The sequence below is a fragment of the Flavobacterium sp. KMS genome (genome assembly GCF_000813005.1).
GTDB lineage: Bacteria > Bacteroidota > Bacteroidia > Flavobacteriales > Flavobacteriaceae > Flavobacterium.
The window spans coordinates 1-57,671 of record NZ_JSYP01000019.1 but is presented as its reverse complement, the minus strand read 5'-3'; the positions used below and the strand labels follow the sequence as shown (position 1 = coordinate 57,671).

General features: G+C 32.5%; 50 protein-coding genes and 1 pseudogene (1 of these 51 running past the window's edge). 35 read left to right on the top strand and 16 right to left on the bottom strand.

Translation table 11 applies throughout. The features are described from left to right. Positions 1 to 982, bottom strand: partial view of a SusC/RagA family TonB-linked outer membrane protein gene (locus OA93_RS17825; RefSeq protein ID WP_346425750.1) — the 5' portion only. Its footprint begins 1,910 nt before the window's first position; 982 of the gene's 2,892 nt are visible here — the first part of the coding sequence; the start codon lies at positions 980 to 982; the stop codon falls past the left edge of the window. Positions 983 to 1,641: 659 nt separating this feature from the next. On the opposite strand from OA93_RS17825, the gene OA93_RS17820 reads away from it, so the two are divergent. Then, the gene (locus tag OA93_RS17820; RefSeq protein WP_240474756.1) at positions 1,642 to 1,923 is read left to right on the top strand and encodes a helix-turn-helix transcriptional regulator; all 282 of its coding nucleotides are present in this window, start codon (positions 1,642 to 1,644) and stop codon (positions 1,921 to 1,923) included. Positions 1,924 to 2,062: 139 nt separating this feature from the next. Then, complete coding sequence (locus tag OA93_RS17815; protein ID WP_052259509.1) at positions 2,063 to 2,350, top strand: DUF3781 domain-containing protein; 288 nt, start codon at positions 2,063 to 2,065, stop codon at positions 2,348 to 2,350. A 120-nt stretch (positions 2,351 to 2,470) separates the two neighbouring features. Here OA93_RS17815 and OA93_RS25415 read toward each other — a convergent pair whose 3' ends face one another. Continuing rightward, on the bottom strand, positions 2,471 to 2,629 hold the full coding sequence (locus OA93_RS25415) for a hypothetical protein (RefSeq protein WP_039114980.1): 159 nt from the start codon (positions 2,627 to 2,629) through the stop codon (positions 2,471 to 2,473). Between the two features lie 533 nt (positions 2,630 to 3,162). Between OA93_RS25415 and OA93_RS17805 the strand changes: the two genes are divergently transcribed. From OA93_RS17805 to OA93_RS17795, 3 genes are read left to right on the top strand one after another with little or no spacing between them, the layout of a single operon-like run. Further along, positions 3,163 to 3,582: a hypothetical protein gene (locus OA93_RS17805; RefSeq protein ID WP_039114978.1), complete on the top strand. Its 420-nt coding sequence runs from the start codon at positions 3,163 to 3,165 to the stop codon at positions 3,580 to 3,582. A 9-nt stretch (positions 3,583 to 3,591) separates the two neighbouring features. Beyond that, entirely contained in the window at positions 3,592 to 4,974 is a 1,383-nt protein-coding gene (locus OA93_RS17800) for a hypothetical protein (protein ID WP_039114976.1), read from the top strand. Next, entirely contained in the window at positions 4,961 to 5,431 is a 471-nt protein-coding gene (locus tag OA93_RS17795) for a hypothetical protein (RefSeq protein WP_165572118.1), read from the top strand. The genes OA93_RS17800 and OA93_RS17795 overlap by 14 nt, the downstream gene beginning before the upstream one ends. A 1,608-nt stretch (positions 5,432 to 7,039) precedes the next feature. Here OA93_RS17795 and OA93_RS17780 read toward each other — a convergent pair. Next, positions 7,040 to 7,216: a histone H1 gene (locus OA93_RS17780; protein ID WP_039114970.1), complete on the bottom strand. Its 177-nt coding sequence runs from the start codon at positions 7,214 to 7,216 to the stop codon at positions 7,040 to 7,042. Between the two features lie 71 nt (positions 7,217 to 7,287). Further along, positions 7,288 to 8,967 (bottom strand): AraC family transcriptional regulator, encoded by a 1,680-nt coding sequence (locus OA93_RS17775; RefSeq protein WP_039115162.1) that lies wholly within the window; start codon positions 8,965 to 8,967, stop codon positions 7,288 to 7,290. A 344-nt stretch (positions 8,968 to 9,311) separates the two neighbouring features. Here OA93_RS17775 and OA93_RS17770 point away from each other — a divergent pair, with 344 nt between their 5' ends. From OA93_RS17770 to OA93_RS17760, 3 genes are all read left to right on the top strand, one after another. Then, positions 9,312 to 10,025, top strand: coding sequence for a hypothetical protein (locus OA93_RS17770; RefSeq protein WP_039114968.1), 714 nt, complete (start codon positions 9,312 to 9,314; stop codon positions 10,023 to 10,025). A 119-nt stretch (positions 10,026 to 10,144) separates the two neighbouring features. Beyond that, the gene (locus OA93_RS17765; RefSeq protein ID WP_082001832.1) at positions 10,145 to 11,014 is read left to right on the top strand and encodes an AraC family transcriptional regulator; all 870 of its coding nucleotides are present in this window, start codon (positions 10,145 to 10,147) and stop codon (positions 11,012 to 11,014) included. A gap of 104 nt (positions 11,015 to 11,118) precedes the next feature. Beyond that, positions 11,119 to 11,799, top strand: coding sequence for a hypothetical protein (locus tag OA93_RS17760; RefSeq protein WP_039114965.1), 681 nt, complete (start codon positions 11,119 to 11,121; stop codon positions 11,797 to 11,799). A gap of 91 nt (positions 11,800 to 11,890) precedes the next feature. Here the strand turns inward: OA93_RS17760 and OA93_RS17755 are convergent, their stop codons facing one another. Continuing rightward, positions 11,891 to 13,063 (bottom strand): hypothetical protein, encoded by a 1,173-nt coding sequence (locus tag OA93_RS17755; RefSeq protein WP_039114963.1) that lies wholly within the window; start codon positions 13,061 to 13,063, stop codon positions 11,891 to 11,893. A gap of 423 nt (positions 13,064 to 13,486) precedes the next feature. Between OA93_RS17755 and OA93_RS17750 the strand changes: the two genes are divergently transcribed. The 16 genes from OA93_RS17750 (at position 13,487) to OA93_RS17675 (ending at position 26,301) form a co-directional block, all read left to right on the top strand. Further along, the gene (locus tag OA93_RS17750) at positions 13,487 to 13,966 is read left to right on the top strand and encodes a hypothetical protein (protein ID WP_039114961.1); all 480 of its coding nucleotides are present in this window, start codon (positions 13,487 to 13,489) and stop codon (positions 13,964 to 13,966) included. 137 nt (positions 13,967 to 14,103) lie between these two features. Beyond that, positions 14,104 to 14,448, top strand: coding sequence for a DUF4134 domain-containing protein (locus OA93_RS17745; protein WP_039114959.1), 345 nt, complete (start codon positions 14,104 to 14,106; stop codon positions 14,446 to 14,448). A 12-nt stretch (positions 14,449 to 14,460) separates the two neighbouring features. Beyond that, positions 14,461 to 14,778, top strand: a complete 318-nt coding sequence (locus tag OA93_RS17740) for a DUF4133 domain-containing protein (RefSeq protein ID WP_039114957.1) — start codon at positions 14,461 to 14,463, stop codon at positions 14,776 to 14,778. 43 nt (positions 14,779 to 14,821) lie between these two features. Continuing rightward, positions 14,822 to 17,290, top strand: a complete 2,469-nt coding sequence (locus OA93_RS17735; protein ID WP_039114955.1) for a TraG family conjugative transposon ATPase — start codon at positions 14,822 to 14,824, stop codon at positions 17,288 to 17,290. 12 nt (positions 17,291 to 17,302) lie between these two features. Further along, entirely contained in the window at positions 17,303 to 17,992 is a 690-nt protein-coding gene (locus OA93_RS17730; RefSeq protein ID WP_039114953.1) for a conjugal transfer protein TraI, read from the top strand. Between the two features lie 14 nt (positions 17,993 to 18,006). Beyond that, entirely contained in the window at positions 18,007 to 18,636 is a 630-nt protein-coding gene (locus OA93_RS17725; RefSeq protein ID WP_039114952.1) for a hypothetical protein, read from the top strand. Further along, a complete protein-coding gene (locus OA93_RS17720) occupies positions 18,633 to 19,262 on the top strand; it encodes a hypothetical protein (RefSeq protein WP_039114950.1) in 630 nt (209 codons plus the stop codon). The genes OA93_RS17725 and OA93_RS17720 overlap by 4 nt, the downstream gene beginning before the upstream one ends. Before the next feature lie 16 nt (positions 19,263 to 19,278). Next, positions 19,279 to 20,475, top strand: coding sequence for a conjugative transposon protein TraJ (gene traJ, locus OA93_RS17715; protein WP_039114948.1), 1,197 nt, complete (start codon positions 19,279 to 19,281; stop codon positions 20,473 to 20,475). Between the two features lie 30 nt (positions 20,476 to 20,505). Further along, complete coding sequence (gene traK / locus OA93_RS17710) at positions 20,506 to 21,114, top strand: conjugative transposon protein TraK (protein WP_240474755.1); 609 nt, start codon at positions 20,506 to 20,508, stop codon at positions 21,112 to 21,114. Positions 21,115 to 21,127: 13 nt separating this feature from the next. Next, on the top strand, positions 21,128 to 21,583 hold the full coding sequence (locus OA93_RS17705) for a hypothetical protein (protein ID WP_039114944.1): 456 nt from the start codon (positions 21,128 to 21,130) through the stop codon (positions 21,581 to 21,583). Positions 21,584 to 21,593: 10 nt separating this feature from the next. Next, positions 21,594 to 22,871 carry a conjugative transposon protein TraM gene (traM, locus tag OA93_RS17700; protein ID WP_039114942.1) on the top strand — a complete coding sequence of 426 codons (1,278 nt, stop codon included), beginning with the start codon at positions 21,594 to 21,596 and terminating at the stop codon, positions 22,869 to 22,871. A 17-nt stretch (positions 22,872 to 22,888) separates the two neighbouring features. After that, positions 22,889 to 23,734 carry a conjugative transposon protein TraN gene (traN, locus tag OA93_RS17695; protein ID WP_039115161.1) on the top strand — a complete coding sequence of 282 codons (846 nt, stop codon included), beginning with the start codon at positions 22,889 to 22,891 and terminating at the stop codon, positions 23,732 to 23,734. 26 nt (positions 23,735 to 23,760) lie between these two features. After that, entirely contained in the window at positions 23,761 to 24,561 is an 801-nt protein-coding gene (locus OA93_RS17690) for a hypothetical protein (RefSeq protein WP_039114940.1), read from the top strand. A gap of 2 nt (positions 24,562 to 24,563) precedes the next feature. Next, positions 24,564 to 25,619 (top strand): hypothetical protein, encoded by a 1,056-nt coding sequence (locus OA93_RS17685; RefSeq protein ID WP_039114938.1) that lies wholly within the window; start codon positions 24,564 to 24,566, stop codon positions 25,617 to 25,619. Between the two features lie 14 nt (positions 25,620 to 25,633). Further along, positions 25,634 to 25,939, top strand: a complete 306-nt coding sequence (locus OA93_RS17680) for a hypothetical protein (protein ID WP_039114937.1) — start codon at positions 25,634 to 25,636, stop codon at positions 25,937 to 25,939. 20 nt (positions 25,940 to 25,959) lie between these two features. Beyond that, positions 25,960 to 26,301: a helix-turn-helix domain-containing protein gene (locus OA93_RS17675; RefSeq protein WP_039114935.1), complete on the top strand. Its 342-nt coding sequence runs from the start codon at positions 25,960 to 25,962 to the stop codon at positions 26,299 to 26,301. Positions 26,302 to 26,369: 68 nt separating this feature from the next. Here the strand turns inward: OA93_RS17675 and OA93_RS17670 are convergent, their stop codons facing one another. The 3 genes from OA93_RS17670 to mnmE all read right to left on the bottom strand — a co-directional run bounded on the left by OA93_RS17670 (position 26,370) and on the right by mnmE (position 29,703). Next, positions 26,370 to 27,512, bottom strand: a complete 1,143-nt coding sequence (locus OA93_RS17670; protein ID WP_039115157.1) for a site-specific integrase — start codon at positions 27,510 to 27,512, stop codon at positions 26,370 to 26,372. Then, positions 27,499 to 28,059, bottom strand: a complete 561-nt coding sequence (locus OA93_RS17665) for a helix-turn-helix domain-containing protein (protein WP_240474754.1) — start codon at positions 28,057 to 28,059, stop codon at positions 27,499 to 27,501. The genes OA93_RS17670 and OA93_RS17665 overlap by 14 nt, the downstream gene beginning before the upstream one ends. Before the next feature lie 243 nt (positions 28,060 to 28,302). Then, positions 28,303 to 29,703, bottom strand: coding sequence for a tRNA uridine-5-carboxymethylaminomethyl(34) synthesis GTPase MnmE (mnmE, locus tag OA93_RS17660; RefSeq protein WP_039114933.1), 1,401 nt, complete (start codon positions 29,701 to 29,703; stop codon positions 28,303 to 28,305). A 307-nt stretch (positions 29,704 to 30,010) separates the two neighbouring features. Here mnmE and OA93_RS17655 point away from each other — a divergent pair, with 307 nt between their 5' ends. Both OA93_RS17655 and OA93_RS17650 read left to right on the top strand, forming a co-directional pair. Further along, positions 30,011 to 30,844: a universal stress protein gene (locus OA93_RS17655; protein ID WP_039114931.1), complete on the top strand. Its 834-nt coding sequence runs from the start codon at positions 30,011 to 30,013 to the stop codon at positions 30,842 to 30,844. A 210-nt stretch (positions 30,845 to 31,054) separates the two neighbouring features. After that, the gene (locus OA93_RS17650; RefSeq protein WP_039114929.1) at positions 31,055 to 32,827 is read left to right on the top strand and encodes a DNA mismatch repair protein; all 1,773 of its coding nucleotides are present in this window, start codon (positions 31,055 to 31,057) and stop codon (positions 32,825 to 32,827) included. A 465-nt stretch (positions 32,828 to 33,292) separates the two neighbouring features. Here OA93_RS17650 and dnaN read toward each other — a convergent pair whose 3' ends face one another. The 5 genes from dnaN to OA93_RS17625 form a co-directional block, all read right to left on the bottom strand. Then, positions 33,293 to 34,411: a DNA polymerase III subunit beta gene (gene dnaN, locus OA93_RS17645; RefSeq protein WP_039114927.1), complete on the bottom strand. Its 1,119-nt coding sequence runs from the start codon at positions 34,409 to 34,411 to the stop codon at positions 33,293 to 33,295. 108 nt (positions 34,412 to 34,519) lie between these two features. Next, entirely contained in the window at positions 34,520 to 36,205 is a 1,686-nt protein-coding gene (gene gldG, locus OA93_RS17640) for a gliding motility-associated ABC transporter substrate-binding protein GldG (RefSeq protein WP_039114926.1), read from the bottom strand. Further along, positions 36,205 to 36,930 (bottom strand): gliding motility-associated ABC transporter permease subunit GldF, encoded by a 726-nt coding sequence (gene gldF, locus OA93_RS17635; protein WP_039114924.1) that lies wholly within the window; start codon positions 36,928 to 36,930, stop codon positions 36,205 to 36,207. Before gldF ends, gldG begins: the two co-directional genes overlap by 1 nt. A gap of 340 nt (positions 36,931 to 37,270) precedes the next feature. After that, the gene (locus tag OA93_RS17630) at positions 37,271 to 37,567 is read right to left on the bottom strand and encodes an antibiotic biosynthesis monooxygenase family protein (protein WP_039114923.1); all 297 of its coding nucleotides are present in this window, start codon (positions 37,565 to 37,567) and stop codon (positions 37,271 to 37,273) included. A 144-nt stretch (positions 37,568 to 37,711) separates the two neighbouring features. Further along, positions 37,712 to 38,542, bottom strand: a complete 831-nt coding sequence (locus OA93_RS17625; protein ID WP_039114921.1) for an SAM-dependent chlorinase/fluorinase — start codon at positions 38,540 to 38,542, stop codon at positions 37,712 to 37,714. A gap of 315 nt (positions 38,543 to 38,857) precedes the next feature. Between OA93_RS17625 and OA93_RS17620 the strand changes: the two genes are divergently transcribed. The 4 genes from OA93_RS17620 to OA93_RS17605 all read left to right on the top strand — a co-directional run bounded on the left by OA93_RS17620 (position 38,858) and on the right by OA93_RS17605 (position 44,728). Further along, complete coding sequence (locus tag OA93_RS17620; RefSeq protein WP_035627373.1) at positions 38,858 to 39,808, top strand: PhoH family protein; 951 nt, start codon at positions 38,858 to 38,860, stop codon at positions 39,806 to 39,808. Between the two features lie 247 nt (positions 39,809 to 40,055). Further along, entirely contained in the window at positions 40,056 to 40,889 is an 834-nt protein-coding gene (locus tag OA93_RS17615; RefSeq protein WP_039114919.1) for a Cof-type HAD-IIB family hydrolase, read from the top strand. A 385-nt stretch (positions 40,890 to 41,274) separates the two neighbouring features. Continuing rightward, positions 41,275 to 43,626 (top strand): prolyl oligopeptidase family serine peptidase, encoded by a 2,352-nt coding sequence (locus OA93_RS17610; protein ID WP_039114918.1) that lies wholly within the window; start codon positions 41,275 to 41,277, stop codon positions 43,624 to 43,626. Between the two features lie 151 nt (positions 43,627 to 43,777). After that, entirely contained in the window at positions 43,778 to 44,728 is a 951-nt protein-coding gene (locus OA93_RS17605) for a phosphoribosylaminoimidazolesuccinocarboxamide synthase (protein ID WP_039114916.1), read from the top strand. Positions 44,729 to 44,804: 76 nt separating this feature from the next. On the opposite strand, the gene OA93_RS17600 is transcribed toward OA93_RS17605, so the two are convergent. Both OA93_RS17600 and OA93_RS24510 read right to left on the bottom strand, forming a co-directional pair. Further along, on the bottom strand, positions 44,805 to 45,350 hold the full coding sequence (locus OA93_RS17600) for an SRPBCC family protein (RefSeq protein ID WP_039115155.1): 546 nt from the start codon (positions 45,348 to 45,350) through the stop codon (positions 44,805 to 44,807). A 25-nt stretch (positions 45,351 to 45,375) separates the two neighbouring features. Further along, positions 45,376 to 45,690: pseudogene (locus tag OA93_RS24510) on the bottom strand (DUF1801 domain-containing protein). 249 nt (positions 45,691 to 45,939) lie between these two features. Here OA93_RS24510 and OA93_RS17590 point away from each other — a divergent pair. The 3 genes from OA93_RS17590 (at position 45,940) to OA93_RS17580 (ending at position 47,674) form a co-directional block, all read left to right on the top strand. Further along, the gene (locus OA93_RS17590; RefSeq protein WP_039114914.1) at positions 45,940 to 46,338 is read left to right on the top strand and encodes an ankyrin repeat domain-containing protein; all 399 of its coding nucleotides are present in this window, start codon (positions 45,940 to 45,942) and stop codon (positions 46,336 to 46,338) included. A gap of 216 nt (positions 46,339 to 46,554) precedes the next feature. Further along, positions 46,555 to 46,932, top strand: coding sequence for an ankyrin repeat domain-containing protein (locus tag OA93_RS17585; RefSeq protein ID WP_039114912.1), 378 nt, complete (start codon positions 46,555 to 46,557; stop codon positions 46,930 to 46,932). Positions 46,933 to 47,290: 358 nt separating this feature from the next. Further along, positions 47,291 to 47,674, top strand: coding sequence for an ankyrin repeat domain-containing protein (locus OA93_RS17580; RefSeq protein WP_035627414.1), 384 nt, complete (start codon positions 47,291 to 47,293; stop codon positions 47,672 to 47,674). Positions 47,675 to 47,768: 94 nt separating this feature from the next. Here OA93_RS17580 and OA93_RS17575 read toward each other — a convergent pair whose 3' ends face one another. Next, complete coding sequence (locus tag OA93_RS17575; protein WP_039114911.1) at positions 47,769 to 48,857, bottom strand: M42 family metallopeptidase; 1,089 nt, start codon at positions 48,855 to 48,857, stop codon at positions 47,769 to 47,771. Positions 48,858 to 48,940: 83 nt separating this feature from the next. Here OA93_RS17575 and OA93_RS17570 point away from each other — a divergent pair, with 83 nt between their 5' ends. Together OA93_RS17570 and OA93_RS17565 are read left to right on the top strand one after the other, a co-directional pair. Then, positions 48,941 to 49,624 (top strand): DUF4294 domain-containing protein, encoded by a 684-nt coding sequence (locus OA93_RS17570; protein WP_039114909.1) that lies wholly within the window; start codon positions 48,941 to 48,943, stop codon positions 49,622 to 49,624. Between the two features lie 323 nt (positions 49,625 to 49,947). Further along, positions 49,948 to 56,853: a S8 family serine peptidase gene (locus OA93_RS17565; RefSeq protein WP_039114907.1), complete on the top strand. Its 6,906-nt coding sequence runs from the start codon at positions 49,948 to 49,950 to the stop codon at positions 56,851 to 56,853. Positions 56,854 to 57,671 lie beyond the last annotated feature (818 nt).

Genomic DNA, 57,671 nt, shown 5'->3' with positions numbered 1-57,671 from the left:
CAGTTGATTCTGTGTGATAGTTTCCACTAAGAAGAAATTGAGTATACTTAGAACCACCTGAGATGGTTCCTTGCAAATCTGTAATTAGAGCAGTGCCACCTATGAGTTCTTTTTGCCAATCGGTATACCGATTTTGATCCCATGTTCCATTGATGTCGTAATCACTCGCTGGGTAGGTAGTAATTCCATCATTAACAAAAGCTTGTCTGCGCATGCTGAGATATTGCCCAGTATCCATGAGTTTCATGAACTTGGTAACCGTTCCAGCGCCTGAAGAGGCCGTGAGGGTAAACTTTGTTTTTCCTTCTTTTCCCTTTTTTGTAGTAATGAGTACCACACCGTTGGCACCACGTGAACCATAAATAGCGGTTGCATCGGCATCTTTGAGTATTTCTATACTCTCTATCGCATCTGGATTGATGCTATTAAGTGGGCTAGTAGTAGTGGGAAAAACGGTTGAGGTCTGTGCGTAGCCGATGGGGTCTGAGGCATAAGGAACACCATCAATTATATATAGTGGAGCGTTTGCATCACGGCGTATGCTGTTTTGTCCTCGTATTTGGATTTCGAATCCTCCACCGGGAACTCCTGTGGTTTGGGTTACGTTCACTCCAGCCATCCGTCCTTGCAGTGTTGCCAAGACATTAGTGACAGGCTGGGTTTCGATGTCTTTGGCTGTGATTCTGGAAATACTGCCCGTACGCTCACTTTCCTTTACGGTATAATATCCTGCATTGACTCGGACTTCTTGCAACGCCATAGTATCGTACTCTAATTCTATGTTTATGGCTTGCCGTCCTTTTATTGGGATTAGGGCGGTTTTGAAACCTATAAAAGAAACGATTAAAGTATCAGATACAGCCGCAGCGATACTATACTGCCCGTTGTAATCGGAAATAGTTCCTGAATTCGTTTTGCCTTTTAAGGCAATAGTAACACCGGGTAAAGGATTTGTACCATCGGTAATGGTACCATGTACCAAATTTTGTTGAGTGTTGGACTGCAGTTGCCGCAGTACACTTTTTGCTAAAACAGGGGTAAAAGACAAGAAACACCCGAAAAAAAACAGGCAATAAAGAGCCTTACTACCCTTGTAAAATGAATAATTATTCATAATATTGGGTTAGTTAAGTAAAACGTTTGTTTTGTTTGCTACGGTCCTCTATACTAGTTTGGTGACGAAGTAGAGGGCCATTTTTTATGCGTTAAGTTAGGTGGAGTATGGTATCGACTACCAGTTTTGTTGAATCATAGGCAAGAGATTTTAATTAGTTGGAAACTATTAATGCAATTGCAAGCCTAAAAAACAATGAAGATTTGGTGCTATGAATGAAAACTGAAGGATTTGCTAAAGAAATAAAAAATGGCGCAGGTACTCAGCTTATCGTATCAAAGGCACTGGCGGCGCCCTACCACAAATAAGTGAGCCCACGCCAAAATAGACGTGAGCATCTTACTTATCCTCTCGTGGTATTTAAAACGCCAGTTTTTTGATACGAGATTCAAAGCGAATGCTTCAAATATTTTTAATGAAGAATCGCAAAATTAATAAAGGATACTGACTATTACTATAATAATTGTATCAAATCTTATTCAAAGATAGTAAATAATATTTGTAATCCAAGTGGCTTACAGAATATTATGAAAAAAGATCAAAATTGCAGTATGGCAGAATTAACAAAAGAAGATATTGTATTGCAAAAGAAAATTGCAGAGAGAATAAAGTTTTTAAGATTAAAAACAAGTCCTTCTCAAACAGACTTTGCTAAAAAACATGATATAGACCGCCAAACTATTAATCGTTGGGAAAGTACAAACGATAAAAGGGGAGTAACTATATATTCTATTCAAAAATTTTGTAAAATGTTAGATATAACGTTGAAAGATTTTTTTGATGATGAAAGATTTAAAGATGATGCTTAGGCATCATCTTTAATACTATACTAAACTGTGAGGAATAGTAGTTTTCTAAATATTCTACTCCGTCATAAATAACTAAACAAACTTATACAGATATTACAGACAAGGGTATCAAAGTTTCAACTGAAAATCAAATAACAAAATGATTATAAACAAAATTGAAATTCTGAATAAGATTTGTTACACAGAACTAGTTTATGACAGAATAAATAAAAAACTAAGTAGTAACTTAACAAAATCTGAAATTGAAACAAAGCTTTTTGATATCATAAAAAAAACGGAAGAAAAATTCTTTCATAAAATCGGTAAAAATTATTATGTTTCAAATACTGAAAATGACATCAGAATTACGGTAAACTCATATACATACAGAATTATCACTGTTGACCGAATTACTAAAATCAAAAAAAAACTATCGGATTTAAAATAATTGAAACAAACACTATCACAATTATTATAGTGATTGTTAAACTCTTTTAAATTAAAAAAAGTGAAACTGGTAAACAACCCCACTTAAATAATCTAAGTAGGGTTTATTTATTTTACCAAATTACTTTTTAGCCGCTTCTACAGAAACTTTTCTAAACTCTTTTAAAAGTTTCTCAATTTCTAAAGTTGCTTTACGTGATCTTGGTTCAGCAGCTTTTACACCTTTCTTGATTAGTGGCTTAGATTCTGTTTTAATCTTTCTTACTCCATAACAAACCATAATCTTTCTGATACGATTATGTTACTTAATTCAAGTAATAAATTATTCTTATGCAATCCATAAATCTTTTCCAAGAAAGTAATTTAGATTCCAGATTGTTCATTTCTTACACTCATAAGTGCCCAATTTATGATTACTTTTTTCCAAAATTAAGTTATGAACGCTTCACTTAGCTTATTTATTATCACTTATCTTACTATAAAAAGATTATTTAGATAAAATACCATGTAGTAAATTTTTTATAAAATCATTAAAAGTGGGTATTGCTTAGAGCAATGGGAAGGGTTAGTTTTGGAAGATATTTTTTAAAATGATAATTCTCTTTTAATTAAATATAAAAACACATATCACTACAGTTTATTTTGCAGAGCATGTACACATAACTCTAGGAACTATTGTAGAATATATCGAAAGAGATTTTAAATCACATACCCATAAATAAGAATAAGTCTTGAGTCTAAAAAAAGAATGAATATTGGGGACATTATAGACAAATATGCTAAAATAATAGTGGTAAAAATCTAAATCAAATTATGAGTAGAATAAGAATTGTTGGAGGCACAATAACAACAACTACTGGTGGAGACCATAATATCTACTCTGACGGCAATATTGTATATAATTCAGCTAAAGCTATTACAGAAACAAGTGATGTAGGAATTAGTTATGGAGAGCCTAAAAACGCACCTAAAATAAGTAAATTTAAAAAAATATTTGATATTAAATGGATGTGTGCTGAGATGAAAAACCAAATAAGTGCTGCGAATATTGGAAATAAAGTAAGTCTTTTGGTAAGAACTCGTCACTATGAAAAAGGAGAAACTGTTAGTTTGAAAATTAAAGAGATTGACGACAAGGAAATAAAAGGAGGAGTAAAAGAACTTATATTTACAGGAATTGTAAATGAAGATGGCTTTGCTGAGCTAAAAGAACGGTTAGAAATTGAAAACTAAAATAGCTCGATGGGAAGAACATTTTATATTGCAGAAATAGATGGTGATACACGCTTTCAGCACGTACGTTTAAATATAATAGAATCTGGGATATATATAAATCCAGGCATTGCCTTTATGGGATTTATGAATCAAAACTTTTATTTTGTCAATGATGTCAAGAAAAAAGTAGGACTTAATAATGTAGAGATTGGATATGTAAAATATTTGTACAAAATAAGAAACGCGTACAAAAACAATACTGAAATATCATACACTTATTTTACAGGACCAAATGGGTTTCACATAAGAGAAAGAGTTTTTATTGCAGGAAAAATATTTCCAGTTTTAAATGCTGTTTATAAAGGAGAAAATGCAAATCCAAAAAGAATAGAGATAAGAAGCTGTAATTTTACGGAACTTAGACTACTTTTTGGAGAGCCTGATTACTCGAGGTACAGTATAAACTACATTAGTATAGATAACGATAAAATTAAAATATTTTTGCCAAAAGAGGAAATGGGAATAAATTATGCCACATATTTATTCGATTTTTTAACAAATGGCTCTGAAATGCAAAGAGTGGCTACCCATGGTGAATTTCCGGATAAAGAAACGTGCGAATTAGCCAGAAATTGCACCCTCTATACAGATGCGCTTCCACCTGGTTGCTGGCTAACGAGTGATAGAGAAGATAACAATGAAGTATGGAAAAAAAGTTGTGAGTATATCCTAGAATTTAAGCAAACAGGGATTTTGGCACCTTTTTCTCAAATTGCAGATTTCTACAAACATGTAGATGATAAATTACCTCAATTTGGGCATCATATAAGATGGACTAAAGGAGCTATTCCTTTAGTTAGTGCGTTACAGGCTCTAGAAGGAGGCGCATCATATATTGAAAATAGTGTAGAGGCAATATTAAGTGAATTGAATGTGGGCATTTGCGATTATGCCATTACTCAATTTTATGAATTGTTTTACGGGAAATATAAAGATGCTCCCCTAACAAACGATGCAGATGCTTATGATTTTGATTTACAATTCGTAAAACACGAACAAGGTGTGGTAGCTCCTCCTATTTATGCTAAAACGACTCGAGAAACTATAAATGTATTCCAGGCTATGGCTGACAAAGACCCTCAAGGGGATACAATGCATATTAAGGATAGCTGGCACGGATTAGGCTCATTAGTTATTTCTATTTTTAAAAATGTAGCCCCAGAGTTTGACAACCCTTGGAATGGAGATGTAACTGATTCTGGCTTCAGAACCGATTTACCTTTGCTGATGCTATGGCTGGATCGACATAAACCTACCTCAAAATCATTTAGAGATAAAGTAGATGCAAATGGGTATTTAAAAGAAAAATATAAAAAAATAATTAGAGATAATGAATATGAAAAGAAATAATTTTTTTGTAAAAATATGGCTAGTTCATTTATTTGTCTATTATTTAACTGCTAGTGTTATAGTAAAAGGGAATTTATTAGACAACCCTTTGAGTTCTAAAAAAATGTTAGAAATAATTCAATTAGTATTAATTTCTCCATTTTTTGGGATTATGGGTTTTTTAGAAGATATACCATTCTTTATATTACTTCCTATTTCTATAATGTTAGCTTTAATTTTTACTAAGTTCAAGAAAAGATGGTTTTTATCTTATTCATTATCTTTATTTATTTCATACTTTATTGATTATCTCTATCTTTTTTATAATCATAAACAAACTAAAGTTTTATTTGATGATGGATACAATATTTTATTTGTTGTTATTCCTTGTTTAATTGTTTCAATAAGTGTTAATTGGTTTTTATTTAAGGATAAATATAAAAATATAATTATAGATAATGATTATACAAAAAAATGAGCCACTTATTAACACAACAGCTAAATTGTAGATTTCTCACATATCCATTTATTATTTTACATATTTAAACACATATAATCTTGTTAGTAATATTATATGGAATGGAGTTTTTCTGAAAAAGAAGCTTTGATAATGTCTTTACGATCAACAATTATAGGTCTTATTAGTTTTTTTGATGGTTTACCTTTTTTTCTTGTTTTTCCAATTATTTTAATGTTGCTACTTTATGATTATGGTTTTAAACGAAAAATACACAAATCCTATTTGGTTTCATTGTTAATTTCACATCTATCATTATATCTTTTATTATGGAGTAGAAATGAGCATAAACACTATTTTTCTACTAGATTATTATCAGAATTAGAAGCTCCAGAAATTAATGTTCTTTTTTTTTTGCAATACCAAGTTTAGTAATGGCTTTGTATGTTAATTGTTTTTTATTTGGGCGGTATGAAAATCTAAAAAAAATAATTGATTACCATTTTTTTAAGGCAACTAGGATGTGGTAAATGATTATTTAAAAAAGTAGTATAAAAAAATAATTAGAGACAATTAATATGAAAAAAAATAAATCAGGTACTTTTCGAATATGGTTTATCCATATATTACTATATTATTATGTATATGCAATTATTCATTTTTCCATACAAAATTATTATTCATGTGGAAACAACTTCACAATATGGTCAATATTAGTATTATTAGCATACCCAATCGCAGGAGTATTAGGTTTCTTTTACATGTTTCCATTGTTTTTTCTATTGCCTATTACCATAATGCTTGTACTATATAAATACATTTATTTTAATCAATTTTATAAATCATACTTAATCGCTATATTATTTTCACATTTTTCGCATTACATTTTTTTGGATATGCATAGTCCGAACTTATATTTTACGGCAATAATAAATTCAAGAATCAAAGTTCATAAGGTCAATAATTTATTTTTCATTGTTCCAAGTTTAATTGTGGCTTTGTCTGTTACTTGGTTTTTATTTGAAAAGTATGAAAATCAAAAAAAGGAATAATTGCCAATCATTAAAAAGTAAATGCATCTATAAAAGAGTAGTGTAGAAAGACGATAAGAAATATTGATTATGAAAAAAAATGAACCATCAATTAACAAAACAGCGAAATTATGGATTTCACATATATTGGTTTACTATTTTATTTTTGTGTGTCTTTCAAATCTTGCGATGAAAAGAAGTTTCTTTTATAAAGAGTCTTTGGATACTCTAGCTTTCTCTCCTTTGCTAGGTTTAATGGGATATTTAGATCATTTTCCCAGCTTCTTCATTTTTCCAATTATTTTGATGTTAGTATTCTATTATCGTTTTTTTAAACAAAAAATATATAAATCGTATATAGTTTCATTGTTGATTTCATACTTTTTATTATATCTATATTTGTTTAATATAGGAGGACTCAAATCAGATTTTGTGGATGTAAATATTTTTTTATTTATTATTCCAAGTTTAGCAATAACAATGTCAATTAATTGGTTTCTATTAGGGCGATATGAAAATCGGAACAAAAATAATTCTGTTCCGATATAACTAATTTTAGATTAATAATCGACTTTCCCTAGGAAAACTCATTAGATACTTATTTCTTAGATTCTTCCACAGAAACTTTTCTAAACTCTTTTAATAGTTTTTCAATTTCTAAAGTTGATTTACGAGCTCTTGGTCCAGCAGCTTTCACACCTTTTTCGATTAATGATTCAGATTCAGCTTTAAAAGTTTCGAATTCTGCATTGATTTTTGATACTAGATCTTTCATGATATGTTTTTAATTTAAGAGCCCAAAAATATTCTTTTTCTTCTTAATACATAAATCATGTGCAATTAATTTTACAATTGTTGCTTTTCTAATTCTTTTATAAAAAAAGTAGGAGAGATTTCAACTCTTTGCTGAAAGGCATTTGTAAAGCGTTGTGTTGAGCTAAAACCGGCTTCTTCAGCCAATGCTGCATTACTAAACTTTCGTACAATTCTGTTTGTTTTTAGGAGTTCTACTAGATAGTCAATTTTCAGGTCATTGATATATTCTACAAACTTTTTACCTCTATAATGGTAAATGATTTGAGACAGATACTTGGTGTTAGAGTCAAAAGCTGCTGCAAGTTTTACCAATGTCAAATCTTGTTCCAAGAATTTCTTCTCTTGTTCAAATTTCTCTAATTGTTTTAGTATTCCAGCTACAGTATCAGGGTTTATATTTAATGTGCCTGCAGATATCTTTTTTAGTCTTACATCATCTTTACTGTTTTTGCTTTTAAACATTAGTTCAGCAAATTTTTTTCTAAAATTTTTTTTATTTCGGATGTTTCTATATGTTAAATAAGAAGAGGAAAGAATAAGAAGACCAATAACACAAATAAAAATTATTTCAGTAGATTTTCTTCGATTAAAAGAGCTTTCGAGTTTCTTCTTTTCTGCAAGCAGTTTTTTCGTATCATATTCCTTATGTATTTTTCCTGTTAGGTATTTATAGGTACCGTTGGAAATACTATCTACTTTAAGCAACTTATTGATATAGTATAACTCTTCTTTTGGACTTTTCTTTCCAGCATAATAGTCTATGAGTACTTCATACATTTCTCGAAGATCGGGGCGAATGTAACCCTCGTCATCAAAGCTCTTATCTACTTTACGGAAATAATGCAGCGCCTGATCTGTTTTGCGCAATTCCCAATAGCTTTTTCCTATATAATAATTCCCTACACTTTCATTAGAAAAATCTTTGTTCTTTCGAATACCAATGAGTCCGCTTTGAATAGTTTGTATTGCTAGGGCATAATTTTTTTTGCCATATTGATTAATACCTTCTGAGTGGATAAAATAAGGTTCTGCTTCTCTATCATTACGTTTCTTTCCTTCCTTTAGTCCAATACTATTTATCTCACTGCATAATCCATAATTCCCCAATCTATTATTTACTAGTCCCAAGGAATGGAGCGAATTAAGATATCCTTGGTCATCATTATTCTTAAAATAATCTACACATTTCTGTAGTAACACTATAGCTTCATCATATGAACCTAGATAATATTTAATAAGAGCCATGTTGTATTTTACTTTGTAAAACAAGTAAGTATCGCTAGTCTTTGCTATAAAATTATTCGCCATGATGTAATTGTCTAAGGCGGCACTATGTTCTTTTTCTCTATAATAGACTATTCCTTTGGAGAGATATGCTGAGCCAATAAGTACATTATCTTTTGATTTCTTGGCTGCATAAATCATACTATCGGCATAAGCTAATTTATATTTTTCATCAGATTTTAGCAAAAAATAGTTTTTATATCCCAAGACAATCTCCTTCCAATTCTTTTCTGTTTTGGCTTTAGCCAAATAAGAATGAATATATACTGCGGCTTTTGAGGGGTTTCTTTTAAAAATATCAATCTGCTCGTCCAGATAAACATATTCTTTGTTTAGCAGGGAATCGGGAATAGGAGTGTTTTTTTTCTGGGCAACAACTACTTGAGTTGCCCAAAATAGTAATAGGATTATATATGTAATAGCCATAATAGATAGTGGGATAAGCAAAGTTAATTTGTGAAAAAAATCTCCTTGATTGCCCATTAAGATATCATGAGATTAATTGTGATGTTTAGACTTTAAAAATAATGTAAATAATTGATTAATAGTGTATTGTTTGTGAGAAATAATGTATGGATTTCGTGGAAATCCATAGTGTAAGTAATGGAATTCGCTAAGTAATCTCTTGTAAGAGTTAATTTCTGCTTATAGATTTGCTTCGAATTCAAAAGCAAAAAGTTTGGTATCGTACCAAATAAAGTTCTGCTTACCCGGGTGCAATGAATTAGACAATCTAAAATTGTTTGGTAATATCTAACACACCACGAATTATGAAAAATACAGTATTATTAATTTTAATCTTTCCGTTTATTGCTATTTCCTGTACTAACGATGGGAATGTAGATGATTTGTCAACTAATAAAAAAGTCAATTTTAAAAAGCCAAAAATGATTTTGCAAGGGCCTGAGAATGATGCAAATCCGTATGATAGTATTGGGAGGCTCCATAATGAGGTTCTGGAAATATATTTAGCAGCAAACTCTGGTAGCATAACAATTGAGGATATCATGGTGCAAATACAATCAATAGGACTTTCAAATACCTTTAATATCGTTCAGGATTGTAGTGCGCCAACTTCAATTAACATCATTAATACAATTCTTAGTGATCCACTAAATAATGGGGATACTATTATAGAGAATTCAGTGCTATCCCCTCAAGCTAAAACAAAGATCAAAATATTCTTGAATTCCTTGGCAATGATACAAAGTAATCCATACGACGATATCTATGAATCTATAACTACCTATGAAAGTGAGATTATATCGAATCATTTATTAAACAATGTAGACAAAAGAGTTATGCTAACTACAGCATCCATTGCAAGATATTCGATATACTATGAAAAGAAAAAAGACAGAGATTGGGATAGCTCATATGGCAATCATATAGGTGGTATAATAGGTGCACTTGATCCTTCGTTGTCTCCTGTGATTATGGCACTTGTTATTGGTCTTGCACAAAATAACCTAGTTATTAATTAATAATCCAGAACACAAAGCACAAAACTATTATCTCATTATAATACATCCTTTATTATGAGATAATTGTTTATCGTAGAACGGACATATGATTATTGTATTGGTTATAGAATATAATTTCAATGAGGATTTTATTATATCATTTAGACTTATCACATATGATTAAAGATTTTATCAATAATAGTTTTGAATTCGATAAGAAAGGACTGTTTGTTTCTTTTGTCAAGGGGTATGATGCTTGGGAGATAAACAGATCTTTCAAAACATCAAATTTCACCTTGCTTTTAATTCGGTCAGGAAATTTAAAACTTCAACTAAATAATAAACTTCAACTACTGAGTGCACATGATTTAGTTTACATACCTAAGAATACGTTTTGTAATATAATAGACAGAAACGAACTATTACAAGTATGCATCATGATTACGGAACGAGCTTCTTTCTCCTCTTCTTTTAATAGTAAAAATTATCTTGGAATTACACTTAACACTACCGATTTTAAACTAGTCCTACAGCTTTTTAAACTAGTAGATCTTAAAAACAGAAACATAACCTATTCCATTTATAATAATGAGTTAATGAAACACTCTTTTAATCAGTTTTTGTGTGAGATTAAAATCATTTATAGTAAGTACCGTGATAATGGAGCGCTTGGTATGACTCGGAAAGAACTACTTGTAGCGCAATTTATAAATTATATTGTATTACATAGCAAAGAAAGACACAGTGTGCAGTTTTTTGCAGATGCCCTTTGTATTACCCCAGGATATTTAAATAAAATAGTAAAACAAATTACGGACAAAACGGCTAAAGATCTCATCTGTGAAGGATTGCTTATTGAAGCGAAAATATTATTGAAAAATTCACAAATAACGATTTTCAATATCGCGGATGAATTAGAATTCAACAATTATTCTTCTTTTAGTACATTTTTTAAAAGACACACTTCCCTGTCACCCTCCGAATATCGGTCACAATTAAATCCCCATTGAATATAAATATGATTTGACTGGGTTAAGAATGTTCTATAAGTATTGATTTAGAGTACTGTCGATTACAAGTCGAGAGAAATATTTACTAAGTAAAAGTAAAAAAAATGACTCAAGCCTATCTTTTAGAATGGATGGATTTAACGGTTACATCAACCCTTAATCCTAATAAAACGGATCTTACTATGATTACTCAAATTCAATCACGAGCGATTATTAAGAAAGCGACCCAGCAAACATTTTTGATTCAGTCACAATTTACTGTGCAGGTTTTTTCGCTTACTAACGAGAAACAAATTAAGATTCTAGTTGGAAATTATTATTCATCATTATTATTTCTTTTGGATAAAATCACAGAAATAAATAATAGTAATGAATTGCATAGAGACAATCTGAAAGAAGTTACAGCAAGCTTAATTTCTTGTTTAGATGAATTAATAACTTTTATAGAATCAAGATTTGCAAACTATTTAGATAGCAACTTTGAAATTATTAAAAGGAAGTACGATGGCCCCACTAAAATGAATACCCCTTCTAATAAAGTTTTATGTAAACTTTCAACAGATCAGACGGCGTTAATACTCAGGGCATCTGATGAATTGAAAATTCTTATTTCAAAATCAATGAATCATTTATTTAAAACAATTGTTCCATTTCTGTCCACTCCAAATAAAGTAAATCTTTCTTATGATGCGATGCGAAGCAAAGCATACGTAGCCGAAGAAAGAGATAAGGAGATAGCAATTGAAACATTGGAACGAATGATTAAACAGATTAAAGAATATTAGCTATATACAGATAATATAAAATATAAAAAAAATGCCACTTTATTTTCCATTTTTAAAACTGGACTGATTGAAAAATAAATTTGATATTTTTTTAGATGGTTCTCCTTTTATAATTAACCAAAATATATATTAAAAAACCAATGAACCAAGCCGCTAAAACAACGATAAAAAAAAATGCAATAATTGATGGATGAAGATAATTTGGTTCATAAAATAATCGTTCTAAAGTCGTAAATTTTTCTTCTAAAGCCTTTCTGTCAAAGTTATTATTGATACCGTTAAGTAGTTCATTATTATGATCTTTATAATAGTAAATATCTTTGACAAGCTTTTTAGGAACGATATGAGTCTCAATCTTATACTTTTTAAGTAATGTATCCAACTTCTGAAAATTAGATACTAGCGAATCTTGTTTGTATTTATAAATCAGCTTATATCGTTTTACTGCAGCATCATATTGCTGTTTCTCTATCGGAATTCCTTTTACAGGCATGTATAAAGAATTATTTTCTATAAATATGCAAATATCGCCATCATATCTCGGGTCAACTTCTCTGCCTTTATAGATAATTTGGGTACTATCTTTTATGACATTCTTTTTAATTATTCGCTCTAGAAGTTCTTTTTTACCAAAACCAAAACTATCCAAAATAGTATTAGTTGCTGCAGAAACTTTATTTAAATCTGTGGTCAGTACTTTCAAAGTATCAATACTATAGTATTTATATGCAACATTAAAATATTGATCCGAAACCAAAGTGCTATCTACAACTTCAATAACTGGATAGGGTTTGGGATATAATATGTTGACCGGATTGAATAATTTCTCTGAACTGTAAGAAGTATAATTATACAAAAACGGATTTAAGACATTCAATAGAGTTTTGTCTTTGTTCAATTTTGTTTCAGACAATTCGGATTTTAGTTTTGCATTTAATCCAAAACTATAGCTTACAAAAAAAGAAAAACTCAAAAAAGAAATCAATAGTAACACACCACCAATTTTAAGCAAATTACCAAAAGAATAATTTTGTTTCGTATGATTTTTTAGTAAAAATATTAGGAAGAAAAGTAAAAACAATCCGCTTATAAAGAAGTGAGAAATAGATACATCGTCATAAAACTTAAACCTATAAAATTCGGTATAAATATCGATACTTTGAATTCCTCCAAACTTAAAATAACCGTATAAAAAATAGCCCAAGTGGATAAATAATAGTACAACAATAGACTTTATGAAGAAGTGGTTTAATTTTTTATCCATGTTTTGTTTTAAGGAATTACTCTCAAATATAAAGAATACATTTTAAATATCAATTCTTTAAATAATTAAGTATTAAGAAGGGACTAAGAATCTCTACAAGAAATAAATACATAGTTTTGCTATATTGCCGAGCTACTAAAGGATATTTTTTATTTCTCCTTTAAATGCGTCTTTATCTAAAAGAGATTACTTTCAGCGTCCTCTTATAGAGCTATTTTATTTTTTTCTACATTTTTCTACATTTTTTTTCTTGATTTTACTGAGGGTACAGCGGGGTACAACGGGGGTACGACAAAAAGCTGGACTTGTAGCAGTTGGTTGTCTATTGTTTCTTTGCCCTGTAATGATGAAGTCCCAGATTTGGAATTATTCCATCTACTGGGATTGTGAGAAACTAATGTAGAACGATAAAATGAAGAAGGTATGTTTACAAACATTTCATGGGGTAATTACATAGTTGTAGTTATGCTGCTATTGGTAAGTTGGTATTTATTTGTTGGATTTCGATTTTATTTTGATGACCTCAAAGAAATGATATCTGGAAAGCGGAAACTTCAATTCCGCAGATTAGGAGATCCAAATTACGGAGACTTCCAATCGGAATTAAATTATCAGGATCCACCTGAAAGAAATTTAGACCAATCTTCATTTGGTGAATTTGACGCTACGTTTCAGATCGTTGATACTCTTGTAGAACAGTTAAAAAACTTTATCACAGATGCTAGAAAAAGAAAACTAGCCAAACAAGAAGTATTGGACTACATCCAATTATTTTTTAAGCAATATCCTGCTGTAAAAGATTCTGCGTTTCGCTCTTCTGTGAGTGAATTTATTGTAACAGAATGCCAAACACTAGATGCTATGGCTATTACTCAGGCAGAAGTTGAAGAGTTATGGAATTGAAAAATTAAACAACATAGCGGAGGAAATACCCTTGTCCGTCCCGGTGCGGTATGGCTTATGTGACATGAAAGTGGAGTTGTGACAACGGCAATCTCCTCCGTTTTATCAGAATTTTTAAACTTCAAAAATAATGAGAGATGAAAAAATGGAACTGGAATTTGAGAAAGTTTATTGGGCAAAAACCATCTGTTTTCTGTACGCTTCTAGTACAAATCTTTATGGTAATTAGCTATGAAGTTTACGCCCAGGATGGACTTGCAGGAATCAATGAAGCCAACCAACAAGTACGAAGTTATTTTGATGCAGGAACTGAACTCATGTACGCCGTTGGAGCAATATTAGGGCTTATAGGAGCGGTGAAGGTGTATCAAAAGTGGAATGCAGGAGATCCTGATACTGGTAAAGTGGCAGCCGCATGGTTTGGAAGCTGCGTGTTTCTGGTAGTAGTAGCAACGGTAATCAAATCTTTCTTTGGAATTTAATCGTATTGCATCATGTCAAATAGTGTCTATAAAATAAACAAGGGAATTAACCAAAGTATAGAATTTAAGGGGTTAAAAGCGCAATACATCTGGTATCTGGGTGGGGGAGTCATTGCTTTGATGATACTGTTTGCCATATTGTACATAGCAGGTTTGCCATCCTTTATTTGTGTAGGAATAATTGGTATTTCGGGAACATTATGGGTTTTGAAAATATATAAGATGAGCCATAAATACGGAGAACATGGAATGATGAAAGCCTTAGCGAAACGACAGATTCCTAAAGCTGTAAAATCTCAGAGTAGAAAGATATTTATGATGCGAAAATGAGATTTATTTCAAAGTAAAGGACTGGTAGGTAAAAAAGAAGAAGATGGAAAAGATGATAGATGATATTTTACCGATTATGGATGTAGAACACGATTGCATTCTTTCTAAACAAGGAGATGTGACAGTCGTATTCAAAGCAGAATTACCTGAGATATTTACGTTGTCGGATCAGGAATATGAGGCATTCCATCAGGCATGGCTCAAAGCCATAAAGTTGCTTCCCAAGTTTAGTGTGTTCCACAAACAGGATTGGTTTATAGACAGTAAGTTTGAGCCGGATTTCACAAGTGAAGATTCTAGTTTCCTGACCCGAAGCAGTGATCGTTTTTTTAATGAGCGTCCATTTCTGGATCATTCGTGTTATATTTTCCTGACCAAGAAACCAGCAGGAAGGAAAACATCCAGTTCTTTATTTTCTAATTTACTAAGAACCTCTATCGTTCCAGTAGAAACATTAAAATCACAATTACGTCAGGAATTTATCGATAGCACCGGACAATTTAAACGCATATTGGAAGACAGTGGTTTTGTCAAACTAACTCGTCTGGGTAATGACGATCTACGAAGCCACAGCAGAAAAATTGGGATTATAGAAAAGTATTGTTTCCTTTCTGATGTAGCAAACTCATTTATTTTTAAGGATATTGCTTTCGATGAGGGCTTGCAGGTCGGTGATAAGCATTGTCAAATTTATACTTTAGGTGATGCCGCTGATCTGCCAGCTCTTTGTGGTTCTCGAATTAATTATGATAGGTACTCGACAGATAAAACTAAGTTCAGTATCGGATTTGCTTCCACTCTTGGTCAATTGTTATCGTGTAATCATATTTACAACCAATATATTTTCATAGAGGATTTCCAAAAGACACTGCAAAAATTAGAGAGCAAAAGACTACGGTTACAATCCTTATCAGCTTATAGCAGAGAGAACCTTATTGCACGTGATGCGACCAATGATTTTCTTAATGAAGCTATTAGTCAGCAGCGTTTACCTGTCAAAGCCCATTTTAACGTAATGATTTGGACAGATAACAAAGAAGAACTCAAAGACCTAAAGAATAAAGTTTCTTCAGCTCTGGCACAGATGGATGCAGCAGCTAAACAAGAAACAGTGGGAGCGGCACAAATATTTTGGGCAGGTATTCCTGGAAATGCAGCAGACTTTCCCATGAACGACACCTTTGATACGTTTACAGAACAAGCTACTTGTTTTTTGAATATGGAAACCGGTTATCGCTCTTCTTTTAGTCCGATTGGAATCAGATTAGGAGACCGTTTAACGGGCAAGCCTATTCATGTGGATATTAGTGATGAGCCTGTGAAAATGGGAATCTGCACCAATCGGAACAAATTTATACTAGGACCATCAGGAAGTGGAAAATCCTTTTTTACTAACCATATGGTTAGAAGTTACTATGAACAAGGGACTCATGTCGTACTGGTTGATGTAGGACACAGTTACAAAGGATTATGCGATATGGTGGGCGGATATTATTTTACTTATGATGAAAAGAATCCAATTCGGTTCAATCCATTTTATATCAGTGAAGGCGATATGCTCGATACCGAGAAAAAAGAAAGTATAAAAACATTGTTATTGGCTTTATGGAAGAAAGACAATGAAACTTTCAATCGAAGTGAATATGTAGCACTGTCCAATGCGTTGCAATTGTACTATGAAAAGCTAGAAAGTAATTCTGATTTGTTTCCTTGTTTTGATAGCTTTTACGAATTTCTAAAAAAGGATTTTGTAGGCATATTGGAAGGTGATAAGGTGAAGGAAAAGGATTTCGACGTGAACAATTTCCTGTATGTGCTTCGTCCTTACTATAAAGGAGGTGAATTTGATTATTTGCTCAATGCCACCGAAAACCTGGATCTATTAAAAGAACGATTTATTGTCTTTGAACTCGATAATATCAAAGACCATCCAATACTCTTTCCTGTGGTAACCATCATCATTATGGAAGTGTTCATTAGTAAGATGCGTAAACTAAAAGGGATTCGAAAAATGATACTTATTGAGGAAGCATGGAAAGCTATCGCCAAGGAAGGTATGGCCGAATATATAAAGTATTTATTTAAGACAGTACGGAAGTTTTTTGGTGAAGCCATTGTAGTCACTCAGGAAGTAGAAGATATTATTTCCTCACCAGTAGTCAAACAAGCCATTATCAATAACAGTGATTGTAAGATACTATTGGATCAGAGTAAATACCAAAACAAATTTGAGCAAATACAAGAACTGCTTGGACTTACTGAAAAAGAAAAAGCACTCGTACTCTCGGTAAATAAAGCCAATGACCCTGATAAAAAGTATAAGGAAGTGTTTATCTCACTCGGAGGAATGCAATCAAAAGTATATCGCACAGAGGTATCTCTGGAAGAGTATTTAGCCTATACCACCGAAGAAACTGAAAAAGTAAAAGTGCAGGCTTATGCCAAGAAATTTGATGGTGATATCAGAAAAGGTATTGCTGCACTTGCTATTGATTTGAGAAATGGAAATTAAATTAGATTGATTATGAAAGCAAAAAAGAAAATTACAATTTGCCTGTTGTGCTTTTTACTGGTAAGTGTTCCTGCATATCCAGGAGAAAAGGTTGCAGCAATACCAATTTTAGAGATGGTTAAAGCAGTTGCGAAAAAGGTAATTAAGGCTATAGATCTTAGAATACAGAAACTACAGAACAAAACAATCTGGTTACAGAATGCCCAGAAAAAAATAGAGAATATTTTATCCAAATTGAAGTTGGATGAGATTTCTGATTGGACACAAAAACAAAAGGATCTTTACAAGGATTATTATGAGGAATTAGCAAAAGTCAAATCAATTATTACCTATTACCAACGCATCAAAGATGTTAGCAAAAAACAGGTTCGGTTGGTTGATGAATATGAAAGGGCGTGGAACCTATTTCAAAGGGATGCTCATTTTAATGCAAGCGAATTGGATTACATGCACAGCGTATATTCTGGGATATTGAATGAAAGTCTAAAAAATATAGACCAAATATTTTTAGTCCTTGATTCTTTTACTACCCAGATGAGTGATGCCAAGAGAATAGAAATAATTAATGCTGCAGCTGATCAAATCGATGCCAATTATGATGACCTGACGCTCTTTAATAGACAGAATATAATGCTCAGTCTTCAAAGAGCCAAAACACAGCATGATGTCAAATCGCTCAAGAAATTTTACGGAATTCCGTAATAAATCAAAAAACCATGAAAAAAATATTTTTACTGTTAGCCTTCGTGGGATTCATAAATGGAAATCTTCACGCACAGGCAAAGCAACAAAAGATGCTTCTACAGCAAATCGCAGCCCTTCAAATGTATATCGGATATGCTAAGAAAGGCTATTTGGTAGCGCAAAAAGGACTAAGTACTATAAACGATTTCAAACGTGGAGAATTTAATCTTCATCGTGATTATCTCACTTCACTCAAGCAGGTCAGCCCAAAGATAAAAAAGTATGCAAGGGTTACTGAAATTATAGCACTTCAGATAAAAATCATAAAAAGTTACAAAAGCTTGTACGAGCAAATCCAGCAGGATGATTTATTTCACGGAGATGAAGTTGATTATATCAAAAGAGTATTTGAGAGGTTGATTGAAAATTGTGATACTAATATGGATGAACTATTGACAATTGTTTTAGAAGGAAAATTAGAGTTGAAAGATGACGAGCGGATCAAACGAATTGATATAGTTTACCAGAACATGCTTGATAGCTATACCTTTTGCGAAAGCTTCGGTAATCAAACTAAACTGATGGCTATATCAAAGGCAATGGAATTGAAAGATGTGAAAACCAGCCGCTCAATAGGCGGTTTTAAAACTATTTCACCATGAAAAAAATACTGATTATAGGAATTGTATGTATTGTTTTACTGCTCCCTTCCAAAATCGCAGCTCAAAAACAGGAGATCCAGCAATTGATTTTAAACATAGAAAAGTTGAGCCAATTCAAGCAGATTCTTAAGGATATGAAGAAGGGGTATGAAATGCTCAGCGGTGGTTACAATATAGTTAAAGATTTATCCAAAGGTAATTTCAGTCTGCATGAAACATTTCTTGATGCGCTTATGCAAGTCAGCCCCACAGTCAGAAATTACAGGCGTATTGGCGATATAGTCAATTATCAGATGCAGTTGGTAAAAGAATATAAGTCCGCCTTTGGTCGCTTTAGAGACAGTGAAAATTTCAATGCTGAGGAAATTGCTTACTTAGAAAGAGTGTACGATAATTTATTTAAACAGAGTCTTAGAAATCTTGACGAGCTTAATACAGTTGTCACAGCAAACAAAATGCGAATGTCAGATGACGAACGATTAGCATCCATTGACAAAATATATGCAGATATGCAGGACAAGCTTATGTTTCTCAGAAACTTCAATAACAATACTTTAGTACTGGCTTTGCAACGTGCTAAGGAGCGTAATGATGTAAATACAATGCGCAGCATGTATAATAAATAACTAAATATTCATTGTTATGATAAAGATAAATAAGGGAGCATTATTTGTTTCGCTAGGTTTTTTGTTGCCTTTTGTTAGCCAGGCACAGGGAATCGCAGACGATATGAACAGCCTGCATAGCGTATTAGATAAGTTGTATGATGAGATGATGCCTTTATGCAATAACCTACAGGGAGTAGGACAAGGACTTGCTGGTTTTGCCGCTATTTGGTATATCTCCTCTAGAGTTTGGAGACATATAGCCAGCGCAGAACCTATAGACTTTTATCCGCTCTTTCGTCCTTTTGTGATTGGATTTTGTATAATGATTTTCCCTTCGGTATTGTATATGATTAATGGAGTGATGAAACCTACTGTAACGGCAACTGCTGCAATGGTGGAAGGATCAAACAAAGCTATTGAACGATTACTCAAAGAAAAAGAAGAAGCACTCAAGGGAACTGATCCGTGGAAAATGTATGTGGGTTCAACAGGAGAAGGCAATCGAGCAGAATGGTACAAATATACTCATCCTACTGAGGATCCTACTAAAGAAGGAATGCTTAGTGGTATTGGAAATGATGTCAAATTTGCCATGTCTAAAGCTTCTTATAATTTCAAACATTCTGTTAAAGAATGGATGAGCGAAGTACTTCGGGTATTATTTGAAGCTGCTTCGCTTTGCATCGATACACTACGAACGTTTCAATTGGTGGTACTGTCTATTCTAGGTCCGTTGGTTTTTGGAATATCAGTTTTCGATGGTTTCCAACATACTCTTACAGTTTGGTTGGCGCGCTATATCAATATTTATTTATGGCTTCCTGTCGCCAATATATTCGGCAGTATTATAGGTAAGATTCAAGAGAATATGATAAAAATCGATATTGGGCAAGTCAATGAAGAGGGGGATACTTTTTTTAGCAGTACCGATGCTGCTTATTTAGTATTTATGATTATTGGGATTGTGGGCTATTTTACCGTTCCCTCTATTGCTAACTATATTGTTCATGCAGGCGGTGGTGGTGCATTGGGACAAAAAGTAACTAGCATCTTTAGTAACTCTACTAGTTCCGCGATTGGTACAGTTTCCCAAGGAGCTGGTATGGCAGCAGATGCAATGGGCAATGCCGCTGGACGAATATCCCAAAGTATGTCAAGTTCTGGTAATACATCTCCTTATTTTAAAGATAAGGAAAGCTACATGGGGAATAAATTAAAAGGCAATTCCTAATCTCTAAATAAAAGTATCATGTTTAGTAAAATGAAAAATATTGACACTGCCTTTCGACATGTTCGAGGTTTTACGATGCTGGTAATTATTGGTTGTATTTTAATTAGTTGTTTTTCGCTTTACAAGAGTTTCAGCCTAGTGTCACAAATGCAAAATAAGGTTTACATATTGGCTAATGGCAAAGCATTGGAAGCTTATGCTTCTGACCGGAAAGACAACATACCCATCGAAGCACGGGACCATGTAAAGACATTCCATCAATTCTTTTTTACTCTTGACCCCGATGATAAAGTAATCAAAAGTAATGTTACCAAGGCGCTTTATCTGGCTGACGAGAGTGCAAAACGAATCTATGATGATTTAAAAGAGAATGGTTATTACTCAGGTATCATATCAGGCAATGTCAGTCAAACGATAAAAGTTGATAGTATAACAATAGACATCAATAAATATCCCTATAAATTTCGATGTTATGCTACCCAAAACATTATACGTACTACCAGCATTGCTTATCGAAGTCTGATTACTGAAGGTAATCTTCGTAATGTATCGCGAAGTGATAATAACCCGCATGGCTTTTTGATCGAGCGTTGGAATACGATTGAGAATCGGGATTTAAGTACTGAAAACAGAAAATAATAAACTACTGATTATGAAATTCTCTGATAAAAGGAACAGCCTATGGCAAAAGTTTGATGAGATGAATCTACGAATGCAAAATATGTGTGCACATTGGTTAGAGCAAAAGACATCACATTTTTCACGATTAAACTGGATTGTAATTCTGTTCAGTTTTATAATATGTACTGGTAGTTGTAGCATCTATTTGATTGTAACTAGTTTTTCAAATAATACTACTAAAAATATTACTGTAATTCCAATTATGAAACCAAACAATTCAATTCCCTTAGAGAAAGAGACCATCCCATTAAATGGAATAATTAGGAATAAAGCTGAATTTGAAAGAATTATAGAATTCCGTAGGTATTTAGATAGTCTTGGCCGCAGTCCAACAGGAAAAAAAATGTATGACAGTATTGTACAATACCATCCAGGACTTTTGGACAGTTTAGCGATACTAGAAAACTATTATAATTCAAACTTTTAAAATAGATATCATGGAACAAAAAGAAAAATCATTAAAAGTACTAAAGCAACGTAAGACGCTACTGGTATTGCCAGTATTAGTTTTACCATTTTTAACTGCTATATTTTGGGCATTGGGTGGCGGAAAAATGGATGCCGCTAATGTAGCAATGCCACAACAAAAAGGTTTTAATATAAAACTACCCAATGCAAACCTTAAAGAAGGACTTGCGCTAGATAAGATGAATTACTATGATCTGGCAACTCTTGATTCAACTAAGCTAGATGAGCTTATCAAGAAAGATCCTAACTATTTAAGTCAACCTTTCCAGATTGATTCTATCCAAGATAGTAGAGCTATTACTCTAAGAAAAAGACGAACGGGTTTAAATACATCAGTGCATCTAGATCCAAACGAAGAAAAAATACATCAGAAATTGGAAGCGCTTCAAAAAGCAATAAACGCACCTGTATCAGTACCAGTTCAAAAGAAGGATTATGCGAAATACGTAAAATCAACAGAACCTTCAATTCATTCCAATGATGTAGACAGGCTGGAACAAATGATGCAATCTATGAGTGATGGGCAGGATAATCCAGATGCGGAATTGCAACAACTCGGAGGAATGTTGGAAAGCATTTTGGATATTCAGCATCCTGATAGGGTACAAGATAAACTTAAAAAGGCGTCTGAAGCTCAGCGTGGTCAAGTATTCTCTATTTACACTAGAGCACAAGAAATTCCCGTTACCTCTTTGCAAAATGAATCATCAACTATCTCTGAATCTAGATATAATAGATTTTACTCTATAGATGAACTAACAATTAATGATCACGTACAAAATGCTGCGGAGGCTGTTATTCACGAAACACAAACCATTGTAAACGGAGCCACAGTGAAATTGCGACTTCTGAATGACATTTTTATAAGTGGCGTTAAAATCCCAAAAAACAACTTCATGTATGGAGTAGCTTCCTTAAAAGGAGAAAGACTAACTATTAAAATAAACAGTATTAGATACGACAACTCCTTATTTCCAGTTGATTTGTCTGTTTACGACTTGGACGGTCTTATTGGGATTTATATTCCAGGAGCCATTAACCGTGATGTCGCCAAAGCATCTGCTGACCGTTCCATGCAAACTTTAGGCGTTGCAAGTCTTGATGACTCTTGGGGTTCACAGGCAGCTGGAGCCGGAATTGAAGCAGCTAAAAGTCTGCTGAGTAAGAAAATAAAGATGGTCAAAGTGATTGTAAAGGCTGGCTATCAAGTGTTACTTCGTGATGAGAAACAAAAAGATTCCAATTAAAAACTAAAATGAAACAGATGAAAAATTTTAATTTATTAATGATAGGGTATCTATTATTTATGAGCATTGGTGTATTTGCACAAAAGACAAGTAGAAATAATCTATCTAAAATTGAGTCCGATTCTTTACTGATAGCATACTCCAAAACGACCAATATTGTATTTCCTTTTGCTATTAAAAGCGTAGACAAGGGAAGTCAAGATATACTGGTACAAAAAGCAAAAGGTGTTGAGAATATACTTCAAATTAAAGCAGCTCAAAAAGGATTTTTTCAAACCAATCTTACTGTGGTCACAGCTGATGAAAAATTGTATTCTTTCGTATTGAGTTATAATGAAGAGTCCCCACAATTGAATCTCAGTATAAACAAACCAAAAAATGCAGTGCAGGAAGTTTATTTCTCTGATGACATTAGAAACGAACAAGATGTCCAAGAATATTCCAAATTGGCTTTTTACGACAAGAAAAAACTGCGAGGAGAAAAAGAAAGCAACTATGATATAGATTTTGTACTCAACGGAATTTTTATTCGTGATGCCGTAATGTACTACAGAATAAAAGTAACAAACAATTCCAAAGTCGATTATGATATCAACCAACTTCGTTTTTTTATTCGAGATAGCAAAAAAGTAAAACGAACAGCTTCACAGGAGATTGAAATTACACCAATCTATGTATTGAACAATGTAGTTAAAATTGAAGGTGAAGCAGAAAACACTTTTGTATTTGCACTTCCAAAATTCACCATTCCGGAGAAAAAATACTTAGCGATACAACTCATGGAACAAAATGGGGGTAGGCATGTGGAATTGCATGTTAAGAACACAAAGCTGGTACAGGTTACTGTACTTCCTAAATTATAATTAGTAATCATTTAAAAAATTGAGTCATGAACGAGAAAAATTTTGAATACTTAAAAGACCAGATTAAGTACACCGGTTTCGGTGAAACACTGGAGAATGAATTAAAAGAAAAATTGCAGAAGGAAGAACCTAGTTTTACTTTGAATCATATTGCTAAATATGGTGAGGATACTGTTATGGCTACCTTGAATTTTAAAAAATCGGAACAAAGTGATATGTATTTCTTTAACTCTTATAAAGTAGAATTGCAAAAAGAAAACTCTAAAGAAGTTTTGGAACAAACCTTTTATATTAATAAAGGCAGCAACATTACCATGAAAGAAGCTTTTAATCTTATGGAAGGAAGATCAGTAAATAAGGATTTAACCAATAAAGAAGGAGAACTATACAATGCGTGGGTGCAAATTGATTTTAAACAAACTGACGACACCAATGGTAATTTTAAACTAAATCAATACCATCAAAATTATGGTTACGATTTGGAAGCAACATTAGCCAAACATCCAATTAAGGAATTGGAAAATCCTAAGTACAAAGAAGACTTAATGGATTCTTTGAAAAAGGGAAACCTGCAATCTGCTACTTTTCTGAAAGAGGGTAATGAAATCAAACAGTACATTGAAGCCAGTCCACAATTCAAAACTATCAATGTGTATGATAACAATATGCAGCGTATTGATAACCGTCATTCCAAAGAAGAAAAGCAATCCGAAACAGAGCAGGTATCTGAAAAAAGAGGCGCCAAAAAACAAATCCAAAGTGCTGACGAAGATGGACCTGAAGCGCCAAAGGAAGCTAAGAGGAAAAGGAAAAGCCAATCCATGTGATCATGAATGAACAAGTTCCCGTTAACAGAGTTGAGATGGAATTAAAGCAATGGCGTTCCAGGGAGGAGCGTTTTAGTAAACTGTTTAATTTCAGTCTTTCCAATAATAGATCGCTGGTTAAAGAAAAACTACATCATTACGAACGCATTGGAACAAAGTATAAAGGAACTAGAAATATTGACGAACGTTTTGCTTTGCAGATGCTCAAGCAGGAGAAGAATAAGATATTAAAGCAACTTTATCCTAATCAATTAGTACGACTTGTTCGTAAACTGGTCGTTGCACCACTTATAGATCAAATCGCAGTACGTAGAAATGAAAAAGAAGAGCAAAAGAACTACCAATCGCTGCACGATCAGGTGCAGCGTATTGGTTTTAAAGATTTGTCAAATCAAATCGATCAGCAAATAAAAGAGGGTCAGGAGCAATTTACTATTCCGGTTTCCTATTATGTTAATGAAAAGGAACGTCTGCATCATGAATTATCTTTTGCAAAAGACCAGAGCGGACAGTATCAATTTGAAGGTTTTAAAACTACTTTGCAAAATGAATCATATCCCGAAGAAAACAGGAGTCAGTATTTCAAAATACAGGAAGAAAATTCTATTAATCCAACACAGGCATATAATTTATTAGCAGGACGCGCAGTTCAAAAAGGCAGCTCTTGGATTCAATTAAATTTAAATGATAAAGATGCGAACCACAATCATCGCATCAAAGAATTTCGTCATGATTATGATTATAATCTAGAAAAATCGATACAGCAACTACCATTAAAGGAATTGTCAAACAAAACGAATACATATAAATTACAAGATGCTTTAAGAGAAGGGAACAGGCAGTGCGTAACCTTACTTAAAAACGGGAATGAACATCAATTTTATATTGAAGCAAATCCTCAGTTTAAATCGGTAAATATTTATGATGGGCAGTTGAAGAAAATATCGATGACAACGGCTTTGAATGATAAAACTATAGAAACTGTAAAACAAATAGTAAAAGAGAATGAGAGACCACAAAACAATCATTCCAAACGAAATGGAATGCACATAAATTGATAAACTTGGAAATAATGAAAACGCTACAGCCTTTATGTGATTTCTTTAAAGCAATAGAGAAAGATTACAGAATTAGTATCACTCATATTGGTATATATGCTGCATTGTTGCAATATAGAACAAGTAAAGGGGATATTAATCCTATTGAAGTGTATCGCTATGAAATTATGTGGATAGCAAAAATAACAGGGCCGGTCACATACCACAAATGTATGCGTGAATTAAACGAGTATGGATATATTAGGTACGAGCCAAGTCGTAATAGAAAGAGGAGGAGCAAGGTTTATTTTATTTTGCTTGAAGATTGTATTGCTATATAATTTTTTAATAATTAGGTATTATGGAAGAGTTTACATTTGAAGATTTGCCAAATATCATGGGAAAATTATACCGAAAAATGGATAAAATTGAAAGGCTTCTTAAAGCCAAAAAGCGTAGTGATAAAGATAAGAACGAAGAGTTACTGACTATTGAAGGAGCTTCCAAACTTCTAAGTTTATCTGTAGCCACTATCTATACTAAAGTCTGTAAAAATGAAATACCAGTAAATAAACAAGGTAAACGACTTTATTTTTATCGTGAGGAATTACTTGATTGGATTAAATCCGGACGAATTAAAACAATTGCAGAAATACAAAATGAGGTTGAGGCTAAATTCAATTCTAAATTATCTTCCAAATAAACGGAACATATGATTTTCATTTTACACTATTAAAAGGCATCATTTTTAAATGATGCCTTTTTGTTTATTTACTTTAGTGTAATTCTTTCAGTAGTATCTCTTTTTTTCTGATTGATTATATGCGAATAGATTTGCGTTGTTTTTACATTTTTGTGCCCTAGCATTTTTGATACAGTGAAGATGTCTGTCCCTGCAGCCAATTGCAAAGTGGCATAAGTGTGGCGAAAACAATGAAAAGTAAAATGTTTGGTAATTCCTGCATGAGCTAACCATACAGGTAAAACTCGATCTACGTCCCATTTTTTTAGTCCATGGAACACTTTTTTATTAGGTTCTCCTCTTTCGCCGAATGTTTCGTATGCTTCATTTGATATGGGCATTGTTTGTAAACCTTCGGTTTTCTTCTGTTTGAATCTGATATAATAACCATCGTTTTCAATGTATTCTATTTCAGACCATTCTAACTTTGCTATATCTGAATATCTATTTCCAGTTAAAAGAGAAAACTTCGAAATTTTATATACGATGTCTTTGGAACAAGAAGTTGTAAAGAGCTTTTTTGCCTCCTCTAGGGTCAGAAAGTTACGTTGAGACTCCTGTTCTTTAATAGATTCGATACCAGCATTTATATCAGTTCGTAATTTTCCTTCTTTGTAAGCTCTTTTTAGAGTAGCTTTAATCTTATTATGATATGATAATGCTGTATTTCTAGATAATGTATTTCCATTTTTTCTTAGGCTCTTGGCTTTTAAGAGATAGTCTTTAAAATCGTCAATAAATGTTACAGTAATTTCCTTAAAAGATATATCTCGACCTTCAAGAAAGGCTTCGAAATGAATAATAGAACAGTTCCAAATCTGGTAATTATTTCCCTCTTTTTTATCAGACAATTTTTTGAAATATTTCAAGAATGACCCACGACCAATTTTATGTAATTCTAATTGCTCTTTTTCAAACTGGGAGTACACATCTTCTTTACGTAATTCATTTAGCCTCCTTATTTTGATTAATTCCGCAGTATGCTGGTTTTCTATATTAGAAATTTTCTGAATCTGGTTTTTAGGTTTGTCATAAAGATACAATTTTAGAAATTCCCGTCTGATGTACTGGTTTGTTTCGGTATTTAATATCGGTGGATAAAAATCCAAATAAAGTGATACTCTTCCGTTTGATATCGCTTTTTGTCTCAATGTTACATTACTCTTTTTCATTTTCTCTTGCATTAAATATAATATCGATATCCTTTTTTGCTACATAATTAAATTTACCTACTGCGTACTTAGCTATTCCTTGCCTTTGGATTAGCATATAAAGAGCTCCTGGTGATATACCAAATTTTTGCTGTATCTGTGTTATAGTATAGCAATTTTCTAATCCAGGAAATTCCTGGACAGGACGAAGTATGGACTGATCCAGGGGTATAGAGAAGAAGCTATCCAGATCGCATCTTCTGATAACAGTTCTAGATCCAAATTTGGCAATATCAAGTTCGCCGCGCTCGATGAGCCTGTAAATAGTCCTTCTGCTGATGCCGAGCAAATTACTGGCCTGATAAACATCGATATAATCTTTGGTCTTAATTACTTCAATATTTGGATTTTTGGCAATTTCCGTCTGTCTGTTGCTTTCTGCAATTTTTGACTGCCTAGTCCTTGATTTGTAAGCCTTTGAACTGCATTTAAGCGAACAGAATTTTGTCTTTGTTGTCTGTGCTGTAAACTCATTTTGGCAGAATTGACAGACTCTTGTAATCTTCATTTTTGAACTCATATAAATGTGACTTTAAGTGTCCCACTGTGACTATGTGTGTCTCTATGTGCCATCATTTGGCCAAAAAAAAATATTTTTTTGTACCTCGTTTTTTGAGGTACAAATGGGGTACAAATTTAAGCAAAATAAAACATAACAACTAAAAGAAAGGAAAAATAAAAACGAGTTAAAATATTGGTTATCAATACTTTAACTCGTTTGTTTGTTGTTGTTTTGCGTTATTTTGTCTATCTATTTTCCGATACAGAAATTAGCAAAGATATTTCCAAGCAATTCATCATTTGATACTTGACCAGTTATCAGTCCAAATTGGTATAAAGCTTCACGAATATCTAAAGCCATTAGGTCGCTAGAGAGATTGGTTTCGAGGCCGTATTTTACTTTTTGTATTTCGTCTAGTGCTTTAAGTAACGAATCGTAATGTCTGGTATTAGTTACAATAGTTTCGTTATTTCGTAATGCTCCAGTATTTACAAAAGAAAGCAAGCGATTTTTTAATTCATCTACACCAATGTTTTCTTTTGCAGAAATAACTTCAAGAGTAACATTTAAGGGGGCAAGTTGATTATGGATATTCTGAATTTCTTCTTTAGTAAGTAAATCTACTTTGTTAATTACAACAAGTAGAGGTTTTAAAGGATATTTGTTTTTTACTTTTTCTATTTCGATGATGTACTCAGAACTTTGAGCTTTAAATTTTAAGCTATCAAATAAATAAAGAACAACTTGTGCTTGTTCTATTTTCTCGAAGGTTTTCTTGATTCCGATGCTTTCTACATAATCGACAGTTTCACGAATTCCTGCTGTGTCTATAAAACGGAAACCGATTCCGCCAATAACTAGTTCATCTTCGATAGTATCACGAGTTGTTCCGGCAATTTCTGAAACTATGGCGCGTTCTTCGTTTAGTAAAGCATTTAATAAAGTCGATTTTCCAACATTTGGTTCACCAACAATAGCAACGGGAATTCCGTTTTTAATTACATTTCCAACGGCAAATGAATCAATTAAACGTTTTAAGACAAACTCAATACGATTTAGTAATTCATGAAATTGGGTTCTGTCAGCAAATTCTACATCTTCTTCGGCAAAGTCTAATTCTAGTTCTATAAGCGAAGCAAAATTTAGTAGTTCTTCTCGAAGTTTGGCTATTTCGTTACTAAAACCACCTCGCATTTGTTGCATAGCGATTTGATGTGAAGCTTCATTATCAGATGTGATTAAATCGGCTACAGCTTCGGCTTGAGATAAGTCTAGTTTTCCGTTTAAGAATGCACGAAGTGTAAACTCTCCAGGATCTGCCATTCGACAACCTTTACGAAGTAATAGTTGAATTATTTGTTGTTGGATATAAGTAGATCCGTGACATGATATTTCGATAGTATTTTCGCCTGTATAGGAATTTGGTCCTTTAAATACAGAAACCAAAACTTCGTCAAGGGTTTTCGAACCATCTACAATATGACCTAAATGTAAAGTATGTGTTTTTTGTTTAGTTAAATCTTTATTTTTAATAGATTGAAAAACACCGCTACCAATTGTAATGGCATCACTACCCGAAATACGGATTATGGCAATTGCTCCAGCTCCAGAAGGTGTTGCGAGAGCTACTATAGAATCTTGATTTATCATGCTGCAAAGGTATAAAAAAAGGCTAGAAGTTCCGAAGAGAAGGATTGTGTAAAATGGATTCTTCTATATAGAATATTATACTTGGTTTTTTAAATTAACCGCAAAGAGTGTTAACGTTTGCACAAAGCTTGTAAAGCGGTGAAAGTTGAATAGTGAGAGGTAAGATGAGAGCTTCAACTGAGACTGAGCACTGCAACTGAACACTTATATTAATAAATTGTAAAATGTTAAATAACTGATAATTGTCATATCGACGAGGCTGTTTTATGGTTAAATTTGAGAAACTAACATATAATCCAACTGTACGATGAAAAGAATATTATTCCCCACCGATTTTTCTGAAGTAGCTACAAATGCTTTTGTACATGCTTTAGAATTTGCAAAACAAGTTAAAGGAGAACTCGTTTTGTTGCACACTTTTGAGATTCCGGTTTACGACAGTCAGTTTTTTCCAGAAAATTTTGCAATAATATATAATTCATTAGAGTTGTCTAAATTCGAAATGTTTAAAGATCAGATTCCAAAACTTCGCGAAATTGCCGAAGGACGTAATCTGGATGATATTGTAATGAATCACCGCTTGATGGATGGTGATTTGGTTTACAACATGAAAAAAGCCATTAAAGAGGATAGTATAGATTTTGTGGTAATGGGAACTTCTGGTATTTCGGGCTGGGAAAACTTTTTCTTAGGGACTAATACAGATGCTGTAATATCTGGGGTAGAAGTGCCTATTTTATGTGTTCCTGGAGAGTCTGAATTTAAGAAAGTAAAAACTATCGGATTTACTACACGTTACCGTGAGAAAGATAAAAAAGAACTTCATAAAGTTTTGACCATAGCCAAAAAAATGAATGCCAAAGTTAAATGTTTGTATGTGAGAACTCAGAATACTGATGTGTCTGATGCTACGATTAAAGAATGGGAAGCTGACTTTAAAGATGAGCCTATTCAGTTTTTGGTACTTCCATGTGAAGAGGTTAAAGAAACAATTCTGGATTTTGTTTTATATAAAGACATTGATGTTTTAGCGATGATTGCTTATAAACGTAGTTTTTTCGAAAGTTTATTTCATCCTAGTTTTACTAAGAAATTGACAAAGGATATAGCGATTCCGGTTTTGATTATGCACGAACAATAGTTTTGAGTTGATTTCTAAATTCTATAGCAGAGACGCAAAGTAAATTATTTTCTTTGCGTCTCTGCTACTTTATATAAATAAGTATAAAGCTTTCATTGCGATGAGAAATTATTAATTATTTCCTAGTGTTTAAAGTAGTTATTTCGTCACTGTAAACTTATATTTGTATTTCAATATAATTTCTAAAAAAGGGATAATTACTTTAAATCAATGGAAGAATATAAAAAGAATGTTAGCAGTTATTCAGATGCTTTAAGTGCAATTAATAAAAAATACAATAGCATTAGTTTATTACGACTTTTGAGTATTGTTTCCTGTTTGGTTTTAGGTTATTATTATATCAAAACAGATGCTACAGTATATCTTGTTTCTGCAGCTTTATTATTCATTGGTTTTATTGTTTTAATGCGTATTCATGCGAAGTTGTCTTTTAAAAAGAAACTTACAGAAACACTTTTAAAGATTAATAAAAACGAAATAACTTTCTTAAAAAGAGAAAAACTTCCTTTTGAAAACGGACAAGAGTTTATCGACTTTCATCATCCATATGCTTATGATTTAGATATTTTTGGAGAACATTCTTTATTTCAAAGTCTTAATAGAACAGGAACTTTTGTTGGAAAGAAAACATTGGCAAATCAGTTATTACATAATTTAACTAATGACGAAATTACCAAAAACCAAGATGCGATACATGAACTTGAATCTAAGCTAGATTGGCGTCAGAAGTTTTTAGCGCTTGCAGTATTAGGACGAGATACTAAAGAAGCTTATCAGGCATTACTAAATTGGAAGGATGGTAAAAGTGCTCCTATTTCAAAAATGATGTCTATATTAATGTATGTTCTGCCAGCTACTTTTGGAGCGTTATTAATTGCTTATTTTATAACTTCAAATGTTACTTTTTTATCTTACATTACTTTTACATTTATTCTGAACACGACAATTTTAGGTATGTTCTTTAAAAGAATTCAAACTGAAATTGCTAAAGCCGAGAATATTGATACAATTATCAAACAATATGGTTTATTGGTTAAGGAGATTGAAAACGAAACTTTTAAATCAGATAAATTAATTAAACTACAAAATAAGTTAGTTTATAAGAATGCTAAAGCAAGTATTCATTTAAAACAATTGTCGGAGTTGTTTTCGAACATGGATACAATCAATAATTTTGTATCTGCTTTGTTGTTTAATGGTACTTTTTTGTTCAATCTTCATGTTTTAAAAAATCTTTTATATTGGAAAACCAATCACGCATCTGTTCTGGAAGAATGGCTAAATGTAATTGGTGAATTTGAAATGCTAAATAGCTTAGCCAATTTTTCTCATAACAATCAAGATTTTGTGTTTCCTGAACTGAATACAGATTTTAAAATTGGTTTTTCTAATCTAAATCATCCATTATTAAATCCAGAAACTAGAGTAGGGAATGAAGTGCAATTTTTCCCAGAATCGTTTATGATACTTACGGGGTCGAATATGTCTGGAAAAAGCACCTTTTTGCGTAGCTTAGGTATTAATATGGTTTTAGGTGGAATAGGTTCTGTAGTATGCGCAAATAAAGCTACAATGCATCCGTTGCCAGTTTTGGTTTCGATGCGTCTATCAGATTCCTTATCTGATAGTGAATCGTACTTTTTTGCCGAAATTAAGCGTTTAAAACAAATTATGGATGCACTGGAGGATAAACCTGCTTTTGTGCTCTTAGATGAGATTTTAAGAGGAACAAATTCCGATGATAAGCGTAACGGAACTATCGAGGTTGTAAAAAAGGTAATTGCAAAAAAAGCAATTGGTGCAATCGCAACTCACGATATCGAAGTTTGCTTAACTACAAATGAATATCCTGATATCTTAACGAATCAATGTTTTGAGGTTGAGATAAAAAATAATGATCTACATTTTGATTATAAACTCCGTGAAGGTATCTGCAAAAATAAAAGCGCTACTTTCTTGATGCAAAAAATGGGCGTGATTTAGGCGGAAAGATGGGAGAAGAAAGATGATAGATGCAAGAGAGTAGAGTTAAGAAAAAAAGATATTAGATAATAGAGTAAAGACTACATGTAGAGTAAAAGCTATATTTCCTTTGTCACCCTGAGCGTTCCGAAACTTCGGGAGAAGGGCGCGCAGTCTATACATAATCTTTGTAGAGTTACTAATGAGAATTCTTCTCCCGAAGTTTCAGGATGCTCAGAAAGGCAATATTGAAGAAAACTTAGTGACCCTTTGTGATACCTCTTTGTGAATCTTAGCGAAATGCTTTTTTTTCTTATCTACTAACCTTAGCTATAGAACTTCAACAAAATAAAAAAACCGCAATTTCTAAAAGAAGTTGCGGTTTTTTAAGTATAAAAATGGTTGGTTAATAGCGTAATTGTTATGCAATAATAAGTATTATATTTGAATATCAAAAATCTAATATAACAAAAACATAATTAAATGTTAACTATTTAGCATTACCGGCATAACCAACATGGTTACTGTTTCTCCATCTTCTAAACCATCTACAGGAGTTAGGATTCCTGCTCTGTTTGGTAAAGACATTTCCAACATAATCATATCTGATTGTAAGTTTGTCAACATTTCGGTAAGGAAACGTGAGTTGAATCCGATTTGTAAGTCATCACCTTGGTAATCACAAGTCAATCTTTCTTCGGCTTTGTTTGAGTAATCAATATCTTCGGCAGAAACATTTAATTCTGCTCCAGCGATTTTCAAACGAATTTGGTGTGTAGTTTTATTAGAGAAAATAGCCACACGACGTACTGAACTTAAAAATAAAGAACGGTCAATCATTAACTTGTTTGGGTTCTCTTTTGGAATTACTGCTTCGTAGTTTGGATATTTCCCATCGATTAAACGACACATCAAAATGTAGTTATCGAATGAGAAAGTAGCATTAGAATCGTTGTATTCGATTTTTACTTCAGCATCAGAAGCTCCTAAGATACTTTTTAAGATATTTAAAGGTTTCTTTGGCATAATAAAATCAGCAACTTGTGATGCTTTTACATCTGTACGAGCATACTTTACTAATTTGTGAGCATCTGTAGCAACAAATATTAATCCTTCTGGCGAAAACTGGAAGAAAACTCCAGACATTACCGGACGTAAATCGTCATTACCAGCAGCAAATATTGTTTTGCTAATAGCTGTAGCCAAAACATCTGATGGAACTAGAGTAACTGAAGGCTCTTCTAGGTTTACTGATTTAGGAAATTCTTCTCCAGCTGCATATGCTAATGCATATTTTCCTGAGTTAGAACTAATTTCTACAGTATTATTATCTTCAACAGTAAATGTTAAAGGTTGTTCTGGAAATGTTTTAAGAATTTCTAGTAATAATTTTGCAGGGATTGCAACACTTCCTTTGCTCGTAGAATCAATCGCTAAAGTTGCAGACATCGTCGTTTCAAGATCCGATGAAGAAACTGTTAATTCATTATTGTCTAATTCAAATAGAAAGTTGTCTAAAATAGGTAACGTATTGTTACTATTGATTACACTACCTAAAACTTGTAATTGCTTTAATAAGTACGAACTCGATACTATAAATTTCATCTCTTTTGTTTTATTTTTTGGTATATATTTTAGCTTGGAAAATGACTAGAATACATTTTTACAAATATATCGTAAACAATCCTAGTATCCCAAATTTTTTATTAACATCTATTTGCTGTATTTTCTTTTACGAAGGAAAGTAAATACAAGCCCAAAGACCAATAATATTAGAATTGGTAGTCCGATAGTTATGAATTGCGTAATGGTATACTCTTGATAAACCTTTTCTTTGTCTAATAAAGGTAAATTAAGATCCTTGCTTCTAATGTTAATAAGTCCTGTGTCGTCTAGTAAATAATTAACACAATTCATTAAGAAATCTTTGTTGTCGTATAAATTTCCTGAACGTTGGTCGTAACCTAATTCTACAGGAGTTAAATTTTTATCTAGCTGATTGCGCACTAAATCTCCATCAGAAATTACAATCATTTTGGTTGTTTTTCCTTTTGTTTGAAATGTTTTTTGTTCAAATGGTAAAACACGATTTTCATACATCGAATGGAAATCGCCTTCTAATAAAACTGATAGAGGGATATTTCCTTTGTTTATGTAATCTTTTGGCGAAGCTTCTTCGGTTACTATATTCAAATTGATTTCGGCAGGAGTTCCAATTTTTTTAGAATAAGGTGATGATTGCAAAAGAACCGTTTTTTTAATACTATTTTTTAAGGTATCAATTGGGTTTGCAAAATCAAATTTTATCCCGCCAAGATTTTTTACAATCGGATGTCTGCTTTCAGGTTTAACTTGAGGAGCAAATTTCCAAATGAAATCCTGATATTGAGTTGCGCTTCCTTGTTCGCCCGTAGCCAGTTTAATAGGACTTCCTTGTTCGTCTTTTACCAAATCAGGGTTAATTCTGAATCCGTATTTAAAGAACATGTCATTAAGATTTAAATCTCTCGGGTAAGCCAGTGTAGCTCCAGATTGATTGTATAAACTATCCATTTCGGCGTTTACCTGATCTACAAGCCATAAAGTTTTTCCTCCGTTTATGATAAACTGATCAAGAACTTGTTTTTCGCCATCTGTAAATGCTTCTGTAGGTTTAGCAATAATAGCTAAATCATATTTTTGTAAAGCATCTAAAGTTCCAATTGGATTTTTTGCAACAGAATCTAAAGTAAATGGACCAATGTGATAACTTTCGCGAATTTGCATCAGGAATTTTGCCATGAAAATCTCTTTCATTTCGCCATTTCCTCTTATTATTGCGACCTTTTTTTGTTTCTCTTTGGTAATTTTATTCAATGCATCGGCAATAGAATATTCTAAATGCTGTACAGAACCAATTACTTTTTGAGTAGTCGAAGCTCCCATTTGGTTTTTTAATAAAGGGATATTTACCTCTTTGTTATTATAGACTGCAATTGCCCAAGGAAAAACCATTGCTTGCGATTGTTTTCCTTTGTCATCTACAGTTATGTTTATAGGAGTAAGTCCTTTGCGATATAACTCTTTAACCATATCCATGCTTTCGTCTTCGTTTTCCAGAGGATTAACGAATTCAAAAACAATATTTTTATTATAAGCCTGAAACTCTTCTAATAATTGCTGAGTTTCTTGTTCCAAACGTTTAAACTCGGCAGGTAAATCGCCTTGCATATAAATTTTTATAGACAACGGATTATGAACCTGTTTGATAATGCTTAATGAAGTAGGTGATAAAGTATATCTTTTGTCTTTTGTTAAATCAAAACGGTGAAATACAAATGTACCCGCAATATTTAAGACAATTAAAATTATAACCGTAATGAGTAACGTTTTAATATTTTTTTGAGAAGAAATTTTCATTACGATTTAAAAGATTTTAGTTGATATACAGTAAACGAAAGGAAAAGCACCGTTATACTTAAAAAATAAATTACATCGCGTGTATCGATAACGCCTCGGCTCATACTCTTAAAATGATTTTGCATTCCTAATGATGAAATCACATTCATGAATCCAGGAACTATAGTCGATAGACCTTCGAAACCAAAATAAAAGAAGAAGCATAAAAATACTGCTATAATAAAAGCTACGATTTGATTTTCGGATAATGTAGAAGTAAAAATTCCGATAGCGGTATAAGCTGCAATCAGGAATAATAATCCAAAATACGAACCAATTGTACTTCCCATATCTATGTTTCCTTCTGGTAATCCTAAACTAGAAACTACTTTTACATATATAAATGTTGGAATAATAGCCATTATGATTAAAAGTAATGAACCAATAAATTTTCCGTTTACAATTTGCCAAATGCTCAATGGTTTTGTAAGTAATAATTCGATTGTGCCTTGTTTTTTCTCATCAGAAAAACTACGCATGGTTACTGCCGGGATCAGGAATGTTAAAATCCATGGTGCCAAAGTAAAGAAAGGAGTAAGGTCGGCAAAACCAGTATTAAGGATGTTGTATTCTCCTTGAAAAACCCATAAAAATAAGCCATTACTAATCAGGAAGATTGCAATGACCAAATAGCCAATGGGAGATCCAAAAAAGGATTTTATTTCTCGTAAAACGATTGATTTCATATTCTAACGTTAATTTGTTTATTCGGGTATTCGTTGTATTTTGTTTAAAAGTTTAATGTTTAAAGTTTTCTAATCTGTGGTAGAAAAATTAACCGCAAAGATTTCGCAAAGGTCGCAATCCCAATGCTTCGGGATGAAATCTTTTTAATCTTGATAATCTGTGGCATAAAAACTCATAAACTCTTTATTTTCCTTAATCTCTTAATGGTTTGATTTTTTTATTGTAGATTACTCAGATTAAAATATTTTTTTTCTCTTCTAATTAATCAAGTTTTTTTGATATAGCTTAATTTTCTTAATCTCTTAATGGTTCAATTTTTTATTTTAATATTGTCCATTCTTAAACCAATGAAACTAATTTGTCTACACTCCAGGCTTCGGGTTTTGCATTGAATAAGGCTTTGGTAAATGTCCAAACCGTATTAAAAAGTTCCGATTGCCTGTAATTTTCCAAGTCGGCTTCGGTTTCCCAATAACTATATGTGAAAAATATATTTTTATTGTCTTTGTCTTGATACAATTCTAAAAAACGATTTCCGGGAGCATTTCGTATTTTGTCTTTTACACTATTAAAATTTTCCATGAAAGCAGGGATTTTCTCTTCGTGAAAACTCATTTTTACTATTCGAACAAACATTTTTATAATTTTAGATTGAGAAATGGCTTATATGCGCGCAAAAATACCAAAATAGATTATTCTTTCTATTAATATTTATCTTGTTATGAGAAACTATTTTTAAGAATCTAAAAGTTATTGGGATTAAACTCTAAATTTTGTTGGTTAATTCTTAAACTGAATTAAAATTGTATCACGATAATTAAGACCTAGTAAACTATTTGCTGAACCAACTTTTGATGGATTACTTCTGAAAATAGCAATTTCTAGAAAACCTGCTTCGTTAAAAATAGCTAGTTTTTCTCCTTCATAAGTTTTGATAGGATATTTTTCGGAACTGGCTATTGCCGAGTAATTTGGTAAAATAGTTTTGATGCTTTTGGGTTTCATCACAATCTCATAAGGACGTCCTCGTGCGACTTCCAGAAATTGTCTTTTGGAAATATTAGTTACTACGTTACCAAAATGGTCAATATAGGATACATATCCTTTTAGCGAATTCCCATCGTTTCCTACTATCGACTGTAGTTCGGTTATTTGCTTGATGCTTTGTGTTTCTTTTCCAATAACATTTAGCAAACCACCTTTGGCGATATGACAGGCAACTTTTATAAAAACATCCAGATCGCTGGCATCACCTGGTAATCGGTCGTGTATATTAATGAAAACTATTTTTTGCGGAACAATCTTTTGCGTAAGCATACTTAATATACCATTATCGGCGCAAATAAAGTAATGATCGTTCCATTGCATTGCTATATGTTGGTTCTCTTTATTGCGCTCTATATCGACACCAATAAGGTGTACGGTTCCTTTAGGGAAACTAAAATAAGATGCACCAATAATATAACTTGCTTCGGTTGTATTAAATGGATCGATGTCATGTGAAATGTCTACAATTGTAGCTTCGGAATATTCGGATAATATTTTCCCTTTCAGCGCGCCTACAAAGTGGTCTTTTAAGCCGTAATCGGTAGTAAGGGTAATTATTGACATCATTTTGTTTATAACTATTGATAGTATTTAAATCTAATTTTCATTAAATTTGAGAAATGCAAAGCTAATAATAGTAAACGCAAAATGGAAGGAAAGAAAAGATAAATTGTATTTTAAAAATAAGTAAAATTATAGTAGTCTTAGTTTATAGTTACAGTATTCAGTTTATAAACGAAATAGCATTTTTTTAAAGAAGTGAGATTTCGTTGAAAATATAAATGGTAACTGAAACTGAACACTGGGACTGAAAACTAAAAAAGAACCCGACAGCCATTTGATTTATAAAAAATTAATTTTAATTTAAAACTACCTCATTTGAACGAAAGAATAATCGAGCTAATAGACATCGCTCCAAAAGACTTTTGGGGCGCTCAAGACACTCATCTTGAAATAATTAAAAAGTACTACCCAAAGCTTAAAATAGTAGCGAGAGGGACGACTTTAAAGGCGTTTGGCGAAAAAGAAGTCTTAGATGAATTCGAGAAAAGATTTCAAAGATTGATGCTTCATTTTACCCGATACAACAACATTGATGATAATGTAATTGAACGTGTGATTATGAGCGATGGTCAGGATGAAAAAAAGGCATACGATCATGACAAAATATTAGTTCATGGAGTTGCTGGTAAAATTATCAAGGCCATGACGCCTAACCAACAATTATTGGTCGATACCATTAAAAAAAATGATATGGTATTTGCAGTTGGACCAGCTGGAACAGGAAAAACGTATACGGGTGTTGCAATGGCTGTTAAAGCACTTAAAGATAAAGAAGTAAAAAGGATCATACTTACACGACCAGCAGTAGAAGCAGGGGAGAACCTCGGATTTTTACCTGGCGATATGAAAGAAAAACTAGATCCATACATGCAACCTCTTTATGATGCTTTGCGCGATATGTTGCCAAATGAAAAACTAGAGGATTACATTTTAAAAGGAATTATCCAGATTGCTCCACTTGCCTTTATGCGTGGGCGTACACTAGATAATGCATTTGTAATTTTGGATGAAGCACAAAACACAACACATTCTCAAATGAAAATGTTCCTGACCCGTATGGGGAAAAATGCTAAATTCATGATTACAGGAGATCCTGGTCAGGTCGATTTACCACGCCGAACTATTTCTGGACTTAAAGAAGCTATATTGGTTCTTAAAGATGTAGAAGGCATTGGTATTATCTATCTTGATGATAAAGATATTGTACGCCATCGATTGGTGAAAAAAGTAATTGATGCTTACAAACAAATTGAAAACAACGATTAATCCCATGGAATGGTTCTTGAAAAATGTCAAATGTAAATCGTAAAATGTGTTTTGATATTTAATGATATTCGTTTTATACATCTCTTTATAGAAATGCATAAAACGAATATTTTTTTTTGAATGACTTAGTTAATTTATGTTAAGGAAATAGTAAAGTTTAACTTATTTCTTCCGTATTTATCGGTTTTCTTTGCTTCCCATTTTACAAAGCGATAAATTTGTAATTAATAAATATTTGATACTCAATATGAATTCAGAATCTAAAAAAATAAAAGTAATCATTACCGATTTAGATGGTACATTACTTAATCCAGATCACAAGATTTCTCCTTATACAAAATCAGTTTTTCAAGAACTTTACAACCAAAAATATCTTATTATAGTTGCTACAGGACGTCATCATCTTGATGCAATGGGAATTATTGATAGCTTAGGAATCCCTGTTTATCTGGTAAGTTCTAATGGAGCACGTATACACTCACCAGAAAAGAAAGAACTTTTCGCTTTTGATATTGCAAGCGATGTTGTAAAATCAGCTTTAAACGTAGATATTGACCCAGAAATTACAACAGTTTTATTTAAAGAAAACGTTTGGCTTACTAATAGAATGAGCGAAAAACTGAATGCTTTTCAGGCTGATTTAGTTTATCACCCAGAATTAGTTGATTACTCCACATTAGAAGATTATAAAGCCATAAAAATATTTTTCACACATGATAACCATGAAAAATTGGTTGCATTAAAAGATGTTATTTTAAGTAAGAACTCAGATGTTTTGCATCATGCTTTTAGTTTACCAAACTGTCTTGAGTTTATGGATAAATCTGTAGATAAAAGTGTAGCAATTGCAAAAGTTCTAGAATTAGAGAATGCTACTTTTGATGAGGCTATTTCTTTTGGTGACGGTTTTAACGATTTAAAAATGTTGTCTTCTACAGGAAAAGCTTTGATTATGGGTAATGCCCCTCAGAATTTAAAAAATGAGTTACCACATATTGAAGTTATTGAAACAAATAGAGAAGATGGTGTAGCAAAATATTTAACTGAGAATGTTTTGGGTAAAGTTTCGGTTACGATTTAAAATATAAATATAGAGGAAACCCATTTTTGTCTGCTTTACGGTTAATAGTCTAAGTTTTATCCGCAATATTGTCTTTCTGACGCAGGAAGAATCTCCGCGAGTAGCTCGTTAAGATTGTCTGTAATGGAACGCGGATGAGACGGATTTGCTAAAGCGAAAACATGATCCCGAAGCGTCGGGACGGATTTTTAATCATTGCGACCTCTGCGTAACTCTTTGCCGCCCTTTGCGGTTATTTTTTAGCCACAGATTATCAAGATTAAAAGGATTTCTAACCTTTGCGTAACTCTTTGCGACCTTTGCGGTTAATTTTTTTATTACAAATTAGAAAGATTTTTTTAATTGCTTTCAAAGTGTATTTTTGTGTTAATCAAATAACATAAAAATGACTAAAAATATCTTTGTACTTGCTTTCTTAGCTTTTTCAATATCTGGGAAAAGTCAAAGCCTGAAGCTTGAAGAAATCATGAAAGGGGATTCTTTTACAGGTGTCCAACCGACTAATCAGCATTGGAGCTTGGATGGAAAAAAGATTTACTTCGACTGGAATCCAAATAATGATTTAGGTTTAAGTACTTATTTCTGGGAGAAAGGAATGGCCAAACCTGTATTGGCCCAGCCAAAAGAAGCAGCTTTTTCGCAATTGGATTTTAAAAGAAATGGAACATCCGATATAGTTTATTACATCGATAATGGCGGTTTATATTCTTACTCTATACATAATAAAACTTCAAAAAAAATATTCCAGCAATCGAATCCGATTTCTAATTTAGAAGTAGGCTTTGAAGCTGGAATTTTGTTTTTTCAGCAAAATGATAATTTGTTTAAGTACAATACCAAGGAAGGTACGATTGTACAAATTTCAAATTTTAATAGCGGAGACAAAGCTGAGAAGGAATCAAATAAAGATTCTTTTCTGAAAACACAACAAAAAGAATTATTCCAATTTATTAGAGACAAAGAAGCTAAGAAAGAATGGAATAAAGCTAAAAAGAATAGCGTTAAATCTGATTTTCCTAAAGGATATTACTATGGGAAAAAAGACGAATTACAAAGTCTTAAAGTAAATCCCAACGGAAATTTTGCAACATTTAGTTTAATTGAAAAATTGGATGTTAAAAAAGAAACAATGGAAGTTTTTATAACAGCCGATGGTTATAATCAATCACCAGAAACGAAAGAAAAAGTTTCGGTAGATAATTTTGTAAAGACCAAATTCGGAATTTATTCAGTTGCTAAAGATTCGGTTTATTTTGTCAATTTTTCTACTTTAAGTCATATTCAGGACGTTCCTAAATATTATGATTCGTATGAAAAGCTTAAGAACAAAGAAAAATCAGATAAGCTAATTACTGTTCAGGCGCCAGTTTATAATGCCAGTGGTTCATTGGCTATAGCCGAAATAAGAAGTCAGGATAATAAAGAAAGATGGCTAATTAGTCTTGATTTAGACAAAGGAACTTTTCAGGAAATAGAGCATCAGCATGACGAAGCTTGGATTGGTGGACCTGGAATTCCTTCTTATGCTTTCGATTCGGGAACTTTGGGATTCCTTTCAGATAATGAAACTATTTACTTTCAATCAGAAGTTACAGGATATTCTCACTTATATACTTATAATTTAAAAGCTAAAAAGAAAACACAACTTACTAATGGTAATTGGGAAGTAAGAGATGTGAGTTTATCAAAAGATAAAAAGACTTTTTATTTAACGACAAACACAACTCATCCAGGTAATAGAAACTTCTATAAACTGGCTGCTGCCAATGGTGTTCTTGAACCGATTTTAACCAAAGATGGTGCACATGAAGTAAGTTTATCTCCAGATGAAAAAACATTATTAGTACGTTATTCTTATAAAAACAAGCCTTGGGATTTATACATTGCCGAGAATAAGAAGAATGCAACATTACAGCAAATAACGTCTTCGACTACTGAGGAGTTTAAAAAATACCCTTGGAGAGAACCTGAAGTAATTACGTTTAAGGCACAAGATGGCACTACTGTTTATGCGAGAATGTATACTCCAAAAGCAGAGAAGTCTAATAAAGCAGCTGTATTATTTGTTCATGGAGCAGGTTATTTACAAAATGCACACAATTACTGGAGCAACTACCACAGAGAATATATGTTTCATAATATGCTGACGGATTTGGGTTATACAGTTTTGGATATTGATTATAGAGGTAGTGATGGTTATGGTCGTGATGTAAGAACTGGAATATACCGTTTTATGGGTGGAAAAGATTTGTCTGATCAAATAGATGGAAAGAAATATCTAGTTGATAATTACGGAATCGACGCGAATAGAGTTGGAATATATGGTGGTTCTTATGGAGGTTTTATCACTTTGATGGGAATGCTTACAACGCCGGGAGAATTTGCTTCGGGAGCTGCATTGCGATCTGTTACCGATTGGGCTCATTACAATCATGGTTATACAGGTAATATCCTTAATTTTCCTGAAACTGATCCAGATGCTTACAAAAAAAGTTCGCCAATTTATTTTGCAGATAACTTAAAAGGAAATTTATTGATGCTTCATGGTATGGTTGATGATAATGTAGAATATAAAGATATTGTACGTATGTCTCAACGTTTTATGGAGTTAGGTAAAAAGAATTGGAGTCTATCGTCATTTCCTGTAGAAGCACATGGATTTAAAGAAACCTATTCTTGGATTGATGAATACGATAGAATCTTGAATTTATTTAATACAACACTTTTGAAGAAGTAAGTTTAGAGTTCTAGTTATTCAGTCGCAGTTCCAGTATTCAGTTGCAGTATGTAAACTGTGACTGAAAACTGAATACTTTCTTGCTTGCTCTTTTAAATAGTTTTAAATTTGCATTCATAAAATACGAAACAACACAACACAACAAATAATAATGAGCAATACAATTACAACTACTAATTTTAATTTTCCAAATCAGAAATCGGTTTATCGCGGAAAAGTTAGAGAAGTTTATAATATCAACGATGAACTTTTGGTTATGGTTGCTACAGACAGGCTTTCGGCTTTTGATGTAGTTTTACCAAAAGGGATTCCTTATAAGGGACAAATCTTAAACCAGATTGCGACTAAATTTATGGAGCTTACTCAAGATATTGTTCCTAATTGGTTAATTGCAACACCAGATCCAAACGTAGCTGTAGGTCATTTATGTGACCCATTTAAAGTAGAAATGGTTATTCGTGGTTATGTTTCTGGTCATGCTGCTCGTGAATATGCTGCTGGAAAAAGACAAATATGTGGGGTAACAATGGCGGAAGGTTTAAAGGAAAATGATAAATTTCCTGAGCCTATTATTACACCAACTACAAAAGCTGATAATGGATCGCATGACGAAGATATTTCTCGCGAAGATATTTTGGCTAAAGGAATAGTTTCTGAAGAAGATTATTTGGTTTTAGAAAAATATACGAGAGCTTTATTCCAGAGAGGAACAGAGATTGCTGCAAGTCGTGGATTAATCTTAGTAGATACTAAATATGAGTTTGGAAAAACTAAAGATGGTGTAATTGTTTTAATAGACGAAATTCATACTCCGGATTCTTCTCGTTATTTTTATGCAGAAGGATATCAGGAAAGACAAGATAAAGACGAAGAACAAAAACAATTATCTAAAGAGTTTGTTCGTCGTTGGTTAATAGAAAATGGGTTTCAAGGACAAGAAGGGCAACAAATTCCTGATATGACAGATGCTTATATCGAATCTGTATCTGAGCGTTATATCGAATTATATGAAAACATTCTTGGAGAAAAATTCGTTAAAGCCGATATTAATAATATTGACGAACGTATTGAGAAAAACGTAATAGCTTATTTGAGTAAATAATATTTTACTTTAAAATAGATTAAAAATAGATTAAAAAAGAACCCCGCAATTTTAAGTTGCGGGGTTCTTTTTTGCGCTACTGTTTGCCTTCTTGAATTACTTTTAAATTTTGAAGGCCAGTTTCGAGTTGTTCTCCAAGCATTTGATCCATATTCATAAATGCTAACATTAAATTCATAGGATAGGGAGATCTACCATCAAATCCCCATTTCACTTTAGTTTGTGTTGGAGAAATGGCTTCAGTTGTCATATAAGCCATATCGGTAGATTCAAATGGAATTTTAAAACGGAGTTCAAATTCCAATCGTTCACCTGGAATAATAATTTTTATTTCTTGTTCTCCTTTACCTACGTTTTTATCCTTGCTTTCCCAACCAGCTATTGCGCCAACGGTACCATCGGTTCCAGTAAAAGTTTTCTTCATTGCAGGATCTAACTTGGCCCAAACACTAAAATTATCTTGATTTTTTAAATATTTTACATAATTAAAGATACTATCTTTTGGTTTATTTATAGTGACTTCTCTTTCTACATGATATTCATTTGGTAAAAATAGAGCGACTATTAATGCTAGTATTACAATACTTAAAATTGCGAGAAGAATTTTTTTTATAACTTTCATAAATTTAAAATTAAGTGGTTTATAATTATTTTGATTGTTTATACTTAAACTCTGATTCATAACAATTAATCCAATCTTCTACAGACATTTTTTGTACCAGTTCCGCTATTAGTTCAAATGGGATGTCATCCATTTTTTTAAACCGAATGCAGCTTTTTCCCATGTCCAATTTTTGTTTGCTGTATTTAGGATATTAACCTATCATTCCGTAGCTTAATTCTTCAGTAAAACCTTCAGGAAGATTATTAAGTATAGTTTCTCGAAGTTTAAGAAAGGAGGCTTTTCTTTCTTCAGGAAGTGATGTTAAATATTCTTCGATTGTTGTTGCTGATGATTGCATTTTAAGTTTTTAATGTAAAGTTAAATAAATTTTAGTATTCTGAATTTTAATTGGTTATAAAATAAAATCAGTAAGTTTTATTTGTTTTTAAATATAATGCAACCTTTTGACTCTTTTTGTCGTCTTACTAATATATGAGATAAGTTTTTATGCAATTTATCTAAGTAGTGTAACATTTTGCTTATTTGTGTATCATTTAATAACTGCATATTTAACTGAAGAGAATAATAATCAATCAATCAATCAATCATGAAAAAGTCAATCGTTTATTTAGGAGTTGCTTTAGTCGCTTTTGCAAATTTAGCGTCAGCATCAAGCACCAGTTCAACTATCAAAGTATTCAGTAATGAGAAACATATCGTTCAGGGATATGATAGAAGCCCTCTTAATGTTGCTATTAGTAAGGGTGATATCGATACTGTGAAGAAATTCATTGAATATGGTGCTGATGTAAATAAAGTAATAGACAAAATGTCTCCATTAATGGCCGCAGCTCGTTATAATCGAGTTGAAATTATAAAATTTCTTGTATCTAAAGGAGCTGAACTTGATACGGAAAATGAGAATGGCTACACAGCTTTAAAATACGCAGAAGTTTCTAAAGCAAAAGATGCTGCTGCTTTTTTAAAAACTATCATAAAAAAATAACTGTTATTGGAATCCTACTATAAAAGACCCAAATTTAAATTTGCGGTCTTTTTTGTTTAGAAAGGATTTAGGCTTTTATTGATTCATTTAAAAATAAAAACAAATGCAAAAAAAACTATTTAGTTCTGTAACATTTAGATTTTTTGGATGTCTTAATAACTAGTATTTATCTTAGAATTTGGAAGAATTCTAAAATCATCAATCAAATCAATCATCATGAAAAAATCAATCGTTTATTTAGGAGTAGCTTTAATAGCTTTAACCAATGGTGTACAAGCTTCAAGCTCTAACTACAAAATATTTACAAGTGCTACACATATCAATTATGATATTAGTCCTTTAAATGTTGCAATTTGTAAAGGAGATATTGAAACTGTTAAAAGGCTTATAGAATACGGAGCTAATGTAAATAAAGTATCGGGAGGATTAACTCCGCTAATGACTGCTGCTCGTTATAATAAAGTTGAAATTATTAAACTTTTACTTGAAAAAGGGGCTAATCCTTATACCACTGCCGAAAATGGATATAATGCTTTAAAATTTGCCGAAGTATCTAAAGCAGTAGATGCAGTAGCCTTTTTAAAGCAATATTAGCCTTATACGTTTTAGTAAGTAAAACCTTTAAGCCTGAGTTTAGGAAGCAGGTTTCTTTAAATTCTTTTTTTTAATTTGTTTGTTTTTAAGGTGTTGATATATAGATATTTATTTTTTTTAAATAATTGTGTAACATTTAGTTTGTTTATGCGTCTTTATAATAAGTAGGTTCTTTTTAACAACAATAATTTAAAGTTGAGGTTCTAATTTTAAGAGAATGTTAATTGTTAGTTAAAACAAAGTACCTTGCAAAGCATAATACCAAAAATAAATATATATTTGTATAAGAATTACAAAGCATTTAAAATCATCAATCAAAATTAATTATCAATCACAATCAATCAAAAAATCAATCATCATGAAAAAGTCAATCGTTTATTTAGGAGTAGCTTTAGTAGCTTTTGTTAATGTTTCTTTAGCTTCAAATTCAGTTCAGCATTCATTTGCTAATGACAAAATTATCGTTTCAACTTACGATTCTACACCATTAAATGTTGCTATAAGCAAAGGTGACATTGAAACTGTTAAAAAGTTTATAGAATACGGTGCAAATGTAAATGAAACGGCAGATGGAATGTCTCCGTTAATGACAGCAGCTCGTTACAATAAAGTTGAAATTTTAAAAATTTTAATCGAAAAAGGAGCTAATGTTGATGCTAAAGATGAAAAAGGGTATACAGCTTTAAAATATGCAGAATTATCTAATGCTAAAGACGCTGTAGCAATTTTAAAACACGCATAACATAATAACATTAACTGTTGTTTAGTTTTATTAATAGAAAGACCGCAAATCTAAATTTTAGATTTGCGGCCTTTTTTTTTAATCTATTTAAATTTTATTTGAAATAAGAAAAAGTTTCTTCGTTTTCAATTTTTAATAAAGATTCATAAATCAATTTTATTACATTCTCGACATCATCACGATGAACCATTTCTACAGTTGTATGCATATATCGCAAAGGAAGAGAAATTAATGCTGAAGCTACACCACCATTACTATAAGCAAAAGCATCAGTATCTGTACCTGTAACTCTTGATGATGCTAAACGCTGAAACGGAATTTTATTAGCTTCGGCAGTATTAATAATTAACTCACGTAGATTATTTTGTACAGCAGGAGCATACGTAATAACTGGTCCTAAACCAATTTTTGTATCACCTTCAATTTTCTTTTCAATCATCGGAGTTGTCGAGTCGTGACAAACATCGGTAACAATTGCTACATTCGGTTTGATCGTTTTGGTAATCATTTCGGCACCACGCAAACCAACTTCTTCTTGAACAGAATTTGTAATGTATAATCCAAACGGAAGTTTTACTTTGTTTTCGTGTAATAAACGAGCTACTTCGGCAATCATAAAACCTCCCATACGATTATCAAGTGCACGACAAACAAATTTGTTTTCGTTTAAAATCATAAATTCATCAGGATATGTAATCACACAACCTACATGAACCCCCATTTTCTCTACTTGTTCTTTAGTCTCGCAACCTAAATCGATGAAGATATTACTAATTTTCGGGTTCTCTTCTTTATCTCTATTTCGGGTATGAATCGCTGGCCATCCAAAGACACCTTTAACAATTCCTTTTTTAGTATGAATGTTAACTCTTTTTGATGGAGCAATCTGGTGATCAGAACCACCATTTCTTATTACATATATTAATCCGTCATCAGTAATATAATTTACATACCATGAGATTTCATCAGCATGACCTTCGATCACTACTTTATAAGGAGCATCAGGATTTATAACTCCTACAGCAGTTCCGTAGGTATCGGTAATAAAAGTATCAACGTATGGTTTTAAATAATCCATCCAGATTTTTTGTCCGCTGCTTTCGTATCCAGTAGGAGAAGCATTATTTAGATAGCTTTCTAAAAAAGCAATTGAAGTATCGTTTAAGATTGATTTTGTACTCATAAAATTATTTTTTTGCTAAATTATAAATTTGGTATTACAGTTGTATATATAATGTATAATTTTACACTTAAATTAATAACTCAATGAAGTTTATAACCTACTTATTCTGCTTTCTATTCATGTCATTTGTTGGTCATGCACAAGTCGATAAAAAAGATCCCGAACAAATGGGATATATTTTAACTGAAAAGGATTCAATATTAAATGATACGATTGAATTACCCGAAATTATTATATCAAAGGAAAAGCTTGATCCCGAGGCTCAAAAACAATTTTTAATTCTCCAGAATAGAGTTTACAAAACGTATCCATTTGCAAGATTAGCATCAGATAGGTTAGTGGCACTTAATAAAGGGATGGCTCGATTATCTTCAAACAGAGAAAAGAAGAAATATTTTAAAATCGTTGAAGATTATCTTAACAATGAATTCGAAGGGAAGCTTAAAAAATTATCTCGAAAACAAGGCCAAATATTAGTAAAATTAATTCATCGTCAAACAGGAACTACTACATATGAGTTAGTAAAGACACTGAAAAGTGGGTGGAAAGCATTTTGGGCAAATACCACAGCGAATGTTTTTGATATAAGTTTAAAAACAGAATATGCACCTTATGAGGTTAACGAAGATTATCTCATAGAAACAATCTTAGTACGGGCTTTTGAATCTGGTAGATTACAATATCAGGCACCTGCAAAACCAGTCGATTATGACGACCTTAGTAACCGATGGCAAGAAAAAGCCAAAGAGTTGAAGGCTGCAAAATAGACCGAATATTTAATTAAAAATTATACAAGACTTATCATATCAGTATGGTAAGTCTTTTTTTTGTAGCTGTTTTTTTTTATTAGTAACGTGAAGTTCTTTTTTTTAAGAATTTATTTATTTTAATTTTCTTCCGGAAGTAATTGGTTATTTTTTAATCAAGGCTTGAGCATGCGGTTTTGTTATATATCTTCCTTATAAGCTATTGTTTCTTTCTTTATTTAACAAATTAGATTTAGTTATAATTTGTTATTTATGATTTTATTTGTAGGTTTACTCTTTAGTGACTATTTGTTAACCGTTTATTAATCAATTAATTTAGTGAAATGAAGAAAAAATTACTCAGCCTGATTATGATGTTTTTCGTTATTACATCATGGTCGCAAAGCATTTCTGAAAATGATTATTCTATTTCCGTAAATGGAAATAAAATAAGTACTTCTGCTAATTTTAAACAGCAGGTTAAAGAACTTAAGAGAACAACAAGTAAGCAAAGTCCGAAGACGGAATATACTTTGTTACAGTTTACAAAAATTCCATCAGCAGATGAGCAACAAAAATTAAAAAGGCAGGGGATAACTTTACTTAGTTATTTATCTAATAATGCTTATTATGTAGCAATCAGCCCAGAATTTTATAGTAAAGGAACTGTTCCTGATAATATAAGAACAGTTATTACAATAGATTCTAAGTATAAATTAGATCAGGAAATTTCAAAAGGGATTATTCCAGATTATGCAGAGCAAGGGAGTACTATCAAAGTAGTGGTAAGTTATTTTAAAGGAGTTGATGCTAAAGTTATTTCACAAGATTTATCAAGCTTGTTTGTAAAAAGCAGTAAAATTGATAAAACCTTTAATGAAGTGTATTTAGAAGCTTCTAAAGAAAAATTAGAAGAAATTGCAAAATTAAATTGGGTTCAAAATATAGAGTTAGTTCCAGCACCAGTAGAAAGTGATAATCTTCCTGGAGTCACTTCGCATAAAGCAAATGTTTTAGGCTCAAGTATTATGGGCTTAGGATACGGATTAACTGGAAAAGGAGTAAAAGTTGGTGTTTGGGATGGAAATCTCGAAGAACACAAAGATCATACAGGCAGAGTAACCCGTAAAGAATATGAATCGAATTCATCTCACGGAGAGCATGTTTCAGGAACTATTGGAGGTGCAGGTTTATTAGACCCAAGAGCAAAAGGAATGGCTCCAGAAGTGCTAATGTATGGCTGGAATTTTAATACTCAGTCTAACGGATTAGCAGTTTACCAAGAAAGAGTATTGTCTGTTCAGCAAGATGATATAGAGATTACATCAAATTCTTATGGAATTAATCTTAGTTCAGGGTTCAATACGTTCAGATATAATGCTGGAGATAGAGGAGATGATAATGTAACAGTGGCATATCCTTATCTTTTAAATATTTATTCTAATGGAAATGCGCAAACAGCATATCCAGGAGGATTTAATACATCAACAAAAAATTCAAAAAATGCATTACATGTAGCTGCAAACGACCCTAATGATTTAATTAGTAGTTATAGTAGCTTTGGACCTACACTCGATGGGCGTTTAGTGCCACAAATTGCTGCGGTTGGTACCGATGTGTATTCATTAGATTATAGTAACTCGTATCAGGTTATGAGTGGAACCTCAATGGCAACACCAGGAACAACAGGTACAGTAGCTTTACTTTATGAGAGATATAAAAATATTTATGGTGCAAGACCATTGGCATCCTTAATGAAAGCTTTGGTGGCAAACACGGCTAAAGATGTAGGTAATCCTGGTCCAGATTATAAATACGGATTTGGTAATCTTAATGGATTAAGGGCTGTTAAAGTTATTGACAAAAACATGTTTTATACAGCATCTGTAGCTAATGGAGCAACTTATGAAAAAGATATTGTAGTTCCGGCAGGATTGGTTACATTAAAAGTTATGCTAGCGTATTCAGATACTGGTGCTGAACCAGGTTCTAGTTCTACTCAGGTTAATGATTTAGATATTAAAATCGTTAAAGATGGTGTTACTACTTTGCCATGGATTTTAAATGCAACAACGCCTAATGTAAATGCAACACGAGGAGTCGATAATATGAATAATATCGAACAGGTAACATTAGATAACCCAGCTCCAGGAACCTATAAAATTATTGTTACTGGTACAAAAATTCCTCTTATTGCTGCTCAGGAGTTTTCTGTAGTATATGATTATGTAGCTCCAGAATTGATTTTGACTTATCCGATAGGTGGCGAAAAATTCAATACTGAATCTACAGAATATATTCGTTGGGATTATGAAGGAGAGCCAAAAAATTTTACAATAGAATATTCCGTTGATGGAGGAGTAAATTATTCAATAATTGCAGCAGATGTTCCATCGGCAGCAAGAAATTTTGCTTGGAAAGTTCCTGCAGGAATAGTTGCTAATGCTAAAATAAGAATTAGTGCAGGTACAAAAACTGATGCTTCCAAAGAAGTTTTTAATATTATAACTGAACCTAAAAATCTAGTTATTGCACCAGCAGCATGTGGAGTTTCGTCCTATAAAATGGATTGGGATCCTATTGCAGGAGCAAAATATGAGGTATTGAAAATGAATGGTTATAAGTTTGATGTTGTAGCAACCGTTACAGATCCTACATATACATTTGCAAATGTTACAGTAGGCGATGACAACTGGTTTTCAGTTCGTACTGTAGATATTGCAACCCAAATAGTTTCAGAAAGAGTTCGTGCGGTAAATGTAGAACCTGTTTCTCAACCGGTTTTAAATGCAGCTAGTTTGCCATTTGTTGAAGAATTTACCAATAGAAAAGCAACAAATTATGTTTTTTCTAAAGGAAGAACAGGAGAGGTGAAATATGAGTATGTGAATTCTGAGTTTTTAGATGGAGTAAAAATGGCTGGATCAGCAGGTACAGCTTCGGCTCCTTGGGTAGTCAGCCCCAAAAACAATCTGGCATTTACTAATAATCCAGATTATATAAAAAAAGTAATTTTTTGCGATATTGACGCAACTAGTCTGGCAGGAAAAGTATTAAGACTGAAGTTCTTTTTAGAATGGGCTAATGTTACTCCGGTTGGGATGGATAAAAACCTTTTTAGAGTTTCGGTAAATGGAGTTCCATTAATGAGTCATGAGGGTCTGGATGTATATGGTGAAACTCCTTCTTACAGTGATAAAGAATTAACCTATGATTTATCGGCTTATGCAGGGACTACGTTTAGTATAGCTTTTGAAACAGTAAGTGATAATGATTTTGTGGCAACAAATAGCGGAAACGTATATGGTGCAACTTATATAGATAATGTTGAAATTTTTGAAGCTACTGCAACCGATTTAGCTTTAAGTTCATTTAAGCCTAATGCAGGAGTTACTGCTACAGAAACTGTACAAGTAAAAGTTTTTAATAACTCTCCAGTAGCAATTAGCAATATTCCAGTTTCATATAAAATTAATAATGGAGCAGTAATTGCAGAAACAATTCCTGGGCCGGTTAACCCATTGAGTGAGGTGACTTATGATTTTACTCAAAAAGCTGATTTTTCTGCGCCAGGAGTATATACTGTAGTAGGTAATGTAAATTATCCGGGCGATGCAGTTTCAGAGAATAATACAATAACAAAAAATGTTAATAATATAGGGTCTGATATAACAATGGGATCAGCTGCTAATAAGACGACCTGTGCAGCGACATTTACAGATAGTGGGACGCGTTACGGAAATTATGCAGATAAGCTTACGCAAACAATTACTTTTATACCAGCAACCGTAGGAAGTAGTATTAATGTAAATTTTACTGACTTTGATTTAGAATTAGGGTATGATTTTTTATACGTTTACAATGGGCCAACCACTGCAGCTACTTTATTAGGCAGATTTACTGGTAATACTTTACCTTCATCATTAACTTCTACAGCCGTTGGAGGAGAATTAACTTTCAGATTTGTTTCAGATGAAATTGAAAACGGAAGTGGATGGATTGCAGATATTACTTGTGTAACTAAACCACTTGTAAATGATGTAAGTATCGTTTCTATAGTAACACCAGAAGTTCTGGGAAAAAAAACAAGTACACATGACATAACTATTAGAGTTAGTAATTTAGGACCTGTTGCAGTAACAAATTATCCTGTGTTTTATCAGATAGGTACAACAGGAGCGAAAGTGATCGAAGCTGTTCCTGCTATTGCACCATATTCAACAGTTAGTTTTACGTTTGCTACCAAAGCAGATTTGTCTACTGTTAATGCTGAATATAAAATTATAAGTGGTGTTGATGTAGCAGATGATAATGCTGCTAATGATGTAATTGAAAAAATTGTATTTAATAAAAACGATTTGCCAGCTCATACCAATACAGATGGATATGCAATTTCTAGATTAAAATGGAATGATGTTGTAAAGACTTCAGGGACTACTGGGTATTCAGATTTTAAGAATATAAAAATCCCTGTATACGCAGGATTTAACTATCAGCCAGAAGTTACAATAACCAAAACAGAAGTACCGCTTATAGGAGACCAAACCGGATCGGCTGTAGGGGTATTTACGATGATTGTTATTGATTTAAACGGAGATGGCAATTTAACCGATGAATTTTATGCTGGTAATTATTGGGTAAACACGACAAGTCCTGTGACAGCACCAGCCATTGCATCTACAATAAGTAAGCATTATTTTACGAACAGACAAGTTACTATAGGGGGCATAACCATTCCTGCGGGAACAACAGCAGGCGAAAAATTAATGCGAGTTATTCACATGTTCCGTGCTCCTAATGAATATTATAATGTAAATCTAGGACCAACAATTGATGGACTTACAAGTTCAAGATCAGATTTTGAGGTAGAAGAATATACCATTAATGTATTGCCATTTACAGCTGCCGATGCAAGTGTAGAAAGAATTGTTGCTCCAGTTAAACCTGGTAATGCAGTTTCAGTTACTGCTGTTATAGGTAATTATTCAAGTACACCTATTACGAATTTTCCAGTAGCATACAAAATTAATGGAGGAGGTGAAGTCATTCAGAATTTTACAGGGATAATTCCAGCAGCTGGAACAGCTAACTTTACATTTACAACAACAGCTAATTTAGGTGCTCCTGGAGATTATACAATTGAAGTTTATACTCAATTAGTAGGAGATACAGATGCTACAAATAATTCAAAATCAGTAACACTCTCGCATGTTGCAAATTATGTAACGAATGTTACAGGAACTTTTGATGGGATAAATGATTTTGTAAAAACAGATATTACTCCAGCTTTAAATCTTACTAATAACTATACATTCGAAGCTTGGCTTAACCAAAAACAACCATCAGTTTTCGGAAGACTTTTAGATAAAAGTTCAGTATTAGCCTTTATACACAATACAGCTAATCTAACTCTTTATAAAGAAAACAGTTTAGTACTTTCTATAACTACACCAGGAGGCTCTTATGTTGTAAATACAGGATTAAATACTATTAAACAAAACACTTGGCAACATATTGCTTTTACTGTAAGTGCTGCCAATGTGTATACGGTTTATATAGATGGGGTTTCAGTTCCATTTACTAGTACAGGTACTGCGGCGGCTGCATCTTCAAATGCATCTTCTGCAGTCTACATAGGTAATAATGCAGGCTTGGCTCGTGGTATAAACGGGAATATAGATGAGGTTCGTATTTGGTCAGGAGTACGTAATCAGGCAACAATAGCTGCAAACACGATGACAAAGTATTTTGGTAATGAACCAGGATTAATAGCGTATTATTCATTTTCAGAGGGAAATAAACAATTTGTTTTTGATAGTACTCTAAATGATAATACAGCTGTAGTAACAAATGCCGATACAAATGGACAGGGCGAAGGTAAATTCTGGAATGTTCCGGTTTTGTTACAAAAAGTAGATTTTGTAAATCAACTTTCAGCTTCTTATGATGCAGCTACTAAAACTTATTCGGTGTTATTAAACGATGGAACAGATATAACAACGGCAGTAGCTAATTATTCATTGGGAATGAAAAGTATTGCAAAAATAAACGGGGTAACACAAGTAAGTGGAGTTACTGCAAATGACTATACAAATCCAGTTACTTTAAATGTAGAAGGAGTAGGTTTTAACACAGGAATTATAGAAACATATACTATTAAAGTGTTAACAGGTTTAAGCAATGAAAGCAAATTACTTTCGTACGACTTTAAAACAGCATCTAATCCAGGATTAGCACAGGAAATCAATACAGATATCGTAGGAAGCAATGCTACTAAAACATTGACTTATGGAATTGATGTGTCTAATTTAATTGCAGATTTTACAGTTTCATCAGGAGCAGAGTTATATATAGACGGAGTAAAACAATTAAATTCCAAAGCGGTTGTTTCAGACTATACAAACAGCTTTTTGGTTTCAGTAGTTTCAGAGAATAAGCTTTCACAAACAAACTACACCGTTACTTTAAATGCAAAGAATTCAGAAGCAAGTATAATTGCATATTCAGTAGCAAACCAAATAGGAACGAGTGTAATAGATCCAGTTTTAAAAACGATAAAAGTTCTTGTTAATAATAATGCCAATTTAAGTGTGTTAGTTCCAGTTTTCCAAATATCCGATTTTGCTACATTACGTATTGGAACCTATTTTCAAAATAGCGGAGTAACAACATTAAATTATACTTTACCTATTGTATATAATGTAACAGCTCAAGACGGAACTATAGAGAATTGGACAATAACAATTGAAAGAGCGAAACCAATAATTACACTTTTAGGAAACGTAATAGTTTCTCTAGATAAAGGATGTCCTTATGTAGAAGCTGGTTTTACAGCGCTAGACAATCTAAATGTAGATATTACTCCCGGAGTAATAGTTACAGGAACAGTCGATGTAACCACACCAGGACAATATATCTTGACGTATACAGTAAAAGATGCATTGCTAAATGAAACAGTTGTTACGCGTACAATAAATGTATCAAGTACGGTTTGTACTCTGGGAGTACCTACAAATACAATCGACGGATTTGTAATTTATCCAAATCCAGTTAAAGACGGTAAAGTATATGTACAAACAACGTCTACGAGCAAAAAGAATATCAGAATATCCGATATGTCTGGAAAAATTGTTTTCGCAGTACAAACAGAAAACAAAGAATTAAATATCCGTAATCTACCTACAGGAGTTTATATTATAAAAGTAGAGCAAGATGGTAATACATCAACTCAAAAACTTATTGTAGAATAAATAGATTATAAATCAAGTTATGATAAGCGGCTACTATATATAGTAGCCGCTTTTTTATGTCCTTATTATAGGAGTAAAACTTTGCTATACTATATAGGAGAAGCTTTTTAAGGAGCTGTTTCCTGCTATGCGCTCCAATCTTGTCCTTTTTAAAGAAAAAAGGCCAAGGATTTCCGCTTCTATCAGGGCTAGGAGGGACAAAATCCAATAGAAACACCATATTAAAGACAATAAAAGGAAGCTTTGCGCCTTAGTGACTTTGCGAGAAATCAGAAAAACCCAGTAAAACCAAGGCTGAACAAAGCAAGAAACCCCGAAAAACCAAGAGATACTTCAGAACAAAGAGTAAGAGCTTAAAAACTTCACGCTACAAAAAGCATCTAATCAGAGTGTTAAAAAATAAACGAAAAATACTTTTAAAAAGGTATTGTTTATCTAGATAAAGGTGGTAGTTTTGCACCCGCAACAACGACAAACGTTCCTTAAAATACTGACAAGCACACGAATTAAAACGGAAATTTATTTCTTAAAAAAGATTTGGAAAAGCTTGTGAGAATGGAAAACGGATGTTACATTTGCACCCCGCAAAACACGGAAAGTTCCTTGAAAGATTGATAAGAAAAAGAGTTAACGAGAATGAAAATTTCTATAAAAAAAAACTTCAAATTTTTCTTGCCAGTTAGAAAAGAGTTTTCTACTTTTGCACCCGCTTTGAGAAACAAGCGACATTAAAAAGAAGAACACGTTCCTAGACATATTGAATTGACAGCCGTTTTAAGAGAGATCTTAGAACAACAAAATAAGAGTAATAGAATCGA

Bases quoted from the DNA above. Each gene is read 5' to 3' on its own strand.
- OA93_RS17570 (WP_039114909.1), top strand. From the start codon at position 48,941: ATGAAGTTTATAACCTACTTATTCTGCTTTCTATTCATGTCATTTGTT.
- OA93_RS17760 (WP_039114965.1), top strand. From the start codon at position 11,119: ATGACTCAAGCCTATCTTTTAGAATGGATGGATTTAACGGTTACATCA.
- OA93_RS17615 (WP_039114919.1), top strand. From the start codon at position 40,056: ATGAATTCAGAATCTAAAAAAATAAAAGTAATCATTACCGATTTAGAT.
- OA93_RS17625 (WP_039114921.1), bottom strand. From the start codon at position 38,542: ATGTCAATAATTACCCTTACTACCGATTACGGCTTAAAAGACCACTTT.
- OA93_RS17780 (WP_039114970.1), bottom strand. From the start codon at position 7,216: ATGAAAGATCTAGTATCAAAAATCAATGCAGAATTCGAAACTTTTAAA.
- OA93_RS17795 (WP_165572118.1), top strand. From the start codon at position 4,961: ATGAAAAGAAATAATTTTTTTGTAAAAATATGGCTAGTTCATTTATTT.
- OA93_RS17720 (WP_039114950.1), top strand. From the start codon at position 18,633: ATGAAAAAAATACTGATTATAGGAATTGTATGTATTGTTTTACTGCTC.
- OA93_RS17775 (WP_039115162.1), bottom strand. From the start codon at position 8,967: ATGGCTATTACATATATAATCCTATTACTATTTTGGGCAACTCAAGTA.
- OA93_RS17730 (WP_039114953.1), top strand. From the start codon at position 17,303: ATGAAAGCAAAAAAGAAAATTACAATTTGCCTGTTGTGCTTTTTACTG.
- OA93_RS17590 (WP_039114914.1), top strand. From the start codon at position 45,940: ATGAAAAAGTCAATCGTTTATTTAGGAGTTGCTTTAGTCGCTTTTGCA.
- OA93_RS17755 (WP_039114963.1), bottom strand. From the start codon at position 13,063: ATGGATAAAAAATTAAACCACTTCTTCATAAAGTCTATTGTTGTACTA.
- OA93_RS17800 (WP_039114976.1), top strand. From the start codon at position 3,592: ATGGGAAGAACATTTTATATTGCAGAAATAGATGGTGATACACGCTTT.
- OA93_RS17565 (WP_039114907.1), top strand. From the start codon at position 49,948: ATGAAGAAAAAATTACTCAGCCTGATTATGATGTTTTTCGTTATTACA.
- OA93_RS17630 (WP_039114923.1), bottom strand. From the start codon at position 37,567: ATGTTTGTTCGAATAGTAAAAATGAGTTTTCACGAAGAGAAAATCCCT.
- traN (WP_039115161.1), top strand. From the start codon at position 22,889: ATGAAAAATTTTAATTTATTAATGATAGGGTATCTATTATTTATGAGC.
- OA93_RS17655 (WP_039114931.1), top strand. From the start codon at position 30,011: ATGAAAAGAATATTATTCCCCACCGATTTTTCTGAAGTAGCTACAAAT.
- traM (WP_039114942.1), top strand. From the start codon at position 21,594: ATGGAACAAAAAGAAAAATCATTAAAAGTACTAAAGCAACGTAAGACG.
- OA93_RS17610 (WP_039114918.1), top strand. From the start codon at position 41,275: ATGACTAAAAATATCTTTGTACTTGCTTTCTTAGCTTTTTCAATATCT.
- OA93_RS17670 (WP_039115157.1), bottom strand. From the start codon at position 27,512: ATGAAAAAGAGTAATGTAACATTGAGACAAAAAGCGATATCAAACGGA.
- OA93_RS17675 (WP_039114935.1), top strand. From the start codon at position 25,960: ATGGAAGAGTTTACATTTGAAGATTTGCCAAATATCATGGGAAAATTA.
- OA93_RS17665 (WP_240474754.1), bottom strand. From the start codon at position 28,059: ATGAAGATTACAAGAGTCTGTCAATTCTGCCAAAATGAGTTTACAGCA.
- OA93_RS17705 (WP_039114944.1), top strand. From the start codon at position 21,128: ATGAAATTCTCTGATAAAAGGAACAGCCTATGGCAAAAGTTTGATGAG.
- traJ (WP_039114948.1), top strand. From the start codon at position 19,279: ATGATAAAGATAAATAAGGGAGCATTATTTGTTTCGCTAGGTTTTTTG.
- OA93_RS17725 (WP_039114952.1), top strand. From the start codon at position 18,007: ATGAAAAAAATATTTTTACTGTTAGCCTTCGTGGGATTCATAAATGGA.
- OA93_RS17680 (WP_039114937.1), top strand. From the start codon at position 25,634: ATGAAAACGCTACAGCCTTTATGTGATTTCTTTAAAGCAATAGAGAAA.
- OA93_RS17765 (WP_082001832.1), top strand. From the start codon at position 10,145: ATGAGGATTTTATTATATCATTTAGACTTATCACATATGATTAAAGAT.
- OA93_RS17690 (WP_039114940.1), top strand. From the start codon at position 23,761: ATGAACGAGAAAAATTTTGAATACTTAAAAGACCAGATTAAGTACACC.
- OA93_RS17745 (WP_039114959.1), top strand. From the start codon at position 14,104: ATGAAAAAATGGAACTGGAATTTGAGAAAGTTTATTGGGCAAAAACCA.
- traK (WP_240474755.1), top strand. From the start codon at position 20,506: ATGAAAAATATTGACACTGCCTTTCGACATGTTCGAGGTTTTACGATG.
- OA93_RS17600 (WP_039115155.1), bottom strand. From the start codon at position 45,350: ATGAAAGTTATAAAAAAAATTCTTCTCGCAATTTTAAGTATTGTAATA.
- dnaN (WP_039114927.1), bottom strand. From the start codon at position 34,411: ATGAAATTTATAGTATCGAGTTCGTACTTATTAAAGCAATTACAAGTT.
- OA93_RS17685 (WP_039114938.1), top strand. From the start codon at position 24,564: ATGAATGAACAAGTTCCCGTTAACAGAGTTGAGATGGAATTAAAGCAA.
- OA93_RS25415 (WP_039114980.1), bottom strand. From the start codon at position 2,629: ATGGTTTGTTATGGAGTAAGAAAGATTAAAACAGAATCTAAGCCACTA.
- OA93_RS17750 (WP_039114961.1), top strand. From the start codon at position 13,487: ATGTTTACAAACATTTCATGGGGTAATTACATAGTTGTAGTTATGCTG.
- OA93_RS17805 (WP_039114978.1), top strand. From the start codon at position 3,163: ATGAGTAGAATAAGAATTGTTGGAGGCACAATAACAACAACTACTGGT.
- OA93_RS17580 (WP_035627414.1), top strand. From the start codon at position 47,291: ATGAAAAAGTCAATCGTTTATTTAGGAGTAGCTTTAGTAGCTTTTGTT.
- OA93_RS17740 (WP_039114957.1), top strand. From the start codon at position 14,461: ATGTCAAATAGTGTCTATAAAATAAACAAGGGAATTAACCAAAGTATA.
- gldF (WP_039114924.1), bottom strand. From the start codon at position 36,930: ATGAAATCAATCGTTTTACGAGAAATAAAATCCTTTTTTGGATCTCCC.
- OA93_RS17770 (WP_039114968.1), top strand. From the start codon at position 9,312: ATGAAAAATACAGTATTATTAATTTTAATCTTTCCGTTTATTGCTATT.
- OA93_RS17585 (WP_039114912.1), top strand. From the start codon at position 46,555: ATGAAAAAATCAATCGTTTATTTAGGAGTAGCTTTAATAGCTTTAACC.
- OA93_RS17575 (WP_039114911.1), bottom strand. From the start codon at position 48,857: ATGAGTACAAAATCAATCTTAAACGATACTTCAATTGCTTTTTTAGAA.
- mnmE (WP_039114933.1), bottom strand. From the start codon at position 29,703: ATGATAAATCAAGATTCTATAGTAGCTCTCGCAACACCTTCTGGAGCT.
- OA93_RS17820 (WP_240474756.1), top strand. From the start codon at position 1,642: ATGAAAAAAGATCAAAATTGCAGTATGGCAGAATTAACAAAAGAAGAT.
- OA93_RS17605 (WP_039114916.1), top strand. From the start codon at position 43,778: ATGAGCAATACAATTACAACTACTAATTTTAATTTTCCAAATCAGAAA.
- OA93_RS17650 (WP_039114929.1), top strand. From the start codon at position 31,055: ATGGAAGAATATAAAAAGAATGTTAGCAGTTATTCAGATGCTTTAAGT.
- OA93_RS17735 (WP_039114955.1), top strand. From the start codon at position 14,822: ATGGAAAAGATGATAGATGATATTTTACCGATTATGGATGTAGAACAC.
- OA93_RS17815 (WP_052259509.1), top strand. From the start codon at position 2,063: ATGATTATAAACAAAATTGAAATTCTGAATAAGATTTGTTACACAGAA.
- gldG (WP_039114926.1), bottom strand. From the start codon at position 36,205: ATGAAAATTTCTTCTCAAAAAAATATTAAAACGTTACTCATTACGGTT.